General features: G+C 63.3%; 51 protein-coding genes and 1 tRNA gene (1 of these 52 cut by a window edge). 25 read left to right on the top strand and 27 right to left on the bottom strand.

Translation table 11 applies throughout. The features are described from left to right. Nucleotides 1–161 precede the first annotated feature (161 nt). The 3 genes from U3648_RS07000 to U3648_RS06990 all read right to left on the bottom strand — a co-directional run bounded on the left by U3648_RS07000 (nt 162) and on the right by U3648_RS06990 (nt 4,580). On the bottom strand, nt 162–818 hold the full coding sequence (locus U3648_RS07000; RefSeq protein ID WP_420858525.1) for an ABC transporter ATP-binding protein: 657 nt from the start codon (nt 816–818) through the stop codon (nt 162–164). 9 nt (nt 819–827) lie between these two features. Further along, entirely contained in the window at nt 828–2,192 is a 1,365-nt protein-coding gene (locus U3648_RS06995; protein WP_420858524.1) for a KpsE/RkpR family capsule polysaccharide export protein, read from the bottom strand. Nucleotides 2,193–2,258: 66 nt separating this feature from the next. After that, nucleotides 2,259–4,580, bottom strand: coding sequence for a sulfotransferase (locus U3648_RS06990; RefSeq protein WP_420858523.1), 2,322 nt, complete (start codon nt 4,578–4,580; stop codon nt 2,259–2,261). Nucleotides 4,581–4,796: 216 nt separating this feature from the next. Here U3648_RS06990 and U3648_RS06985 point away from each other — a divergent pair, with 216 nt between their 5' ends. Beyond that, nucleotides 4,797–5,573 carry an ABC transporter permease gene (locus U3648_RS06985; RefSeq protein ID WP_420858521.1) on the top strand — a complete coding sequence of 259 codons (777 nt, stop codon included), beginning with the start codon at nt 4,797–4,799 and terminating at the stop codon, nt 5,571–5,573. Nucleotides 5,574–5,624: 51 nt separating this feature from the next. Here U3648_RS06985 and U3648_RS06980 read toward each other — a convergent pair whose 3' ends face one another. Both U3648_RS06980 and U3648_RS06975 read right to left on the bottom strand, forming a co-directional pair. Beyond that, nucleotides 5,625–7,184 carry a 2-isopropylmalate synthase gene (locus U3648_RS06980; RefSeq protein ID WP_420858520.1) on the bottom strand — a complete coding sequence of 520 codons (1,560 nt, stop codon included), beginning with the start codon at nt 7,182–7,184 and terminating at the stop codon, nt 5,625–5,627. Between the two features lie 206 nt (nt 7,185–7,390). Continuing rightward, nucleotides 7,391–8,185 (bottom strand): glutathione S-transferase family protein, encoded by a 795-nt coding sequence (locus U3648_RS06975; RefSeq protein WP_420858519.1) that lies wholly within the window; start codon nt 8,183–8,185, stop codon nt 7,391–7,393. A gap of 74 nt (nt 8,186–8,259) precedes the next feature. Between U3648_RS06975 and U3648_RS06970 the strand changes: the two genes are divergently transcribed. Next, nucleotides 8,260–8,925, top strand: a complete 666-nt coding sequence (locus U3648_RS06970; protein WP_420858518.1) for an SDR family NAD(P)-dependent oxidoreductase — start codon at nt 8,260–8,262, stop codon at nt 8,923–8,925. 193 nt (nt 8,926–9,118) lie between these two features. Next, on the top strand, nt 9,119–9,325 hold the full coding sequence (locus U3648_RS06965; RefSeq protein ID WP_129682795.1) for a cold-shock protein: 207 nt from the start codon (nt 9,119–9,121) through the stop codon (nt 9,323–9,325). Between the two features lie 60 nt (nt 9,326–9,385). Here U3648_RS06965 and trxC read toward each other — a convergent pair whose 3' ends face one another. Both trxC and U3648_RS06955 read right to left on the bottom strand, forming a co-directional pair. Beyond that, complete coding sequence (gene trxC / locus U3648_RS06960) at nt 9,386–9,811, bottom strand: thioredoxin TrxC (RefSeq protein WP_420858517.1); 426 nt, start codon at nt 9,809–9,811, stop codon at nt 9,386–9,388. Nucleotides 9,812–9,872: 61 nt separating this feature from the next. Next, a complete protein-coding gene (locus U3648_RS06955; protein WP_420858516.1) occupies nt 9,873–10,811 on the bottom strand; it encodes a class I SAM-dependent DNA methyltransferase in 939 nt (312 codons plus the stop codon). 300 nt (nt 10,812–11,111) lie between these two features. Between U3648_RS06955 and U3648_RS06950 the strand changes: the two genes are divergently transcribed. Together U3648_RS06950 and U3648_RS06945 are read left to right on the top strand one after the other, a co-directional pair. Further along, the gene (locus tag U3648_RS06950) at nt 11,112–11,318 is read left to right on the top strand and encodes a cold-shock protein (protein ID WP_129682801.1); all 207 of its coding nucleotides are present in this window, start codon (nt 11,112–11,114) and stop codon (nt 11,316–11,318) included. A gap of 47 nt (nt 11,319–11,365) precedes the next feature. Continuing rightward, on the top strand, nt 11,366–11,896 hold the full coding sequence (locus U3648_RS06945) for a DUF4329 domain-containing protein (protein WP_420858515.1): 531 nt from the start codon (nt 11,366–11,368) through the stop codon (nt 11,894–11,896). Here the strand turns inward: U3648_RS06945 and U3648_RS06940 are convergent. Next, entirely contained in the window at nt 11,890–12,582 is a 693-nt protein-coding gene (locus tag U3648_RS06940) for an arylesterase (protein ID WP_420858514.1), read from the bottom strand. The genes U3648_RS06945 and U3648_RS06940 overlap by 7 nt on opposite strands. Here U3648_RS06940 and U3648_RS06935 point away from each other — a divergent pair. Genes U3648_RS06935 through U3648_RS06920 form a run of 4 tightly spaced genes read left to right on the top strand, consistent with a single transcriptional unit; the run spans nt 12,581 to nt 16,819 of the window. Then, complete coding sequence (locus U3648_RS06935) at nt 12,581–13,276, top strand: ABC transporter ATP-binding protein (RefSeq protein WP_420858513.1); 696 nt, start codon at nt 12,581–12,583, stop codon at nt 13,274–13,276. The two genes, U3648_RS06940 and U3648_RS06935, sit on opposite strands and share 2 nt — an antisense overlap. Then, the gene (locus tag U3648_RS06930) at nt 13,273–15,801 is read left to right on the top strand and encodes an ABC transporter permease (protein ID WP_420858512.1); all 2,529 of its coding nucleotides are present in this window, start codon (nt 13,273–13,275) and stop codon (nt 15,799–15,801) included. The genes U3648_RS06935 and U3648_RS06930 overlap by 4 nt, the downstream gene beginning before the upstream one ends. Then, nucleotides 15,798–16,391, top strand: coding sequence for a gamma-glutamylcyclotransferase family protein (locus U3648_RS06925; RefSeq protein WP_420858511.1), 594 nt, complete (start codon nt 15,798–15,800; stop codon nt 16,389–16,391). The genes U3648_RS06930 and U3648_RS06925 overlap by 4 nt, the downstream gene beginning before the upstream one ends. A gap of 44 nt (nt 16,392–16,435) precedes the next feature. Continuing rightward, nucleotides 16,436–16,819, top strand: coding sequence for an acyl-CoA thioesterase (locus U3648_RS06920; RefSeq protein ID WP_420858510.1), 384 nt, complete (start codon nt 16,436–16,438; stop codon nt 16,817–16,819). A gap of 148 nt (nt 16,820–16,967) precedes the next feature. Here the strand turns inward: U3648_RS06920 and ettA are convergent, their stop codons facing one another. After that, entirely contained in the window at nt 16,968–18,623 is a 1,656-nt protein-coding gene (gene ettA / locus U3648_RS06915) for an energy-dependent translational throttle protein EttA (protein WP_420858509.1), read from the bottom strand. Between the two features lie 145 nt (nt 18,624–18,768). On the opposite strand from ettA, the gene mgrA reads away from it, so the two are divergent. Genes mgrA through U3648_RS06890 form a run of 5 tightly spaced genes read left to right on the top strand, consistent with a single transcriptional unit; the run spans nt 18,769 to nt 23,387 of the window. Then, entirely contained in the window at nt 18,769–19,803 is a 1,035-nt protein-coding gene (gene mgrA / locus U3648_RS06910) for an L-glyceraldehyde 3-phosphate reductase (protein ID WP_420858508.1), read from the top strand. Beyond that, on the top strand, nt 19,800–20,618 hold the full coding sequence (locus U3648_RS06905) for a TolB family protein (protein WP_420858507.1): 819 nt from the start codon (nt 19,800–19,802) through the stop codon (nt 20,616–20,618). The genes mgrA and U3648_RS06905 overlap by 4 nt, the downstream gene beginning before the upstream one ends. A gap of 29 nt (nt 20,619–20,647) precedes the next feature. Beyond that, nucleotides 20,648–21,244, top strand: a complete 597-nt coding sequence (locus tag U3648_RS06900; protein WP_420858506.1) for a nicotinate-nucleotide adenylyltransferase — start codon at nt 20,648–20,650, stop codon at nt 21,242–21,244. Between the two features lie 42 nt (nt 21,245–21,286). After that, nucleotides 21,287–22,765: a D-alanyl-D-alanine carboxypeptidase/D-alanyl-D-alanine endopeptidase gene (gene dacB / locus U3648_RS06895; RefSeq protein WP_420858505.1), complete on the top strand. Its 1,479-nt coding sequence runs from the start codon at nt 21,287–21,289 to the stop codon at nt 22,763–22,765. Between the two features lies 1 nt (nt 22,766). Beyond that, on the top strand, nt 22,767–23,387 hold the full coding sequence (locus tag U3648_RS06890; RefSeq protein ID WP_420858504.1) for a YdeI/OmpD-associated family protein: 621 nt from the start codon (nt 22,767–22,769) through the stop codon (nt 23,385–23,387). Here U3648_RS06890 and trmD read toward each other — a convergent pair. From trmD to hutI, 13 genes are all read right to left on the bottom strand, one after another. Further along, nucleotides 23,384–24,187 carry a tRNA (guanosine(37)-N1)-methyltransferase TrmD gene (gene trmD / locus U3648_RS06885; RefSeq protein ID WP_420858503.1) on the bottom strand — a complete coding sequence of 268 codons (804 nt, stop codon included), beginning with the start codon at nt 24,185–24,187 and terminating at the stop codon, nt 23,384–23,386. The two genes, U3648_RS06890 and trmD, sit on opposite strands and share 4 nt — an antisense overlap. Beyond that, nucleotides 24,184–24,993: a hypothetical protein gene (locus U3648_RS06880; protein ID WP_420858502.1), complete on the bottom strand. Its 810-nt coding sequence runs from the start codon at nt 24,991–24,993 to the stop codon at nt 24,184–24,186. Before U3648_RS06880 ends, trmD begins: the two co-directional genes overlap by 4 nt. An 11-nt stretch (nt 24,994–25,004) precedes the next feature. Continuing rightward, on the bottom strand, nt 25,005–25,511 hold the full coding sequence (gene rimM / locus U3648_RS06875) for a ribosome maturation factor RimM (RefSeq protein WP_420858501.1): 507 nt from the start codon (nt 25,509–25,511) through the stop codon (nt 25,005–25,007). A gap of 113 nt (nt 25,512–25,624) precedes the next feature. After that, on the bottom strand, nt 25,625–26,014 hold the full coding sequence (rpsP, locus tag U3648_RS06870; RefSeq protein WP_420858500.1) for a 30S ribosomal protein S16: 390 nt from the start codon (nt 26,012–26,014) through the stop codon (nt 25,625–25,627). A 40-nt stretch (nt 26,015–26,054) separates the two neighbouring features. Continuing rightward, nucleotides 26,055–26,351: a chorismate mutase gene (locus tag U3648_RS06865; protein WP_420858499.1), complete on the bottom strand. Its 297-nt coding sequence runs from the start codon at nt 26,349–26,351 to the stop codon at nt 26,055–26,057. Beyond that, entirely contained in the window at nt 26,348–26,920 is a 573-nt protein-coding gene (locus tag U3648_RS06860) for a GNAT family N-acetyltransferase (RefSeq protein WP_420858498.1), read from the bottom strand. Before U3648_RS06860 ends, U3648_RS06865 begins: the two co-directional genes overlap by 4 nt. After that, on the bottom strand, nt 26,920–27,435 hold the full coding sequence (locus U3648_RS06855; protein ID WP_420858497.1) for a GNAT family N-acetyltransferase: 516 nt from the start codon (nt 27,433–27,435) through the stop codon (nt 26,920–26,922). The genes U3648_RS06860 and U3648_RS06855 overlap by 1 nt, the downstream gene beginning before the upstream one ends. Further along, nucleotides 27,435–27,968: a GNAT family N-acetyltransferase gene (locus U3648_RS06850; protein WP_420858496.1), complete on the bottom strand. Its 534-nt coding sequence runs from the start codon at nt 27,966–27,968 to the stop codon at nt 27,435–27,437. The genes U3648_RS06855 and U3648_RS06850 overlap by 1 nt, the downstream gene beginning before the upstream one ends. 1 nt (nt 27,969) lies before the next feature. After that, a complete protein-coding gene (gene ffh / locus U3648_RS06845; protein ID WP_420858495.1) occupies nt 27,970–29,487 on the bottom strand; it encodes a signal recognition particle protein in 1,518 nt (505 codons plus the stop codon). A gap of 233 nt (nt 29,488–29,720) precedes the next feature. Further along, the gene (hutU, locus tag U3648_RS06840; protein ID WP_420858493.1) at nt 29,721–31,400 is read right to left on the bottom strand and encodes a urocanate hydratase; all 1,680 of its coding nucleotides are present in this window, start codon (nt 31,398–31,400) and stop codon (nt 29,721–29,723) included. A gap of 4 nt (nt 31,401–31,404) precedes the next feature. Beyond that, on the bottom strand, nt 31,405–32,199 hold the full coding sequence (gene hutG, locus U3648_RS06835; RefSeq protein ID WP_420858492.1) for an N-formylglutamate deformylase: 795 nt from the start codon (nt 32,197–32,199) through the stop codon (nt 31,405–31,407). Continuing rightward, complete coding sequence (hutH, locus tag U3648_RS06830) at nt 32,196–33,719, bottom strand: histidine ammonia-lyase (protein ID WP_420858491.1); 1,524 nt, start codon at nt 33,717–33,719, stop codon at nt 32,196–32,198. Before hutH ends, hutG begins: the two co-directional genes overlap by 4 nt. Next, nucleotides 33,716–34,909 carry an imidazolonepropionase gene (hutI, locus tag U3648_RS06825; protein ID WP_420858532.1) on the bottom strand — a complete coding sequence of 398 codons (1,194 nt, stop codon included), beginning with the start codon at nt 34,907–34,909 and terminating at the stop codon, nt 33,716–33,718. The genes hutH and hutI overlap by 4 nt, the downstream gene beginning before the upstream one ends. Nucleotides 34,910–34,985: 76 nt before the next feature. On the opposite strand from hutI, the gene U3648_RS06820 reads away from it, so the two are divergent. Both U3648_RS06820 and U3648_RS06815 read left to right on the top strand, forming a co-directional pair. Next, a complete protein-coding gene (locus U3648_RS06820; RefSeq protein WP_420858490.1) occupies nt 34,986–36,350 on the top strand; it encodes a formimidoylglutamate deiminase in 1,365 nt (454 codons plus the stop codon). After that, nucleotides 36,347–37,054 (top strand): histidine utilization transcriptional repressor HutC, encoded by a 708-nt coding sequence (locus U3648_RS06815; RefSeq protein WP_420858489.1) that lies wholly within the window; start codon nt 36,347–36,349, stop codon nt 37,052–37,054. The genes U3648_RS06820 and U3648_RS06815 overlap by 4 nt, the downstream gene beginning before the upstream one ends. Here U3648_RS06815 and U3648_RS06810 read toward each other — a convergent pair. From U3648_RS06810 to nadA, 4 genes are all read right to left on the bottom strand, one after another. After that, entirely contained in the window at nt 37,051–37,674 is a 624-nt protein-coding gene (locus U3648_RS06810) for a hypothetical protein (RefSeq protein WP_420858488.1), read from the bottom strand. The genes U3648_RS06815 and U3648_RS06810 overlap by 4 nt on opposite strands. Before the next feature lie 73 nt (nt 37,675–37,747). Further along, complete coding sequence (gene nadC, locus U3648_RS06805; RefSeq protein ID WP_420858487.1) at nt 37,748–38,596, bottom strand: carboxylating nicotinate-nucleotide diphosphorylase; 849 nt, start codon at nt 38,594–38,596, stop codon at nt 37,748–37,750. Further along, nucleotides 38,596–40,149 carry an L-aspartate oxidase gene (locus tag U3648_RS06800; protein WP_420858486.1) on the bottom strand — a complete coding sequence of 518 codons (1,554 nt, stop codon included), beginning with the start codon at nt 40,147–40,149 and terminating at the stop codon, nt 38,596–38,598. Before U3648_RS06800 ends, nadC begins: the two co-directional genes overlap by 1 nt. 10 nt (nt 40,150–40,159) lie before the next feature. Next, nucleotides 40,160–41,200 carry a quinolinate synthase NadA gene (gene nadA / locus U3648_RS06795; RefSeq protein ID WP_420858485.1) on the bottom strand — a complete coding sequence of 347 codons (1,041 nt, stop codon included), beginning with the start codon at nt 41,198–41,200 and terminating at the stop codon, nt 40,160–40,162. Between the two features lie 285 nt (nt 41,201–41,485). Between nadA and U3648_RS06790 the strand changes: the two genes are divergently transcribed. The 9 genes from U3648_RS06790 (at nt 41,486) to U3648_RS06750 (ending at nt 47,616) form a co-directional block, all read left to right on the top strand. After that, a complete protein-coding gene (locus U3648_RS06790) occupies nt 41,486–41,812 on the top strand; it encodes a hypothetical protein (protein WP_420858483.1) in 327 nt (108 codons plus the stop codon). Between the two features lie 518 nt (nt 41,813–42,330). Then, nucleotides 42,331–43,065, top strand: coding sequence for a hypothetical protein (locus U3648_RS06785; RefSeq protein ID WP_420858482.1), 735 nt, complete (start codon nt 42,331–42,333; stop codon nt 43,063–43,065). A gap of 266 nt (nt 43,066–43,331) precedes the next feature. Next, nucleotides 43,332–43,829 carry a hypothetical protein gene (locus tag U3648_RS06780; protein WP_420858481.1) on the top strand — a complete coding sequence of 166 codons (498 nt, stop codon included), beginning with the start codon at nt 43,332–43,334 and terminating at the stop codon, nt 43,827–43,829. A gap of 99 nt (nt 43,830–43,928) precedes the next feature. Next, entirely contained in the window at nt 43,929–44,240 is a 312-nt protein-coding gene (locus U3648_RS06775; RefSeq protein ID WP_420858480.1) for an ETC complex I subunit, read from the top strand. Nucleotides 44,241–44,283: 43 nt separating this feature from the next. Then, nucleotides 44,284–44,360 (top strand) — tRNA-Arg (locus U3648_RS06770). Between the two features lie 129 nt (nt 44,361–44,489). Further along, entirely contained in the window at nt 44,490–44,936 is a 447-nt protein-coding gene (gene msrB / locus U3648_RS06765; RefSeq protein WP_420858479.1) for a peptide-methionine (R)-S-oxide reductase MsrB, read from the top strand. Nucleotides 44,937–44,939: 3 nt separating this feature from the next. Continuing rightward, nucleotides 44,940–45,449: a peptide-methionine (S)-S-oxide reductase MsrA gene (gene msrA, locus U3648_RS06760; RefSeq protein WP_420858478.1), complete on the top strand. Its 510-nt coding sequence runs from the start codon at nt 44,940–44,942 to the stop codon at nt 45,447–45,449. A gap of 12 nt (nt 45,450–45,461) precedes the next feature. Continuing rightward, entirely contained in the window at nt 45,462–46,931 is a 1,470-nt protein-coding gene (locus tag U3648_RS06755) for a protein adenylyltransferase SelO (RefSeq protein WP_420858531.1), read from the top strand. Between the two features lie 13 nt (nt 46,932–46,944). Then, nucleotides 46,945–47,616 (top strand): DUF2238 domain-containing protein, encoded by a 672-nt coding sequence (locus U3648_RS06750; protein WP_420858477.1) that lies wholly within the window; start codon nt 46,945–46,947, stop codon nt 47,614–47,616. Here U3648_RS06750 and glpK read toward each other — a convergent pair. Beyond that, nucleotides 47,595–48,546: the 3' portion of a glycerol kinase GlpK gene (gene glpK / locus U3648_RS06745; protein WP_420858476.1), read on the bottom strand. Its footprint extends 533 nt past the window's final position; the window shows 952 of its 1,485 coding nt (coding positions 534–1,485); its start codon lies beyond the right edge, outside the window; the stop codon is at nt 47,595–47,597. The genes U3648_RS06750 and glpK overlap by 22 nt on opposite strands.

Below are 48,546 nucleotides of genomic sequence, written 5' to 3'. Positions count from 1 at the left end.
GCGGGGTGGAGCAGCCCGGTAGCTCGTCAGGCTCATAACCTGAAGGTCGTAGGTTCAAATCCTACCCCCGCAACCAATATTATCATTCCAAGACAATACACTACGCCTCGCATCCGCGGGGCTAAAGGCGCTCAAAAATCCGCGCAGTCGGTACCGAGGATCTATCCGTGGGCGCGCGTCTCGTAGGCCGCGATCGCGTCTTCGACATTTGGGTAATAGATTAGTTTGCCGTTGGCGAGTACCGCGCCGGCCTCGCACATCTTGCGCAACTGCGACACGGAATGGCTGACGAAGATGGCTCCGGCCCGTTCCGTCCGGGTTTTGAACAGCCGTCGACTCTTCTCGACGAAATCCGCGTCGCCTGTCGCGGTAACTTCGTCGATCAGGTAGGTGTCGAACTGGATGCCGAGGTTGATCCCGAACCCAAGACGCCCCCGCATCCCGGATGAATAGGTCCGAACCGGCATATGAAAATGATCGCCCAACTCGGCGAAGTCTTCGACAAAACGGACCAGTTCATCCGTATCCACGCCGTAGATCCGGGCCACGAACCGGGTGTTCTGAGACCCGGTCATATCGGGGTGGATTGCGCCCGATATGCCCACTGGAAACGAGATCTGCCCATCGGTCAGGATCTCTCCGGACGTGGGCGCGGTCAGCCCGGCGATCATCCGGATCAGTGTCGATTTCCCCGCCCCGTTGCGACCCAGGAGCCCGACCGTAACGCCACTGGGGATCGTCAGGTTGATATTGTCGGCCACGACTTTGCGCCGGCCGCCATGCCTGTAGACCTTGGTCAGATTCCGCAGGACGATCATGAGCGGCCCCTAGCGCCGGTCACGCAGCGAATAGCCGATCAAAAGTGCCAGTGCCCATGTCAGAAAGGCAAACAGCGCGACGATCAGCGTGGTTTCGACAACCTGAGGGTGGCTGGGACTCTCGGGCAGCGACGGGGCCACATGTGCGGCAAGATAGCGGCTTTGGCGGCGTGCCTCGGCCACTGATCCGTCATAGGCGGCAAGCGCGGCGGTATAGGACTGTTCGGCAAACTGAAGTTCTACCGCGAGCCGCTCATATTCCCCGACCACATCCGCAAACACCTGCCCCCCGGTTTCATGGTCCCCTGTCGTGCCAAACCCGAGTTTACTCCGTTCCTCGTCGATACGGGCGCGGATGATGTCCGCACGTTGGCGGGCCTGAATCAATCGCGGATCGTTCTGGTTGGTGCTTTCCGACAGCATGTCGATGTCGATCATGGTTTCCGCAAGCTGGGTATTCAGCGACGACAGGATCCCCATCTGGCTTTGGATCGATGCGGCGGGGTCCACGATCTGGTTTTCGTTGCGAAACCGGGTCAGCGCCTCGCGCGCCGATTTGAGCCGCTCCACCGCGAGGTCGAGCTCGTCGCGTGCATAGCGCGTTGCGTCTTCGCGTGCGATTGCGGACAGCCGGTTGATCATCAGGCTGCTTTCCTCGTAGACGACCGAGGCGATCGCCTGAGCGTCATCGGGGGCAAAGGCGCTGACCTCGACATTGATCAACCCTGTTCCGCTGTCGGAATAGACCCGGACCATCCGATACCAATAGGCGGTTTTGTCTTCGATTGTGCCGGGCGGCTGATAGGCAAAGATCGGGTCGGTGTCTGCAGGGGCCTTCGCCCACAGCGCGACCAGACCCAGCCGCTCATCCACCTTCCGAACCATTTCAGAGCTTTGGATGAAATCGTAGAGAATGTCGGTGTCAGACGACGACGAGCCGGAGAGTTGCGCAACCCCGCCCAGAAGCTCGAAAGCAGAGCCGACCTCCTCGGTCCGGACCGAAAACCCGACCTGCGATGTGTAGCTCGGCGTTGCCCGTTCCGTCAGATACCAAAAGGCCAGCAGCGTCGGGACAATCACGATCACAAAGAAGGCAAGGATACCGATCGTATGTCGCCGTTTAATGCGGGCGGGCGGGGCGGCGGCCAATGCCGGGTCCTCGGCGGGTGCGGGTGCTTCCTCTGACTGCTCGGCCTGTCGCCGCACCGCCTCTCGCTCTTGTTCGAATTCGTTTCGAAACCCTTCGACCTTTGTCCTCAGCCGTGCGAGTTTCAGCTCTTCCATCTCTTCCTGGAGGGCCGCCCGCTCTGCTGCACGAGGGTCTGTCGCGGCGGTCCGCGGCGGCTTGGGTTGATCGTCTGAAGAGGCTGTCACGTGCTACCTTCCTGGCGTATTGACCCACTCGGGCCCCGCGATAGTAGAACCCCGCAAGTGTGCTGGCTAGTCATCCTTGCCGCCAAAACCCATCGCCCGGATCAGGGCGCTGTCATGCTGGGTGAACCGTTCGAGGCGCCCGAGGCTGTCGTCGCGTTCAAATCGGGCCGCCAATTCGGTCCATCGGCTTGCCTTGCCGGCCTTGGGGCCGGCGTTCTTGAACGTCTTGCGCAGCCGCACCGGTTCTTGAAGGATTTCTTCAAGATCCTGTTCCAGCGGTCCGAGGTCATCAAGCATGTAGATCCGGTCGATCTTGTCGCAGTTGCGCAGGGCAAGCTGCACCTGTTCATCGGTCGAAAGCCCCTCCATCCGGCCCGAGGCGCGCATCTTTCGGGTTGCTAGGTAGCTACAATAAAAATTGTCATATTGATCGCGGATAAACCTCTGCCAATCCGCCGTCCCGCCAAAGAAATAGTCATCCGCCGACAGCGTCGAGATGAGCCGCATATTGGTGCGATCTGGTCTTTGCAGGTCCTCGGCCGAACATTTCTCGGCCTCTCGCAGGGAATAGAAATAGAACGATGCGATCCGTTCCTTTGGATCGCGCAAGATCGTGAATACAAACCGGTTCTCGGGCAGGTTATCAACCTCGTCCCAATCCAGGTGCCCGGAATAGAACCTGTAGCCCGCAGGCATTTGCGGCCCTCCCTTCGCCTGCGTGTGCAAGGTGATCGGGCTGGAGTTCTTGTCGCCCACGATCCGGCGGATCTCCGAGATAACCGACATCCCGGCGGTCTTGGGGATATGGAGGAAGGCGAGGGTCGGGGCAGCATTGCCGCTCGGCAGTGGCGTTGAATTGATCGGCCGACTCGGCCGGGGCGCGGGCAGTCCCCGCCAACTGTCTGGCAAGGTCCCGAACCGGGCAGTCATGGCCCGGTATTGCGGAGCGAGCGCCTCGTGCAGCATCGCCTCGATATCGGCGGGAAGTGAGGCATCGCGCCCACGCAGATCGTCGCGGGGCGGCTGGATGGCCTGTCGGGAAATACCGGCGAAATCGCATATCTCGTCCGCCGTGGCCTGACTGAAAGTCGGTTCGTGGAATACGTATTTGATCCGCTCTGCCGGAATAGCCCATTCCAACTCCCGGATCGTCCGGTCGTAGTCTGCGCGCGGAATTCGATGAACGTTCCCGTTTGCGCAAATCTGCATCGCGCGGGCGGCGCAGGCCATCTCGAACGCGTCCGAGGTGAGGGCATCGCCTTCGTTCGCGATATTCATCCGGATCTGGGACCAAAGACGGTCAACCGGGTCCCTGAGAAGGAACAGGAACCGGGCCGTGCCGATCCGGTCCATCGTGCGGAAAGTTTCGGCATCAAGGGTCATGTAGGACGGGGTAATGTCCGTCAGCAGTGGTTCCTTGTTCCGGCCCTCCGTCAAATACTCGACATATCGCCGGAAAACTCTTGGCTTGTCCGCATAGATCCGGAGGTGACGCGCCCAGGTCTGAATCTTCAAGAGATCCATGTCGTCCTGCATTTCAAAGGGTGGGGCGATGCGGGCCGCAGCCTCCCTGATGCTGTCAAGCTGACGGTCTCTGTGGACTTCTTCGTTCTTGCCGTAGAGCACGTCGAAGTAATGGAGTTCCTTCTGTTCCGGAACATGGCATTCGGGATGGCCCTTCAGGAAATCATACAGCCAGCTGGTGCCGGCTTTCTGCGCGCCGATCCCGTAAAGGATACTGGTACCCTCCGGCAGCTGCGAAACTTCCGGTGGGAAGGTCTTCAGGACCATATCAAGGATCGGACCGGCGTGCGTCTCGATCGTCTTGGACGAAAGGATGGACTGGTGGGTTGCCTGCGGAACCTCGATCAGGCGGGCAGTTCCCGGCGCCCAGGATGTCACGAAACGCCGTGCAAGGTCAGGGTCCGCGATCTGGTCGGCCCGTCCCTGCAAAAGCAGCAGACGGAAGGGCATTCCCGTCGGGCTGCTGGTCAAAGGGTTCTCAGCCCCTGACCACGGCATGTGGCCGCCGGTAGGCCCTGCATCCAGGGTCGGGCTGATAAGGATCACGCCACTTTCGCGACCGGGGTGCCTGCGCAAAAGGTCCAGCGCGACGGCGGCAAGGTCGGAATAGGCCATCACATAGAGCCTGCTTCCACTTCCTGCGAGCGACCTGCGAAACTGCCCAAGCGCTTCTTCGCACCGGGTCAGGACATCCTGTGCATCCCCGCCCTTGATCTCTGCCCGCTGCACAGAAACGAAACCGTTTTCCACAATCTTTTCATACAGCTTCTCAAAACTCTTGGCCGTTCTGCTACTTCCCGCACGGTCAAGGTGAAGGATCACGGCACGGCGTTCGATTGTTGCGGGATACTCGGTAAATTCCACCACTCCACCTTTCGGCGACCGGTCCATCAGTCATCAACTTTACAGTTTCGCTGGTCAGACCTGACAGCCCCCCTTGATCCTGTCAAGGCAGGCCGCCCCGGTGACCAAGGCGGTTTGCCGCCACCGGAATATTGAGTTTCATCGCCGGACCTGTGATGCTGCCTGAACGGTGTCAGGAAAGACCGATCATTGGAAAACACGCCACCTTTGCGACCTGTGAACCACCTGCCGCGTTTCGCCACCGGCCGCGCGATAGGTGCGCTCGTTCTACGAGAGATGTCTTCGACCTATGGGCGGCATTGGGGGGGGTATGCATGGGCCGTTATTGAACCTGCGGCGATGATCCTCGTTCTGGCGTTGATCTTCTCGGTCGGGTTTCGAACTCCTGCTCTTGGCACCAACTTCGCGATCTTCATGGCCTCGGGCTTTCTGCCTTTCCTCCTTTACACGGATGTGGCCAACAAGACCGCTCAGTCGATAAGCTATTCGCGGCAATTGCTCAGCTATCCGCGCGTCACGTTCATGGATGCGATCCTTGCCCGGCTGATCCTGACGGTCCTGACGCGGGCCTTGGTCAGCATGCTGATTCTGGCCTTTATCCTTGGCGTCTATGACACGCGGACCATTCTGGACGTTCCGCCAATCCTGTTGTCTTTCGGCCTTGCCGTCCTGCTGGGCCTCGGTGTCGGCCTTCAGAACGCGGTCTTGATGACGCGCTTTCCGATCTGGCGGTCTTTGTGGGGCGTGCTGACTCGTCCGCTGATTTTTGTTTCGAACGTGATCTTCCTGATCGAACGGTTTCCCGAACCCTTTAGCAGTTGGCTGGAATGGAACCCGCTGGTTCACATCATGGCCTTGTCCCGGACTGGTTTCTATTACAGCTACCGGCCCGACTATATTTCGGTCGGATATGTGGTTGGGATCGCTCTTGTGCTGGCGGTTCTGGGGATACTGTTCCTGCGTCGCTACTATCGCGACTTTCTGGAGCTTTGAGATGCAAGGGGCGGCCCAATGGCCGCCCCGGTCTTTCGCATCGAACCCGGCCTAGGCCAGATCGCGATAGCTGATTTCCTTGTGGTCCTCGCCGGTTTTGCCGCGCCGCACCAACAGCCGGTTGAGCGCGTGGATATAGGCTTTGGCCGAGGCGACGACCGTATCCGTGTCCGCCGATTGGCCTGTGGCGATATTGCCATCCTCTTCCAGCCGGACCGAAACGGTGGCCTGCGCGTCGGTGCCCGCGGTCACGGCGTGCACCTGATACAGCTCCAGATGGGCGCTGTTGGGGTGCAGGACTCTGATCGCCTTGAACGTCGCATCGACCGGCCCGTCACCATGCGCGGTGGCCGACACATCCTTGCCGTCAATCTCCATTTCAACGGTGGATTCCGCCGGGCCGCCGGTGCCGCAGACAACCCGCATCGACACAAGCTTCAGCGCGTCATTCTCGGCATCCTCACCAACCCGGACCAGCGCGATGATGTCGTCGTCGAACACTTCTTTCTTGCGGTCGGCGAGTTCCTTGAACCGGACAAAGATATCCTTCAACTGGTTGTCGCCCACCTCGAACCCGAGGTGCTGAAGCTTGTCGCGCAGCGCCGCACGGCCGGAATGCTTGCCCAAGGGCAAGGAGGTGCCGGACAGGCCGATATCCTCGGGCCGCATGATTTCAAAGTTCTCGCGGTTCTTCAGCATCCCGTCCTGATGGATGCCGCTTTCATGGGCAAAGGCATTCTTGCCGACGATCGCCTTGTTGAACTGCACCGCGAAGCCGGATGCCGTGGCGACCTTGCGGCTGACGTTCATGATCTTGGTGGTGTCGATGCCCGTGTGCCACGGCATGATGTCGTGGCGCACTTTCAACGCCATCACCACCTCTTCCAATGCGGTGTTGCCCGCCCGTTCGCCAAGCCCGTTGACCGTGCATTCGATCTGCCGCGCGCCGCCGGCAACGGCGGCCAGCGCGTTGGCCGTCGCCATGCCAAGGTCGTTGTGGCAATGGGTGGCGAAAATGATCTCGTCCGCACCGGGCACTGTGTCGATCAGCCGCTTGATCAGGTCGGCGCTTTCAGCTGGCGCGGTATAACCGACGGTATCGGGGATGTTGATCGTGGTCGCACCGGCCTTGATCGCAATCTCGACCACTCGGCACAGATAGTCCCATTCGGTCCGGGTCGCATCCATCGGTGACCACTGCACGTTGTCGCAAAGATTGCGGGCATGGGTCACGGTTTCATGGATCTTCTCGGCCATTTCATCCTGGGTCAGGTTCGGAATGGCGCGGTGCAGGGGCGAAGTGCCGATAAAGGTGTGGATGCGCGGTGATTTCGCATGGCGCACCGCTTCCCAGCAGCGGTCGATATCCTTGAGGTTGGCACGGGCCAGCCCACAAATGGTCGATTGTTTCGACCGCTCCGCAATTTCGGAAACGGCGCGAAAATCCCCTTCGGAAGCGATGGGAAAGCCCGCTTCGATGATGTCTACGCCCATGTCGTCCAGCATCTCGGCGATGTCGAGCTTTTCCTGATGGGTCATGGTCGCGCCGGGGGATTGTTCCCCATCGCGAAGCGTCGTGTCGAAAATCAACACACGGTTCTTGTCGGTCATGTTTGTAGTCCTGTTGTTTCTTAGCCTTGGGTGTAGTCCGGCGCGATTGTCCCCTCTGAGCGGTCGCGCCGAATGGCACGCTCAGAGGCGGCTAAGAAGCAGCTCCAGCAGACGCAGCCCGTCACGGGCCGAAGTGGGGATATGGGCGTCCTTGGTCATGGGGCCGGACTATACGACAAGTTTTCCCGAGGAAAAGACCAAAAGTGTCAGACGAGGCCGAGTTCCGCGTCCGTGGCGATCCTGTCGTATTTATCTTTCGGTGGCATCGGGCGTCCGCGCCAGTCGGGATCAAACACGAAACTTGACCGGTTGCGGCCTTCGGGCAGGGCACCGTTCCCGGCCCCGATTGCATAGTCGTAGTACAGTTTCACGATCTCGTCGAAGCTGACCTGTTGCGCGGCAGGATGGGCAAGGCAGGCATCGCGCCAACGCGCGACCCGGTCGTAGTCTGGGCCTTTGGGCAATTCGAACCCCTCGTAGTAGTCAAGGAACCAGAACCGCATCATCAGCGAGGTATAGACACATTCGGCAAGGCCAAACTGGTCGAACAGCCATAGGCCATCTGGGTTATGCTGCATCAGCTGATCGTTCATCCAGCGATAGCGGGCCAGAAGCGCCTCGCGCTTTTCTTCCGTCTTGGCGCGGTCGCGGTTCATCACCATCACATAGCCAGCCATGCCAAACGGGCCTTCGCCAGTGATGAAGAACCGTTCCACCGCCCGCTCATAGGGATCGGTCCGGGCAACGGCGGGATCGGGAAACCGTTCTTCGATGTAGCGCAGGATGACAAGGCTTTCCTTCAGGATCTTGCCGTCCTCTGTCTCCATAATAGGCAGGGCCGTCGTTCCCCGGCTTTTCTGCAAGAGCCAGTCTTCGCGCGGTTTGGTGATGTCGACGACATGGAAATCGACAGCATCGCGCAGGCCCTTGAGTTCGAGAAGAATTTCAATCCTTTGGGAAAAGGGGCAAACGGGGATGTGGTAAATGATCGGCTTTTGCATCGGGCAAGCATGCACTTTCGGCGGCCGGTTTGCCAAGGCTTGATCTGGGCGCGAAGGCCGCTAGCTCCTCCGCCATGAACCGCGCCCTTGTCATCGGATCAAGCGGCGGCATAGGCGCCGCACTGTGCCATCATTTGCGTGGGCAGGGGGCAGAGGTGCTGGGCCTGTCCCGCAGCGAACACGGGCTGGACCTGCTTGATCCCCCCTCGATTGACGCGGCGATGGGCACGCTGTCCGGGGTGTTTGATACGGTTTTCGTGGCGACCGGGGCGCTGGCCACCACGGGAGGAACCCCGGAAAAATCGCTCTCGGCAATTGACGCTGAGCAGATGGCGCAGGTCTTCGCGGTCAACGCCATTGGCCCGGCTCTTCTACTCAAGGCCCTGCCGCGCCTGTTGCCCAAGGACCGGACCTGTCGGGTCGGTGTGCTGTCCGCGCGGGTAGGGTCGATCGGGGACAACCGGATCGGCGGTTGGCACAGCTACCGGGCGTCCAAGGCGGCGCTGAACCAGATCGTCCGCGGCGCGTCCATCGAACTGCGGCGCACGCAACGGCAATCGATCTGCGTCGCGTTGCACCCCGGCACCGTTGAAACACCTTTCACAGCCCGATACGCCGGTCGGCACAAGACCGTTCCCGCGGATACCGCAGCGGCCAACCTTGTGGCTGTCTTGGACGCACTTTCACCGGATCAGACCGGTGGGTTCTTTGACTATGCCGGGGCGCAGGTCGACTGGTAGCGGAACACCGCCGGTCCCCGCAGCCCCGTCGAATTGTCTTGCTATATCGTCGTCGGTGCCCCATACGCGCCCTGCAACCGTTATTCTATCTCGACCCTGTCTTCCTTCATCGGCTTACAGTTCTTCGATCTGAGACTGACCAAGCCGGGCTACCGCACTTCCGCGGGTGGCAAACATATAAGGAAGACACACGATGGCTAATGGCACCGTGAAATGGTTCAACTCCACCAAAGGTTTCGGCTTCATCGAGCCCGAAGGCGGCAGCAAGGACGTGTTCGTGCACATCTCCGCCGTTGAGCGTTCCGGCATGACCGGTCTGGCCGATGGCGCGAAGGTTACCTTCGACATCGAATCCGGCCGTGACGGCCGCGAAAGCGCGATCAACCTGGCGCTGGCCTAAACCTTTCCCGAAAGGGAACGGAGAGATTGAAAAGGGCGGCCACTGGGCCGCCCTTTTTCGTTATCCCTGCGAAAACGACACGATGGCCTGTGCCGGAACCGCGCCCGATTGCCGGTTCACCTCGCGCCCGCCCTTGAACTTGACCATCGTCGGGATGCCACGGATGCCATAGACCATGCCCGCCTTCTGGTCGGCCTCGGTGTTCAGCTTCACCAGCCGGGCCTTGCCCTTCAGGGTCGCCGCGGCCTTTGAAAACTCGGGCGCCATCATCCGGCAGGGGCCACACCACGGCGCCCAGAAATCCACGACCAATGGCACATCGTCGGTCTTGGCGGCCTTTTGAAGGGTCGCCAGATCGATCTCGACCGCCTTGTCGGTGATCAGTTTTGCACCACAGGCAGCACATTTCGGCCCTGCCGACAGCTTGTCTTCTGGCACCCGGTTCACCTGCCCGCAATCGAAACAGGTCATCTTCAGTCCAGCCATCCTGGCCTCCATAACACATCTTGAAATCAGGATATGAATTCACGGAAGACCGTTCAAGTCTTCAGGCGAATTCGGCCTCCTCGCCGGTGGTGTCTCGACGCCGGACCGGGGCCTTCGCGGTCACGATCAGGGCCTCGACATCCTCGCCCCGATCCTTGCGTAGGACGCGCCGGTCCATCGTCATCCCGACAAACCCGGCGGTCGCCAGAAGTTCAGACAGGTAGGCCTGACCATGTGCGTATCGTCGGGATGGGCGCAGGATAAATCCGGGGTCCTCCGTCGCCTCGACGGTAAAGGCAAAGGTTCCGCCCGGCGCCAGTGCCGCCGCGACCCAGCCTATGATCCGTTCAAGCGCGCCGAGATAGATGAACACGTCCGCGGCCACGATCAGATCGAACTGTGGGTGCACCGGGGTCAGCGCCCCGATGTCCTGTTTGTCCAGCCGGTCATAGATCGCCTTGGCCCGCGCCCGTTCCAGCATCCCGGCCGAGATATCCCATCCTTCCAGCCATGTGCAGCGATCCCGGATCGCCGCGCCCATCAGCCCGGTGCCGCAGCCAAGGTCCAGCGCCCGGGCATAGGGGCCGGGCAGGCAGGCGGCCAGCTGTTCGGGCCCGGAGTAGGCCAGCCCGTCGACTAGAGACCGGTCAAAGCCGGGGGCATATTGATCGAACAGCGCCTCGACAAAGGCGGGGGGCATCTGCTCTGCCACCGGCACGGGGCGCAGTAGGTCGCGGCGCAACCCGGCGCCATGCAGGTCCGCCGGGTCAAGGCGCAGGGCGGTTTCATAGGCCGCAATGGCCTGCGATGTATCGCCTGCCGCTTCGGCCATTTCGCCCAGACGCATCCAGCCCGCCACCCAGTCCGGGAAGTCGGGAAGGGTTTCGGACATCAGCGCGGCAGCGGCGGCCGGGTCGCCTTCGGCAAGAAGCGCATCAGCGAACATAAGCCGCCGGTCAGCATTCAGATCGCCGGACGATCCATTCGGAATGGGGGACATGAGGGGCCTGCAAAAAGGGCAAAAGACAGTGACGGTCGGGACAGTCGGTTGTCTAGGACAGGGGCAGGCGCATGGCGCGTTTCGCGAGGCTCACAAGGGGTTTGAGCGCATATGGCGCTCGCCCCGTTCTCTGTCAAGTTGTGACAAACCCCTTGATACGAATCCGATCTGCCCCCATATCGTTTCCCGCGACGTTACCACTATCGACCCTGTCTCCGACCAACGGCCTCAGTTCTTCGATCAGCGACTGACGAGCCGACCCGCTGCATCGTGCGAGCGGTTAAACTAAGGAGACTACAGATGGCCAACGGCACCGTGAAATGGTTCAACACCACCAAAGGCTATGGCTTCATCGCCCCCGAGGGCGGCAGCAAAGACGTGTTCGTGCACATCTCTGCCGTTCAGCGTTCGGGCCTTGAAGGCCTGGCTGACAACCAGAAAGTGACCTTCGACATCGAAGCCGGCCGTGACGGCCGCGAGTCGGCGGTTAACATTTCTCTCGCCTGATCGCGAAAGACTTGATCTGAGGCATGGGTCCGGGGAAACTCGGGCCCATGTTTCGTTTTGCCCCCCTGATTGCGGCGGCCCTGCTGGCCACGCCCGTAGCCGCCCAGACCCTTCCGATCGAGGAAGAGATCACCTTTATCACCAAGGTGTTTTCCCGAATTCAGGAACGGTCCTTTGCCTTGAACAAGGAATTATGCGGCTACGTCGGCTATAACCGCGCCGGCGAATTGGACATCACCCGGATCATGGAGGGGGAGGAAGCCGCCTGTTATCTTCCCAATTGGCCCGCGGGGATGGAGGTGATCGCCTCGTTCCACACCCATTCCACCTATAGCCCCGACTACGATTCAGAAGTGCCTTCGTCGACCGATATGGAAACTGACGAAGAAGATGGGATCGACGGCTGGGTCGCCACGCCCGGTGGGCGGCTGTGGTATATCGACAGTTCGGAGATGATCGCCTTTCAGGTCTGCGGCATCGGCTGCCTTCCGATGGACCCGAATTTCGTGCCCGGCCCGGAGGGCGCGATCAAGGAAAGCTACACCTACCGCGCCATCCTGAAAAGCGAGGCCTACTGACCGGCGCGCAGCCCTTCGGCAAATTCCAGCAGGACCGGTCCCATATGGGCCACGATTTGCACGACTCCTTCGGCGTTCGGGTGCAGCCCATCGGGCTGAAGATAGGCGGCGCGCGCCTCGGCCATGTCGCCTTCGGTCAGCAGCCCCTCGAAAAAGGTGGGGTAGAAGGTTGCACCGTATTGGGCGGCAAGATCCGGATACATCCCGTCAAAGGCCGCCTTGTAGTCGGGGCCATAGTTGTTCGACACCTCAAGGCCGACCAGCATGACACCGACGCCCGCCCCCTCGGCCGCCTGAAGAATGCCGTCCAGATTGGCGTGGCTGACTTCGGGCGCGACGCCGCGCAGAAAATCATTGCCCCCCAGCGCCACGATCATCCCATCCACATCCGGCGTCAGGGTCCAGCCGACGCGTGCCAACCCGCCCGCCGTCGTGTCGCCCGACACGCCCGCGTTGATCAGCGTGATCCCCGCCCCCTGCGCATCCAGCCAGGCCTGCATCTGCGGCACGAAGCCTTCGTTAACCGGCAGGCCATAGCCTTGGGTCAGACTGTCCCCAAGCGCAGCGATGGTCAGATCCTCGGCCTGTGCGGCGGCGGCAAGGGGGATGAGCAGAAATGGAAACTTGCGCAGGCCGCGCGCCGCCCCATATCCAAGAGAGACCAAATTGTTGAAGGCCCGTTTCATGTCTGACCCCATCCTTTCCCTGACCGACGCCGCGCTGACCTTGAAGGGCAACGCCGGACCGGTCGAAATCCTGCATGGCATTTCGCTGGAGGTGAAGGAAGGGGAAAGCCTCGGTCTGATCGGGCCAAGCGGGTCGGGCAAATCATCGCTCCTCATGCTGATGGGCGGGCTGGAACAGGCCACCGGCGGGTCCGTGCGGGCGCTGGGCCATGACCTGACAACCATGTCCGAAGACCAGCTTGCCCGGTTTCGCAGAGATAATATGGGGGTGGTGTTCCAGTCTTTCCACCTGATCCCCACGATGACCGCGCTGGAAAACGTGGCGACGCCGTTGGAACTGGCCGGGGTTACGGATGCATTTGACCGGGCGGCGGCGGAACTTGATGCCGTCGGGCTTGCCAACCGGGCCGACCACTATCCCAGCCAGATGTCAGGCGGCGAACAGCAGCGCGTGGCGCTGGCCCGCGCGGCGGCGCCGCGTCCGCGCATCCTTTTGGCCGATGAACCCACCGGCAACCTGGATGAGGCGAACGGACAGGCGATTGTCGACCTGTTGTTCGGGCTGCGCGACCGGCACGGCGCGTCTCTGGTGATGGTGACCCATTCAAACGAACTGGCACGGCGTTGTGACCGGGTGATCCGGCTGCGCGACGGGCGGATCGACACCCAGGATCAGGCGAGGGCCGCCGAATGACCCTGCGCCTCTCGGCCCGGCTGGCCCGGCGCGAATTGCGCGGCGGGTTGCGCGGGTTCCGGATATTTCTTGCCTGTCTGGCGCTGGGCGTTGCGGCGATTGCCGCCGTGGGCAGCGTCCGCACCGCCATCACGACCGGACTTCAGACCGAAGGCGCGGCGCTTTTGGGGGGCGATGCCGAAGCCAATTTCACCTATCGTTTCGCCCGCGACGAGGAGCGCGCCTTCCTTGAAAGCGTTTCGGATCGTCTGTCCGAAACCGTAGATTTCCGGTCCATGGTCGTCGTCGACCGCGACAGCGGTCCCGAACGGGCGCTGACACAGGTGCGCGCGGTGGATGATGCCTATCCCTTGGTGGGGGCTGTGCGGCTGGACCCGCCGATGGACCTTGCCGCCGCTTTTGCCGGGGTGGACGGGCTGCCCGGCGGCACGATGGAGCGGGTTCTGGCCGACCGCCTGGGCCTTGCCCCCGGGGACCAGTTCAAGCTGGGCAACCAGATATTTGTCCTGTCGGCAATCCTCGACCGCTACCCCGACAACGCTTCGGCGGGTTTCGGGCTTGGGCCGCGCACGCTGGTTCTGACACGTGATCTTGCCAATTCAGGGCTGATTGCCGAGGGCACACTCTTTTCCACCGACTACCGGCTCGATCTGCCCGATGGCACCGACCTTGCCGCGCTGGAACAGCAGGCCGAAGACCAGTTCCGCGATGACGGGATGCGCTGGCGCGACAGCCGCCGGGGGGCAGGCGGGGCCGAACGGTTCGTCGACCGGATCGGGGCCTTCCTGATCCTCGTGGGGCTGTCAGGGCTGGCGGTCGGCGGGGTCGGGGTATCTGCCGCGGTCCGCGCCTACCTGTCGCGCAAGACCGAAACCATCGCCACATTGAAGACGCTTGGCGCGACCCGGTCCGTGATCTTTCAGACCTACGCGATTCAGATCGGCGTTTTGACAATCCTCGGGGTCGCGCTGGGCCTGATCCTCGGGGCTGGCCTGCCGCTCTTGTTCGCGCCCCTGATCCTTGCGCAGTTGCCGGTCCCCGCCGAATTCGCCCTCTACCCCGGCCCGCTGGTCGAGGCCGCCTTTTATGGCGTCATGGCCGCGGCGATCTTCACCCTTTGGCCGCTGGCCCGGACCGAGGACATCCGCGCCGCGACCCTGTTCCGCGATGCCGTGGCGGCGGGGCGGGCCCTACCGCGCTGGCGCTGGGTCTGGCTCACGGTCGGGCTGTTGGCGGTCTTGCTGGGGGCAGCGGTCTGGTTGTCGGGCACGGCCTTCCTCACGCTCTGGACGGCGGGCGGGATCGCAGGCGCGCTGCTGGTTCTGGCCTTCACCGCCGTGCTGGCCCGCATCGTGGCGCGGCGCAGCGGGCGGGCGGCACGGGGGCGGCCCGCGCTGCGGTTGGCGCTGGGTGCTATCGGGGCGCGGGGCGGGGAAACCACCTCGGTCGTTCTGTCGCTGGGGCTGGGGCTGGCGGTGCTGGCCTCGGTCGGGCAGATCGACGGCAACCTGCGCAACGCCTTTGCCGATGAATTGCCCGCCGTCGCGCCGTCCTATTTCTTCGTCGACATTCAGCCCGACCAGATCGACGGGTTCAAGGCACGGCTGGCCGACGACCCGGCGGTCAGCGATGTGGACGCGGCCCCGATGCTGCGCGGCATCATCACGCGGATCAACGGCCAACCGGCCGAAGAGGTCGCAGGCGGCCATTGGGTGATCCGGGGCGACCGGGGTGTGACCTATTCCGCCGGCATCCCGGAAGACACCACCGTGACCGAAGGCGACTGGTGGCCGCGCGATTATGACGGCCCGCCGCTGGTCAGCTTCTCGGCCGAGGAAGCGGCAGAAATCGGCCTGAGCATCGGCGACACCATCACCGTCAACATCCTTGGCCGCGATATCACCGCAACAATCAGCAGCTTCCGCGAGGTGAATTTCGAAACCATGGGGATCGGGTTTGTCATGCTGATGAACCCCGGCGCGCTGCAAGGGGCGCCGCACAGCTGGATCGCCACCGTCTATTCCGAACCCGAGGCCGAGGCGGCGATCCTGCGTGACCTTGCCGGGGCCTATCCCAATATCACCGCAATCCGCATCCGCGATGCCATCGGGCAGGTGATGGAACTGGTGCAGGGGATCGCCGCCGGGGTCCGATATGGGGCACTTGCCACGCTGGTCACCGGGTTCCTTGTGCTGATCGGTGCAGCGGCGGCGGGTGAACAGGCCCGCACCTATGAAGCGGCGGTTCTGAAGACCCTTGGCGCCACGCGGGCGCGCATCCTGTCATCCTTTGCCCTGCGGGCGGCCCTGCTCGGCGCGGCAGCGGGCGCAGTGGCGCTCTTTGCAGGGATCGCCGGGGGATGGGCGGTGATGACCTTTATCATGGAAAGCGACTTCACAGTGATTTGGGGCAACGCGCTTTGGATCGTTATCGGGGGTATCCTTGCCACGATGCTGGCGGGGCTTGGGTTTGCGCTGCGATCCCTTGGCGCGAAACCGGCACAGGTGCTAAGGGCGCGGGAATGAACGGACACCTACGATTCTTCGGCTATGGGTCGCTTGTGAACCTCGCGACCCATGACTACCCCGACGCCCGGCCCGCGCGGCTGCGCGGCTGGCGGCGGGTGTGGCGGCATACCTCGCTGCGGCCCGCGGCCTTCCTGTCGGTCGAACCCTGCGATGCGACAGTGATCGACGGGGTGATCGCCGCCGTTCCGGGGGCCGATTGGGCGGCGCTGGACCTGCGCGAACGGGCCTATGCCCGGCGCGACGTGTCCCATCTAGTCGACCATGACGGGGACCGTGGGGAAACCGCCGTCTATCAGGTGGAAGAGGGGCACCTTGCCGCGCCGACACTGACCCATCCGGTCTACCTGTCCTATCTCGACGTTGTGGTGCAGGGGTTTCTGCACACGCTGGGGCAGGCGGCGGTCGAACGGTTTTTTGAGACCACCCATGGCTGGGACGCGCCGATCCTGATGGACCGCGCCGCGCCGCGCTATCCCCGGCACCAACGGCTGACGCCCGCCGAGGTCGCGCTGGTCGATGATTGGCTGCGGCAGATCGGGGCGCGGGTGGTAGAGCCCGACGACAGCCCCCTTGCCCCCGCCGACTGAACCGCCGATCCTGACGGGGTGAAACCCGTCCGAAAGGCCCACCCATGTCCGATACACCGCCCAAGGCCCCGCCCGTCCTGAAAGTGCCCGCGCGGCCCAATGATGTGAATGTGAACGGCGATATCTTCGGCGGTTGGGTCATGTCGCAGATGGACATCGCCGCCGGGATCGTCGCGCGGGAACGGGCCAAGGGCCGGGTCGCCACTGTCGCCGTTGATGCGATGCAGTTCATCCGGCCGGTGCGGGTGGGCGACGTGCTGTCGGTCTATGCCACGGTCGAACGGGTCGGGCGCACGTCGATGGGTATCCATATTGAGGCCTGGGCGCTGCGCCACCTTGCAGGGTTCGAAGAGGAAAAGGTCACCGAAGGCACCTTCACCTTCGTCGCGATCGACGACGAGGGGCGGCCAAGACCAGTGTCAGGCTAGTCTCGCCGGGACGCCTAGCGGCCCGGCACACGCCCGCCCGCCCCATGGCGGGCGTGTTCCACGCCCACCCGTGCGGGCGCGTGCCTCCTGTTGGTCGTGCAAAAAGGGCGGCCATTGGCCGCCCCTCGAATTCTGCAATCTGATCGGATCAGCGCGTGAATTTCTTGTACTTGATCCGCTTCGGTTCCAGCGCGTCCGGCCCCAGCCGCCGTTTCTTGTCTTCCTCATAAGCGGTGAAATCGCCCTGGAACCATTCCACATGCGCCTCGCCCTCGAAGGCGAGGATGTGGGTGCAGACCCGGTCAAGGAAGAAACGGTCGTGCGAGATGACCACGGCGCAGCCCGCGAAATCCACCAACGCATCTTCCAGCGCCCGCAGCGTTTCCACGTCCAGATCGTTGGTCGGTTCGTCAAGCAGCAGGACGTTGCCGCCTTCTTTCAGCAGCTTGGCCATGTGGACGCGGTTGCGTTCCCCGCCCGACAAGAGGCCCACCTTTTTCTGCTGATCGCCGCCCTTGAAGTTGAACGACCCGCAATAGGCGCGGCTGTTGACCTCGGCGTCGCCCAGCTTGATCAACTCGGCCCCGCCCGAGATTTCCTCCCAGACGGTCGCATTGGGATCAAGCGCATCGCGCGACTGGTCAACGTAGGACAGCTGTACGGTTTCGCCCAGCGTGATCGTGCCTTCATCCGGCTGTTCCTGACCGGTCAGCATCCGGAACAGGGTCGATTTCCCGGCGCCGTTGGGGCCGATCACGCCGACGATGCCGCCCGGCGGCAGGTCGAACGACAGGTCTTCGATCAGAAGCTTGTCGCCCATCGCCTTCTTCAGCCCTTCGACCTCGATCACCTTGCCGCCAAGCCGCTGGCCGTTGGGGATGACGATCTGGGCGCGGCTGACCTTTTCCCGCTCGGACTGGCTGGCCAGTTCGTTATAGGCGTTGATACGGGCCTTCTGCTTGGCCTGACGGGCCTTGGCCCCGGCGCGCATCCATTCCAGTTCGCGTTCCAGCGTCTTCTGCTTGGCCTTGTCCTCGCGGGCTTCCTGTTCCAGCCGCTTGGCCTTCTGTTCCAGCCAGGCGGAATAGTTGCCCTCGTACGGGATGCCCCGGCCCCGGTCGAGTTCAAGGATCCAGCCGGTGATGTCATCAAGGAAATACCGGTCGTGGGTCACGATCAGGATCGTGCCCTTGTAGTCGATCAGGTGCTGTTGCAGCCAGGCGATGGTTTCCGCGTCAAGGTGGTTGGTCGGTTCGTCGAGAAGCAACATGTCGGGCGCTTCAAGAAGCAGCTTGCACAGGGCGACCCGGCGCCGTTCCCCGCCCGACAGGGTAGAAACATTGGCATCGTCCGGTGGGCAGCGCAGCGCCTCCATCGCGATGTCGATCTGGCTGTCGAGATCCCACAGGTTTTCCGCGTCGATCTGGTCTTGCAACTGGGCCATCTCGTCGGCGGTTTCGTCGCTGTAGTTCATCGCCAGTTCGTTGTAGCGGTCCAGCTTGGCCTTCTTCGCGGCCACGCCCAGCATGACGTTGTCGCGGACGTTCAGGCTCTCGTCCAGTTGCGGTTCCTGTGGCAGGTAGCCAACCTTGGCGCCCTCGGCGGCCCATGCCTCGCCCGTGAAATCCTTGTCCATGCCGGCCATGATCTTCAGCAGGGTGGATTTACCGGCGCCGTTGACGCCGACGACACCGATCTTCACCCCGGGCAGAAAGTTCAGGCGGATGTTTTCGAACACCTTCTTGCCGCCGGGGTAGGTCTTGGACACGCCGTCCATGAAGTAAACGAACTGGTAGTTTGCCATTGGATTGCGGCTCCGTCAGGGAATTTCGGTTTGGCCCTAGATAGCGATCAAGGGGGGCGGGGGCAATCGGTTGCCGGTCCTGCCGCGCGGTTTGACTGTTGCCGCTAACAGGTGTCTAGATGTCCCCAAATCAAGGAGGACTCCGATGCCCTATACCGCCGCCGAAAACCGCTATGACCGGATGGTCTATCGCCGCTGTGGCAACTCCGGCCTGAAACTGCCCGCCGTATCGCTGGGCCTGTGGCACAACTTCGGCCACGACACGCCCCATCAGGTCAAACGCGATATCTGCCTGACGGCATTTGACCACGGGATCACCCATTTCGATCTTGCCAACAACTACGGCCCGCCGCCGGGGTCGGCGGAACGTGCATTCGGGTCGATCATGGCGGAAGATCTGAAACCTTACCGGGACGAACTGATTATCTCGTCCAAAGCCGGATACGAAATGTGGGACGGACCCTATGGCGAATGGGGCAGCCGGAAATACCTCATCGCCTCCTGCGACCAGTCGTTGAAACGGATGGGGCTGGATTACGTCGATATCTTCTATTCCCACCGTTTTGATCCCGACACCCCGCTTGAGGAAACCATGGGCGCGCTGGACTACATCGTCCGGTCGGGCCGGGCGCTGTATGTCGGGATTTCCAGCTACAACAGCGAACGCACACGCGAGGCGGTGGCGATCCTGAACGATCTTGGCACCCCCTGCCTGATCCATCAGCCCAGCTACAACATGCTGAACCGCTGGGTCGAACGGGACGGGTTGAAGGACACGCTGACGGAACTGGGCGTTGGGTCTATCGCCTTTACGCCGCTGGCTCAGGGGATGCTGACCCGGAAGTATCTTGGCGGCATCCCGGACGGCAGCCGCGCGACGCAGGGCAAGAGCCTTGACCCGACGATGATCTCGGACCGGGCAGTGGCCAACCTCAACAAGCTGAACGAGATCGCCGAAGCACGCGGCCAGACCCTTGCCCAGATGGCGATTGCCTGGGTGCTGCGGGATGGCGGGATTACCAGCGCCCTGATCGGCGCGTCAAAGCCAAGCCAGGTTGTGGATTGTGCAGGCGCGGTCGGGAACCTTGACTTCACAGCCCAGGAACTGGCCCTGATCGACGAATACGCGGATGAGGAAAAGATCAACCTTTGGGCGCAGTCCGCTGAAATAGACGAATGATTTCTGAACTGTGCCTGTTTGATCTGTCTGAGGGGGTCAGCGTCCTGCTGGCCCATGATGGGCATATCGAGGCACCAAACTGGCACCCGGACGGATACCTGATCGTCAATGGCGGCGGGCGGCTGTTCCGGGTGCCGCTTGACGCCCCCGCGCTGATCCCGATCGACACGGGGACGGCAGTGCGCTGCAACAACGACCACGGGATATCGCCCGATGGCCGGACCCTTGTGATTTCCGACAGCAGCGTGACCGACGGCAGTTGTATCTACACTTTGCCCATCGGGGGCGGCACGCCCGCCCGCGTGACGGAACAAGTCCCAAGCTGGTGGCACGGCTGGTCGCCGGATGGGACCCGGCTGACCTATGTTGCAGCCCGCGACGGGGGCCCGATCCTGCCCTATACCTGCGCGCTGGACGGATCGGATGAACGGCTTTTGGTCGGTGGATTCGACCATGTCGATGGGCCGGATTACACGCCGGACGGCAACTGGATCTGGTTCAATGGGGAACGAGACGGACAGGTGGACCTGTGGCGCGTGCACCCAGACGGCACGGGGTTGGAGCGGATGACCGACGGCCCGACGGTTGACTGGTTCCCGCATCCGTCCCCGGACGGGCGGCACGTCCTGTTGCTGGCCTATCCGAAGGGGACGAAGGGACACCCTGCCAATCTGGATGTCGCCCTGTGCCTGATGCCCGCCGCCGGTGGGCCGGGCCGCGAGCTGATCCGCTTCACCGGTGGGCAGGGCAGCATCAATGTCCCCTGCTGGTCGCCGCAATCCGATCGTTTCGCTTTTGTCCGATACAGGCTATAGGCTGGGTCGGAACCAGTAAGGGCAAGGGAATGCAGGGTTTTCCAGTGGCGCGGCCCGGTCAGGTGATCGGACTTCTGGGCGGGTCGTTTGACCCGGCCCATCCGGGCCATGCCCATATCACCCGCGAAGCGTTGAAACGGTTCGGGCTGGATCGTGTCTGGTGGCTGGTCAGCCCGGGAAACCCGCTCAAATCGCGCGGGCCCGCACCGCTTGCCACACGCATGGCGGCGGCGCGCAAGATCATGGACCACCCCCGTGTCACCGTCACCGATATCGAGGCGCGGATCGGCACCCGCTACACCGCCGAAACGCTGGCGCGGTTGCAGGCGATCTACCCCGGCGTCCGCTTTGTCTGGTTGATGGGGGCGGATAACCTCGCCCAGTTCCACCGCTGGCAAGATTGGGAAGAGATCATGCACCGGGTGCCGGTCGGTGTCCTTGCCCGGCCCGGCGACAGGATCGCGGCGCGCATGTCCAAAGCGGCCCGGATCTACCGTGATGCCCGGCTGCACGGGCAAGCTGCCGCGCAACTGGGCCGGGCGGAGGCCCCGGCTTGGACCTTCCTGAACATGCCGATGACCCCCGAAAGCTCGACCGCGATCCGTGACCGGGGCGATTGGGGCTAAGCCCGCTTGCGGTTTTTGGGGCCGCCTGCCTAGACTGCACACATGAAAACGACCCTCACTCGTCGGGCCGCCCTTGGCGGGATTGCCTCTGCGCTTGCGACTGCGGCCCTGGCCGAGCCGCCGCTGCGGTCGCTGCGCCCGGTCGCACGGCCGGGTGCGCCCGTGCCGGTTGTCCGGGATGCCATCGCAGATGTTGTTGCCCGTGCCGGTCTTGGCGGGGTGGTTGGTGTCGCGGTTGCGGACCTTGAAACCGGGGCGGCCTTCGACCTGCACAACAGCGCCCGGCCATTGCCCCCGGCAAGCGTGGGCAAGTCTCTTACCGCGCAATACGCATTGGAACATCTTGGGGCGGATCATCGGTTCATTACACGGATAATTGCCGATGGGCCGATTTCGGACGGTATTTTAGATGGTAATTTGATCTTGGTGGGCGGTGGTGATCCGACCCTGCTGACTGATCATCTTGCCGACGCCGCCGCCCGGACCAAGGCGGCGGGGCTGCGTGAAGTGCGGGGCAGGTTCTTGGTCTGGAACGGGGCCTTGCCCTACCAGCCGCTGATCGACCCCGATCAGATGGAGCATCTGGGCTACAACCCGGCGCTGTCCGGTCTGAACCTGAATTTCAACCGGGTTCATTTTGAATGGGCGCGGAACGGTGGTGATTATCGGGTGACGATGGACGCCCGCAGCGAAAAATATCGCCCCGATGTGCACATGGCCCGGATGGAAGTCCGCAACCGGGACCTGCCTGTCTATACCTACGAAGATGGCGGGACCGAGGACCGCTGGACCGTGGCGCGCGGCGCGCTGGGCAACGGCGGGGCCCGCTGGCTTCCGGTGCGGCACCCGGAACTCTATGCGGGGGATGTCTTCCGCACCTTTGCCCGAAGCCATGGGATTACCCTGTCGGCCCCGGAGCGCGCCACTGACATTCCGGTCGGGACGGTCCTTGCCACCCTGACCAGCGGGCCACTGACCGAGATCGCGCAGGATATGCTGAAATACTCGGTCAACCTGACGGCCGAGGTTCTGGGCCTGACGACAACCCAATCCCGTACCGGAATGGCGCGAACGATCCGGTCGTCCGCGGCCGAGATGAACCGCTGGCTTCTGTCGGACAAGGGCGTCGCGGCCCGCATGGTCGATCACTCGGGCCTTGGCGATGACAGCCGGATCACCGCGAGTGGCATGGTCCGCTTCCTGTCCCGTCCCGAAGTCGCGGGCAGGCTGCGCCCGCTTCTCAAGGATATCCCGATCCGCGATGCCGACAACCGCGCGATCCCGAACCATCCGGTGCAGATCGTGGCCAAGACCGGCACGCTGAATTTCGTGTCGACCCTTGCGGGCTATATCCGGACCGAGGGCGGAGGGGACCGGGCCTTTGCCATTTTCGCCGCCGATCTGGACAGGCGAGAGGCGGCAAAACGATCCGGTGACGAGGTTCCGGCAGGTGTTCGAACCTGGAACCGTAAAGCCCGCGATTTACAACAGGCGCTCTTGCTGCGCTGGGGGACGGTTTGAGATGATTACCGAGATCGAGGATTTCTTCACCAAGGGCTGCGGCCGCTGCAAACGGTTCGACACGCCGGATTGTTCGGCCCGGATCTGGTCTGCCGGTCTGGACGAGTTACGCCGCATTTGTCTGGCCGCCGGGCTGGAGGAAACCGTGAAATGGGGTCATCCCTGCTATATGCACGCGGGCCGGAATATCGTGATCATCGGTGCATTTCGGGGTGATTTCCGACTGACCTTTTTCAAGGCCGCGCTGATGAAAGACCCCGAGGGGATACTGGAACGTCAGGGCGAGAATACGCAGAACCCCGACATGATCCGCCTGACCTCTGCCGCCGAGGTGATCGAGAAAGAGCCGATCATCGCCGCCTATCTGGCCGAGGCGATGGGCTATGCCGAGGCAGGGATCGTGCCGCCAAAGGTCGAGCGTGACATCCCATGGCCTGACGAGCTGACCGAGGCGCTGGACGCCGACCCGGAATTGGCCGAGGCGTTTTATGCGCTGACCCCGGGGCGGCAGCGCAGCTATCTGCACAACCTCAACAGTGCCAAGGCCTCTGCGACCCGCTTCAACAGGATTGCCAAGTTCCGGGACAAGATCATGGCCGGGAAAGGCGCGCTGGAACGCTAGCGGGTCTTGCGCGCCTCATAGGCGGCCCACATGTCCGGGCGGCGGGCGCGGGTCAGGGCCTCTGACTGGGCCTTGCGCCACTTTTCAATCTCGCCGTGATTGCCGGACATCAAAACCGTGGGAATGTCATGCCCTTCCCAACTTGCCGGCCGGGTATATTGCGGATGCTCAAGAAGCCCGTTGGAGTGGCTTTCTTCTTCGGTCGAGGCGGCATTGCCAAGAACCCCGGGCAGCAGGCGGATAGTGGCATCCAGCATGGCCTGCGCCGCGATCTCGCCCCCGGTCAGGACGAAATCGCCAAGGCTGATTTCCTCGATATCAAAATGGTCCAGAACGCGTTGATCCACACCTTCGAAGCGACCGCACAGCATGGTGACACCATCACAGGCGGCCAGCCTGCGGGCCATGGTTTGCGTAAAGGGCGCACCGCGCGGCGACAGGTAAACCAAGGGCATCCGGCCCCGCGCCCCGGTCCGCGCCTCGGTAATCGCGGCACCCAGCACATCAGCCCGCAGGACCATGCCCGCGCCGCCGCCCGCCGGGGTGTCATCGACATTGCGATGCTTGCCGATGCCAAAGGGGCGCAGGTCGATGGTCTCCAATTGCCACAACCCGTCCTGAAGCGCCTTGCCCGTCAGGCTTTCACCCAAGACCCCCGGAAAGGCCTGCGGAAACAGGGTGATGACCTGTGCCTTCCACGCCCCGGCAAGGTCCGGCTTGTCTGTCATCAACTCGCGCGGCTTGAACGTCGGTCGGATGGCCTTGCGGCCGATGGATTTCGTGGGCTTTTCGGTCGTCATGACTTGGCCTTCTTCCAATGGGCGCGCAGCACGGCCTGCTTGCGCTCCTTCAGCTCCTCTAGGGGGAGGTCCATCCGATTCAACTCCAGCAACTGTTGCAGAACCTCTGTCGAGGGGCTGTGATTTTCCGGCGCGGGGCGGTCGAACCCGGCAAGCTCGGCTTTGGGCAGGTCAAGGAAATCGACAAACGGGGTCGCCGGACCGAAAGGCAGCATCGACAGCACCTCAAGCCGGTGTTCCACAACCGTGCACCCCGGCAGACGGTCGGCAATGGCGTGCACCGTGTGCGACAGGTCCGACAGGGCCGCAAACTGCTCGGAAAACTCGTCCAGCCCCAACGGTGTCCACCCTTTGCGGACCTCATGCGCCCAAAGGCTGCGCAGCCAAGCAGAGGGCGCACGGGTGGACAGGTAGAGCGTGATATCCACCTCCTCGCCCGGAAAGAGCGCGCGCACCTCGTCCACCAGCGCCTCGGCCAGATCCGCGGCGGCGGGATAACCGGGGTCCGAATTCAGGCTGGGGCGCAACCCGCTGAAATTCTCGTCGCTGATGATCAGGCCCCGGTCCGACTTGAAGTCGATTTCCGAGAACATGCCGCGCAGGCGATAGCGGAATTCATCCAGCGAAATCGGATCGCGGCTGGAGGAATGATAGGTGGCGGCCATGCGGGTCCGGTTGGCGCGGGTCCGAAATGGCAGGATCATTGCGTGATGCGGCCATATCTTCTTGCGGTTAGCGAACAGAAAGGCCTGCGCCGACGTGGTCCCTGTCTTGTGGAACCCGGTGTGCAGGAAGACGCGCCGCATTCGATCCGGCCCTAGAACAACCCGTCGGGCGGGTCTGCGATGATCCGGCCCGCGGCAAGGTCCACGGTGGGCACGGCGGCAAGGGTAAAGGGCAGCAGGACCGTGGTCTTCAGACCAGGGCCATGGATTTCCAAAAGGTCGGCCGCCCCGTGGTTCTGCACGGATTTGACATGGCCCAGAACTGTGCCGCCGGTATCGACCACTTCCAGCCCGATCAGGTCGGCGTGGTAGTATTCGTCGTCCGGAAGGTTGGGCAGATGGGACCGGTCCGCGAACAGGTTCACACCTTTCAGCGCGTCAGCATCTTCCTTGGTCACGATTCCGTCGACCCGGGCGATCAACGCGCCCTTGGCTTGCCCGGTCAGCACGACAGTGGCAAAGCTGCGGCCGTCTTCTGTGTAAAGCGGGGTATATTCGGCAATGGCCGCCGGATCGGCGCAAAAGGATTTGATCCGGGTTTCGCCCCGGACCCCGAAGGCGCCCACGAAACTTCCGACGATGACACGGTCATTGCTCATGGGGTCATGCTCCTTGGCGAAGGCCGGGTGTGGTTGCGGCCTTTGCGAAAAAGCCCCGATTTGGGGGCAGGGTGCCCGGACCGTAGCGGTCCGGACACCCCCGATCCAGTGGCTTATTCAGCCGATGCTTCTTCCGAAGCGGCCTCTTCGGCCGGGGCAGCAGCTTCGGCGGCCTTGGCAGCCTTGGCTTCGGCACGCTCCTGGGCGGCTTTGCCCGGGACGGCTTTCTTCGGGTTGTTGCGCACGGTCTTTTCGACAACGCCGGCAGCTTCAAGGAAGCGGGCAACGCGGTCGGTCGGCTGGGCGCCCTTGCTCAGCCAGTGCTGAACGCGCTCGACGTCCATCTTCACGCGGTCTTCGCTGTCCTTCGGCAGAAGCGGGTTGTAGGTCCCCAGCTTCTCGATGAAGCGGCCGTCGCGCGGCATGCGCGAGTCGGCGGCGACGATGGCATAGTGGGGGCGCTTCTTGGAGCCGCCACGGGCGAGACGGATTTTCATGGCCATTTGGTTTTCTCCTTGGGTAATGGCAGACGAGGGATGTCCCTCAGGATTGCTGTTGTTTGTGGTGTTGAATGACTTCCTGAATGATGAAATTCAGGAATTTCTTGGCGAATTCAGGGTCCAGATTGGCCTCTTTCGCAAGATCGGTGAGCCGCGCGATCTGGGCCGCTTCGCGGGTCGGATCGGACGGGGGAAGGTCATGTTCGGCCTTCAGCTTGCCTACCGACTGGGTGTGCTTGAAGCGTTCGGCCAGCGTGAAGACAAGGATCGCGTCCAGCCGGTCGATGGACTGGCGATGTTCCTTGAGAAGTTCCGCCGCGCGTTGGATCGCATCGGTCATTGAGCTGCCTCCTTCTGGTCGTAGGCATAAACAAGGCAATCACCGGCCAGCGGGTGTGTTCCCGCCGGACGGCCGCCCAGCCGTTCGGCGACCGCGATGGACCCGGCGTTGTCTTCGGCGATGAAACTTTGAAAGCCGCCGTGGCCCAGAACGCCAAAACCCCAGTCGCGCAGGGCGCGCGCGGCTTCGGTCGCATAGCCCTGTCCCTCGGCCTCTGCGGTCAGGAGCCAGCCAAGTTCGGGCGTCGGGTCGCCGTATTCGGCGCAGATTAGGACAAGGCCCAGCGGACGATCGTCACCCTTCACGGTGATGGCCAAGGGGCCGGTTCCCTGAATGAACCACGCCGCCACGCATTGCGCGAAATCAAGCCATGCTTCCTCGGGCGTCATCGGGCCGCCGATGTGGACAGCGCGGTCGCTGGTCCAGATCGGTTCCAGCGCGTCCCAGTCTTCACCCCGGCAGGGCCGCAGCACCAGCCGCTCGGTCTCGATCCGGGGCAGGGCCGCACGCAGGCCGGCGGCAATGGTCGCAGCCTTGGCGGTGGCAGGGGTGGTCCATGCCGTTCCCATCACAGCCCCTCCGGTTTCGGGTGCCGGTAGACAAGGCAGGGCACATCCGGTTTCGGTTGCGGCGCGTCCGGGTCATGCGCCGCGCCCAGCTTCTCGGCCAATCGTATCGACCGGGCGTTGTCGGGCGCGATGTAGGACACGATGGTGTCCCATCCCAGCGCGGTCCAGGCGTGCAGGATCGCGGCGCGGGCGGCTTCGGTCGCAATGCCGGTGCCTTCGATGCTCTCGTCCCAGATCATCCAGCCGATTTCGGTTTCCGGCCAGTCGGCGGGATACCACGGGCCGATCATGCCAAGCGCCTGATCCTCGGACCCGCGCTGGGTGACGACCCACATGCCATAGCCGCGAATGTCCCAATGGCCGATCTCGGCGGCCAGCGCGCGCCAGGCCTGCCCTTCGGACAGCGGCCCGCCGATGCCCTTGGCCCGGTCCGACATGAAGAAGGCGCGCGCAGCGGGCCAGTCGCCCCCGACCGGGCGGCGCAGTACAAGGTTCGCGGTATCCAGCCGTTCCATTATGCGACCCCCCGCTGATCGGGGTGGCGGAACCGGATGACCTCGGCCCCGGACTTGTAGGCTTGCCGGCCTTCCTCGGTGCAGCCAAGGCGCTGGGCCAGCGCGACCGACCGGGCGTTTTCCGGGGCGATCAGTGACATCAGCGGGCCAATGCCCTTTTCCGTGAAGGCCCAGTTGCGCAGGGCGTTCGCCCCTTCCGCAGCATAGCCTTTGCCCTCGAACCCGTCAAAGACCACCCAGGACAATTCCGGCTCGTCAAAAGTGATCGGATGCCACAGGCTGAACCGGCCGACCGGGGCGCCTGTCGCGGTTTCGGTCGCCCAGACCGCGCCATAGCCACGGGCCATCCATTGGCCATTGTGGATCATGCAACTGTCCCACGCGTCCCGCCGCTCGGTGGTCGGGCCGCCCAGAAAGCGGCTCCGCTCGGTCGCGCAGAAATCGGCGAACGCCTCGAAATGGGCCATAGTGAAGGCCCCGAGGGTCAGCCGGTCTGTCGCCAGCGTCGGGATATGAACGGTTGCGCCGGTCACGTTACTTCTTCTTGCCAAATCCGCTCAGGCCGGGGGGCAGGCCACCGCCGCCGCCAAGGCCGGGCAGCCCGCCGGGCATCTTGCCCTGCAACGCCTTCGCGGCCTCTTCCATCGCCTTGGGGTCGTTCATGTCGGGCATTCCACCCGGCAGGCCACCGGGCATCCCGCCCTTGCCAAACATGCCTTTCATGGCTTGTTTCAGCATGCCGCCTTTGCCCATCTTGCCCATCTTCTTCATCATGTCGGCCATCTGCCGATGCTGTTTCAGAAGCTTGTTCAACTCGGACACCTCAAGGCCCGCGCCCTTGGCGATCCGCTTCTTGCGGCTGGCCTGAAGCAGATCGGGGTTGGCCCGTTCGATCTTGGTCATGGAATTGATCAGGGCGATCTGGCGGCGCAGGATGCTGTCGTCAAAGCCGGCCTGCTCCATCTGCTTGGCCATCTTGCCCATGCCTGGCATCATGCCCATCAGGCCTTCCATGCCGCCCATCTTGATCATCTGTTCCAGCTGCATCTTCAGGTCGTTCATGTTGAACCGGCCCTTTTGGAACCGTTTCATCATGCGTTCAGCCTGTTCGGCCTCCAGCGTCTGCTGGGCCTTTTCGACAAGGGCGACGATATCGCCCATGCCAAGGATGCGACCGGCGATGCGGGACGGCTCGAAGGTTTCCAGCGCGTCCATCTTTTCGCCAAGGCCGACAAAGCGGATCGGCTTGCCGGTGACCGCGCGCATCGACAGGGCCGCACCGCCGCGCCCGTCGCCATCCATCCGGGTCAGGACAACGCCCGACACGCCGATCTTGTCGTCGAATTCCTGGGCGACGTTCACCGCGTCCTGACCGGTCAGCCCGTCAACCACCAGCAGGGTTTCGCGCGGGTTGACCACATCGCGCACATCGGCGGCCTGCTGGATCAGTTCCGCGTCGATGTGCAACCGGCCCGCGGTGTCCAGCATATAGACGTCATAGCCGCCAAGGCTGGCTTGGGTCTTGGCCCGCTTGGCAATCGCCACCGGGTTTTCGCCCTTGACGATCGGCAGGGTATCCACCCCGATCTGGGCGCCAAGGATTTGCAGCTGTTCCATCGCCGCCGGGCGGTTCACGTCAAGCGAGGCCATGAGAACCCGCTTGCCTTCGCGTTCCTTCAGCCGTTTGGCAAGTTTCGCGGTCGTGGTGGTTTTCCCCGAGCCTTGCAGGCCGACCATCAGGATCGGCGCGGGCGGGTTGTCGATCTTGAGCTGGCCCGGATCCCCTTCGCCAGTCAGGACGTTCTGAAGTTCGTCATGGACGATCTTCACGACCTGTTGGCCGGGGGTCACGGATTTGGTGACGGCCTGACCGGTTGCCTTGGCCTGAACCGCCTTCACGAAATCGCGGGCGACGGGCAGGGAAACGTCAGCCTCGAGCAAGGCAACGCGAACCTCGCGCAGGGCGGTCTTCACGTCCTCCTCGGACAGCGCGCCCTGTTTGGTGAGCCGGTCGAAGACGCCTGACAGGCGCTCTGACAGATTTTCAAACATTTCGGCCCTCCTGAGACCCGTTACCACCTGTCCGATCCAGATAGGGTCGAACGCTCAAATCACAACGGCGCCCACGGGCGCAACGCGCTGGTGGACGGCGATCCCCGCAAAATGCACGAGGACCGGAAAGACAGGCTTTCCGGATGTTGGGCGGTCTCTACGCGCGCGGGGACGGGGAGTCAAGCAAGACCGAGTTCCCGTGCCGGCCGTGGGGCGGGCGCAGGCCCGTGTCCCTAAAGGATCGCGGGCAGGTCCAGCCCGTGGTCCACCGCGCAGTCGCGTGCAATGTCATACCCCGCGTCCGCATGGCGCATCACGCCAGTGGCCGGGTCGTTCCACAACACGCGGGCCAGACGTTTGTCGGCCTCTTCGCTGCCATCGCAGCAGATCACCATCCCCGAGTGCTGGGAAAACCCCATGCCGACCCCGCCGCCGTGATGCAGGCTGACCCATGTCGCGCCGGATGCGGTATTCAGAAGTGCGTTCAGAAGCGGCCAGTCCGACACCGCATCGGACCCGTCCATCATCGCCTCTGTCTCGCGGTTGGGACTGGCCACCGACCCGCTGTCCAGATGGTCGCGGCCGATCACCACGGGGGCCTTCAGGTCGCCGTTGCGCACCATTTCGTTGAACGCCAGCCCCGCCTTGTGCCTATCGCCCAGCCCGATCCAGCAGATCCGCGCCGGAAGCCCCTGAAACGCGATCCGCTCTGCCGCCATATCAAGCCACTGGTGCAGGTGTGAGTTGTCGGGGAACAGTTCCTTCATTTTTGCGTCGGTCTTGGCGATGTCTTCGGGGTCGCCCGACAAGGCGCACCAGCGGAACGGCCCAATGCCCCGGCAGAACAGCGGCCGGATATAGGCGGGGACAAAACCGGGGAAGGCAAAGGCGTCCTCCAGCCCTTCCTCCAACGCGACCTGCCGGATGTTGTTGCCATAATCGACGGTGGGCACGCCGTCGTTGTGAAAGGCGACCATGGCTTCGACGTGGTCGCGCATGCTGGCCCGCGCCGCTGCCGCGACCGCCTTAGGGTCGGTTTCGCGCTTGGCCTTCCAGTCGCCCATGGTCCAGCCCTTGGGAAGGTAGCCGTTCACCGGGTCATGTGCGCTGGTCTGGTCGGTGACGATATCGGGGCGCATCCCGCCCGCCTTCATCCGGGCATGGATTTCCGGCACGATCTCCGCCGCGTTGCCCAAAAGACCGACCGACTTCGCCTCGCCCGCCTTGGTCCAGCGGTCGATCATCTCCAGCGCCTCGTCCAGGGTGGTCGCCTTCTCATCAAGGTAGCGGGTGCGCAGCCGGAAATCGATCCGGGTCTCGTCGCATTCGATCGCCAGACAAGAGGCCCCGGCGAACACCGCGGCCAGCGGCTGCGCCCCGCCCATGCCGCCCAGTCCCGCGGTCAGAACCCAGCGCCCGCGCAGGTCGCCGCCATAGTGCTGGCGCCCGGCCTCGGCAAAGGTTTCATAGGTGCCTTGGACGATCCCCTGCGTGCCGATGTAGATCCATGACCCGGCGGTCATCTGGCCGTACATCATCAGACCCTTGCGGTCCAATTCGTTGAAGTGGTCCCAGGTTGCCCAATGGGGAACAAGGTTTGAATTGGCGATCAGCACGCGCGGTGCATTTTCATGAGTCTGGAACACGCCGACGGGTTTGCCGGACTGGACCAGAAGCGTCTGGTCCGCCTCCAGCCGCTTCAGAACCTCGACGATCTTGTCGAAATCTTCCCAGGTTCGGGCAGCGCGGCCGATCCCGCCATAGACGACCAACTCGTGCGGGTTTTCGGCCACGTCGGGATGCAGGTTGTTCATCAGCATCCGCATCGGGGCCTCGGTCATCCAGCTTTTTGCGGTGATGTTCGGCCCGGTGGGCGGGAAGATATCGCGCAGGTTGTGGCGGGGATCGGTCATTGGATCAGCCTTTCAGGGTCTGGGCCAATTCGGCCAGGGTTTCGAGGATGTGTTGAAGATACGGGCGCAGCCCTGCGGCCTTGTCCGGGTCATAGGCCCAACCGGCGGTTTCGTCCGCAAGGTGGGTGGACTGGGCCAGCTCCATCTGGATCGCGTGGATGCCAGTTTCGGGGCGGCCATAGTGGCGGGTCGTCCAGCCGCCCTTGAATCGACCATTCACGACAGTGGAATAGCCCGGGGCCCCGGCGCAAATCCGGGCGGTGGCAACTTCGAACTCGGGGGCGCAGGTGGTGGTTCCATTCGTGCCGATGTTGAAATCGGGCAGGGTGCCATCGAACAGATGGGGGATATGCGACCGGATCGAATGGCAATCGTACAGGATCGCGATGCCGTGCCGTGCCCGGACCCGGTGAAGTTCCGCCGCCAGCGCCGCGTGATAGGGGGCGTGAAACCTGTCCCGCCGTGCCGCAATCTGGCCCGCATCCGGGGGCCGGGACCAGATTGGAGCGCCGTCGAAATCGGTCAATGGCACCAGCCCGGTGGTGTTCTGACCGGGATACAGACTCTGTCCGTTAGGGTCGCGGTTGGCATCGACGACGTAGCGGTGAAAATTCGCCCGCACGACCGTCGCACCGGGCAATAACCCGTCATAAAGCTGGTCGATGTGCCAATCCGTATCGGAAAGGGTGCGCCCGCGATCGTTCAGATCGGCCCGAATGTCTTCGGGCAGCCACGTGCCCACATGGGGCATCCCAAGAACGATGGGGGCATCGCCCTGTGCGACCGTGACAGGCCTCATTCGCAGAGCCCCGGCAGGTCGATCCCGGCGATCAGGGCGCGGTTGATGACCAGCCCAGCCGCCGTTTCGATGTCGGGGGCAAGGTAGCGGTCCTGCCCAAGGGTCGGCACATCCTGGCGCAGCCGCGCCAGCACGGCCTGCAACGCGGGGCTGGTCAGCAGCGGCGCGCGAAACTCTACCCCTTGGGCGGCGCACATCGCCTCGACCGCCAGAATGCGGGACAGGTTGGCGTTCATACGGGCCAGACGGCGGGCACCGTGGGCGGCCATGCTGACATGGTCCTCCTGATTGGCCGATGTCGGCGTGCTGTCGGTCGAACAGGGGTTCGCAAGGTGCTTGTTCTCGCTCATCAGCGCGGCGGATGTCACCTCGGCGATCATCAGGCCGGAATTCAGCCCCGGCTCGGGGGTCAGAAAGGGGGGCAGGTCGAAACTCAGCGTCGGGTCGACCATCAGGGCCACGCGGCGCTGGGCAATCGCGCCCACCTCGGACAGGGCCAGCGCGATTTGATCGGCGGCAAAGGCCACGGGCTCGGCATGGAAATTGCCGCCCGAAACGATCTCTCCGGTATCGGCCAGCACCAGTGGGTTGTCGGTTACCGCGTTCGCCTCGATCTCGAGCGTGCGGGCGGCGAACCGCAGAAGATCCAGCGCCGCGCCGGTCACCTGCGGCTGACACCGGATGCAATAGGGGTCCTGCACGCGGGTGTCGCCCTCGCGGTGGCTTTCGCGGATTTCGGACCCGTCCAGAAGCATTCGCATTGCATGGGCCACGTCGATCTGGCCGGGCTGGCCGCGAAGCGTGTGGATCGCCGGATTAAGGGGGGCGGTCGACCCCATGATCGCATCGGTCGACAGGGCGGAAATGACCACGGCGGCCCGCAGGTTGTCGCAGGCCTGAAACAGCGCGACCAGCGCGCAGGCGGTGGAAAACTGGGTGCCGTTGATCAGCGCCAGCCCTTCCTTCGGGCCGAGCGTGACCGGCAACAGGCCGGCGCGGGCCAAGGCCTCTGCCCCCGGCAGACGGGCGCCGTCGAATTCCGCCTCACCCGCGCCGATCATCACGGCGGCCATATGGGCCAGCGGGGCCAGATCGCCCGACGCCCCGACAGACCCCTGCGAGGGGATCACCGGGGTCACGCCTTTGGTCAGCATCGCTTCGATCAGGGTCACGGTGGCCGGGGCCACGCCCGATGCCCCGCGCCCCAGTGACAGCAGTTTCAGCGCCATCATCAACCGGGTGGACGCCACGTCCAGCGGTTCGCCCACGCCGCAGGAATGGCTCAGGATCAGGTTGCGTTGCAGGGTCGCGGTGTCCTTCGGCGCGATCTTGACCGAGGCGAGTTTGCCAAAGCCGGTGTTGACGCCATAGACGGCCGCTTGCCCCTGCGCGGCGGCGGCGACAATGGCGTGCGACGCCTCGATCGCGGGCATGGCCGACGGGTCAAGACGGGCCGGGACCCCATCGCGCCAGATCGTTTCCAGTTGCGCAAGCGTCGCGTGACCGGGGGTAAGGATCATTCAGGCTCTCCATTGAACCACCGCTGATAGAGCGGATTGAAACCGATGGGGTAGGCAAGTTCGGCGGGCGTTTCGACCGACCAGACCGCAAGGTCGGCGCGCATCCCCGGCGCGATCTGGCCCGCATCGTCCAGCCCCAGCGCACAGGCCGCGGTCCGGGTCGTCCCGGCCAGGGCCTCTGCCGGGGTTAGCCGGAACAGGGTGCAGCCCATGTTCATTGCCAGAAGCGGCGAAAACAGTGGCGAAGATCCCGGGTTGGCATCTGTCGCCAGCGCCATGGGAACGCCGTGACGGCGAAATGCATCGACCGGTGGTATCTGTGTTTCGCGCAGGGTGTAGAATGCGCCGGGCAGCAGGGTCGCCACCGTGCCAGCGGCGGCGAGCGCCTTGGCGTCGTCCTCGGTCGTGTATTCCACATGATCCGCTGACAGCGCGCTGTAGCGCGCCGCCAGTGCCGTGCCGCCGAGGCGGGACAGCTGTTCTGCGTGCAGCTTCACCGGCAGGCCAAGCGCGGCCGCCACATCGAACAGGCGGGCGATCTGGTCCGGGGAAAACGCGATCCCTTCGCAAAACCCGTCGACCGCATCGACCAGCCCTTCAGCATGGGCGGCACGTAGTCCGGGGATGCAGACCTCGTCGATATAGGCATCCGCGCGTCCGCTGTATTCCGGCGGGACGGCATGGGCGGCAAGATAGCTGGTCCTGACACGGACCCGGCGCAATTCGCCCAATCGCCGGGCCGCACGAAGCATGTTCAGTTCTGAAGTAACCGTCAGCCCATAGCCGGACTTGATCTCGACCGTGCAAACACCTTCGGCAATCAGCGCGTCCAGCCGGGGCAGGGCGGCGGCAACCAACGCGTCGACGGTTGCCTTTCGGGTTGCCTTGACGGTGGACAGGATTCCGCCCCCGGCCCGCGCGATATTTTCGTAGCTTGCCCCTTCAAGCCGCATTTCAAATTCGCGGGCACGGTTGCCGCCAAAGACCAGATGGGTGTGACAGTCGATCAACCCGGGTGTCACGAGCCGCCCGCCAAGATCCTGGCGCGGCTGGCTAGCCAGATCTGCGGGCAAGTCGGCCACCGGACCCACCCAGACGATCCGCCCGGCCTTAATCGCGATCGCGGCATCGGGGATCAGGCCATAGCCCACCCCCTGCATCGTCACGACAGTCATATTGGTCAGCAGCATGGTCATTCAGCTTGTAATGATGTGTTCATAAATTTATTATGTATGCACATAATGGGAGTCAACCGGAGAAATCGGGATGCAGCGGATTTGGGCGGAACAGGTGCTGACGGCGGCGGGCTGGCGCAAGAATTGCGCCATCACCATCGGGGATGATGGGCGGATCGCCGAAATCGCGGCGGACACGACCCCGACCTCTGGCGGCTATGGCTGCCTGATCGCCGCGCCGGTGAACGCCCATTCCCATGCGTTCCAACGGGCCATGGCGGGGCTAAGCGAAGGGCGCGGCCCGAACCCGCAAGACAGCTTCTGGACATGGCGCAAGCTGATGTATCGGTTTCTTGATCATCTGGACCCGGATCAGGTGCAGGCCATCGCCGCCTACACCCAGATGGAGATGCTGGAAGCGGGCTATGCTACCAATGTGGAATTCCACTACCTGCACCACGGCCCCGGCGGCACCCCCTATGCCAACCTGTCGGAACTGTCTGAACGGATCGTCGCGGCGGGGTTGGAGACCGGAATTGGGCTGACGCTCTTGCCGGTGCTCTACCAATATGGGGGGTGTGACCGGCGGGAACTGGAAGGGGGGCAGCGCCGGTTCGGCAACGACCCCGACAGGTTCGCCCAACTGTTCGATGGGGCCACAACGGCAATGCGGCAGGGGCCAGCGGACTGGACCACCGGGGCTGCGCCGCATTCGCTGCGAGCCGTGTCGCCCGAGGGGATGACAGCCTCTGTGTCGCTCGCACCGGATGGCCCCCTGCACATGCATCTTGCCGAACAACTGGCCGAGGTGGAGGAGGTCGCGGCGGCACTTGGCGCGCGGCCGGTCGAATGGGTTCTGGACAATCTGAGGCCGGACGGGCGGTGGAACTTCGTTCATTGCACCCAAATGCTGCCCCATGAAACCAAAGGACTGGCACGGTCCGGGGCGCAGGCCGTCCTTTGCCCGATCACCGAAGCCAGCCTTGGCGACGGGATCTTCGACGGGGTCAACTGGCTGCGGCACGGCGGGGCGCTGGCCATCGGGTCCGACAGCAATATCCGCATCTCCCTATCCGAAGAACTGCGGCAGCTGGATCATTCGCAGCGGCTGCGGGACCATTCTCGTGCCGCGTTGGCGACGCCCGGCCGATCCACCGGGCGGCGGCTGTTGGACGCGGCTGCAACAGGTGGGGCCATGTCGGCAGGGCGCGAAACCGGACCCTTGGATGTCGGGCAATGGGCAGATATCGTGGCGCTTGACCTGACCGACCCGGACATGACCGGCCTGACCGAGGACAAGATACTGGATACCTTCATCTTCGCCCGCGATGACCGGCTGATCACCGATGTCTGGACCGCCGGGCGGCACATGGTGTCGGGCGGGCGTCATGTGCACCGCGACCGGATCACCGCGAGCTACCGACAGGCCATCGCGGGGCTGCGCAACAACTTATGACTGCGCTGGACACGAATACCTGGCAGGCCGTCCGGGCCGAGGTGCAGCGCCGCATCCGCACGCGGCATTGGAAACCCGGCGAGCCGATCCCGAACGAGGCGGACCTGGCCGAGGAATTCGGCTGTGCCCGTGCCACCGTGAACCGGGCGCTGCGCGATCTGGCCGAGGCGGGGATACTGGAACGCAAACGCCGGTCCGGCACCCGTGTTGCGCTGCACCCGAACCGGCGCGCGGTTCTGGATATCCCGGTGATCCGCAAGGATATCGAGGGGCGCGGCGAAACATACGACTACCGGCTGATCGGACGGGAATCCGGCCCGGCCCCGGTGGGTGTCGGGCTTGCCATGGGGCTGACGGGCGACGGGCCGCAGTTGCACCTTGTGGCCGTCCATCTGGCCAATCGCGTGCCCTATGTTCTCGAAGACCGTTGGATCAACCTTGCCGCCGCGCCACACGCCGAAACGGCGGATTTCACGGGGCAAAGCGCTAATGAATGGCTATTGGAGAACATCCCGGTGACCCGCAGCGAACTGTCCATCGCGGCCACCAATGCCACGCCGGAACAGGCAAGAGTTCTGGGAGTCGCGCCGGGCGCCGCCGTTCTGGAAATCCACCGCACAACCTGGAACGGCGAAGTCCCGGTGACAGATGTGCGGCTGGTGCATGCGCCCGGCTACCGGTTGTCGTCGACGGTAGAGGTCTAGTTCCCGGCCCGCGCTGCCATCATGTCGTGCACGGCGTCCATTCCCCGGTCGGCCATTGCGCTGACCTCCGCCGCGTGGGTGTGAAGGGCCGCGACCACCTGTGCATCGGTCGAGGTCTGGATCACGACGATCCCTTCCTCTGTGACTTCGATGGTGGTTTCGATCGCGTCGGGGCGGTCAAAGAAGATATCCAGCGTCGGGCTTTGAATGATGATCCCGGGGTCGCGCCCGTCTTCGACGCGGGCGATCATGCCGACCACATGGCTGACCAGCACGTCCATCACCTCCGGGTCGCTGGACCGGGTGACGGTGCGGATGCCGTCAGGCAGGTTTTCGACCTCGCGGGTGATCGTGTCGAAATTCTGGAACATGACCGCAAGTTCGGTGCTTTCCTCTGGCGTCGCATCGCGACCGCGCAGGCCGGGCATCACGGCGTCATCATGGCCCATGCCGCTGGCCATATGTTCGGCATGCAGCCGGTCGTGGTCCATCACCATCCGGGCAAAGCTGTCATGGCCCAGAAACGCCCAGCCAGCCCCGGCGGCGGCGACAACTGCGGCCAAAACCGCGATCACGGCCATCGTCCGCCCGTTTGATTTCTGTTTGCTCGGTTTGGCCATCGTCACACTCCACTTGGGTCAGACGCAGTCCTAGCGCCTTGTCCGGCCCCCAACAATGCGGCGAAACCGCCGGTCAGAAATCAAGGCCAAGGTCCAGGGTCTGCGCCGAATGGGTCAGCGCCCCGGAAGAGATATAGTCGACCCCGGTTGCCGCAACTTCGGCAATGCGCGGCAGGGTCATGTTGCCCGAGGCCTCTGTCACGATCCGGCCCCGGCACAGGGCGACGGCCTGCCGCAGGGTGTCCGTGTCCATATTGTCGAGAAGGACAACATCTGCCCCGCCCACCGCCAGCACCTCTTCCAACTGGTCCAGCCGGTCGACCTCGATCTCGACCTTCATCATGTGGCTGGCGCTTGCCTTCGCGGCCTCCAGCACGGCGCGGACGCCACCGGCGGCGGCAATATGGTTGTCCTTGATCAGGATCGCATCGGACAGGGAATAGCGGTGATTGAACCCGCCGCCGTGCACCACGGCCTGTTTTTCAACGATCCGCAGGCCCGGCGTGGTCTTGCGGGTGCAGGTAACGCGGGTGGCGGTGCCTTTCGTCTCGGCAACAAAAGAAGCGGTCAGCGTGGCGATCCCAGACAGCCGCCCGGCAAAGTTCAGGGCGACACGCTCGCCCGAAAGGATTGACGCGGCGGCCCCTTCAATCGTCATCAGCGTGTCGCCCGGGGCAACGGCATCCCCGTCCGTCTTGAGGGTGTTCACCTTCAACCCCGCATCAACCAGATGAAAGGCGATCCGCGCGATCTGCATCCCCGACACAACCCCGGCCTGACGGGCATTCAGCCGCGCCTGATATGTGGTCCCCGCCGGGATCACCGCCCGCGTGGTCACATCGCCATAGGTGCCAAGGTCTTCCATCAGGGCCGCCCGGACGAGCGGTTCAAGGATCAGGTCGGGCAGGGGGGCATGGGACATCACTTGGCCTCTTTCACAACGGCGGCACGCAGCGCCAGCGCATCGGTCAGGGTGATCCGGGTACGGCTGGCCTGCGCCGGATCGGGGGTCGGGAAATCGTCGCGGAAATGGCCGCCGCGGCTTTCCTCGCGCATCAGTGCGGCCGCGGCAATTAGGGTCGCGGTGGCGGTCATGTTGTGGAACCCCTCGGCGGGGTTATCCTTTTCCAGCCGGGCAATGGTGCGCAACGCGGTCCGCAGTCCCTCGGCAGTCCGACGCACGCCGACATGGTCGGTCATGGTCTGGCGCAATTCCGCCACGGCGGCGGGATCTATCGGATCGCCCCCATCGGGCCAGTCGATGAGAACCGGCGCGGCGTCACCCTCGGCAACCGTTTCGGCCAGATCCGCGGCGGCGGCGCGGGCATAGACCAGCGCCTCCAGCAGCCCGTTCGAGGCCAGCCGGTTCGCCCCGTGCAGCCCGGTGGACGATGCCTCGCCACAGACCCAAAGCCCGTCCAGCGAAGACCGCCCGTTCAGGTCCGTATCGACCCCGCCCATGTGGTAATGCGCGGCAACGGCGACCGGGATCGGGTCTTCCACCGGGTCGATCCCGGCGCGGGCACAGGTTTCCGCAACCGACGGAAAGCGGGTCAGAACCTCGGCCCCCAAGGCGGCACGGGTGTCGAGCATCGGGCGCTTGCCCGCCTGCGTCTGGGCAAAGATCGCGCGGGCAACGATGTCACGCGGGGCCAGTTCCGCATCCGGGTGGACATCCAGCATGAACCGCTCGCCATCGGCATTGATCAGCACCGCGCCATCGCCGCGCAGCGCCTCTGTCGCCAGCGGCGCGGGGTCTTCACCGATGTCAAAGGCGGTGGGGTGGAACTGCACGAACTCCGGATCTGCGATCAGCGCGCCAGCGCGGGCCGCAAAGCCGATGACCTGCCCGCGAATGCGCGGCGGGTTGGTCGTATGGGCATAAAGCCCGCCGGACCCGCCCCCCGCCAGAAGGACAGCCGGGCAGCGGATCAGCACCGGGGCAGACGGCGCGTCGGCCCGTTCCACCCAAACGCCTGTCACCCGCGCGCCCGCAGTTTCCAGACCAAGCGCCAACGCCGCTTCGATCACCTGCACCGACGGGGTCGCGCGGACCTGTTCGATCAGGGTTTCCATGATCTGCCTGCCGGCCTGATCGCCCTTCACCCGGACAACGCGGGCGGCGGAATGGGCCGCCTCGCGGCTCATGACATAGCCGCCCGCGCCATCCCGGTCGAACGGGGTGCCAAGGTCGGTCAGGTCAAGGATGTGGTCGCGGGCATGGGCGGTGACCATCCGGGCAACGCGCGGGTCAACGGTGCCCGCGCCCGCCGCGACGGTATCTTCCGCATGGGCCTCGGGGCTGTCGGTCTGGGCCATCGCGGCGGCCACGCCCCCCTGCGCCCAGGCCGACGACGCGCCTTCGCCCAACCGCTCGGGCGAGATCATCAGCACCGGGCGCGGGGCCAGCTCCAGCGCTGCGTAAAGCGCGCCAAGCCCCGCCCCGACAATGACAACGCGCGTCGTTTCGATCACCGGCCCGATCCTATGCCGACAGGTCGATCATGCGCTGAACGGCAACGCGGGCCTTCGCGGCGATCTCTGGGTCGACCACGACCTCGGCGGTCATCGTGTGCAGCGTCCACAGCACCTTTTCCAGCGTGATCTTCTTCATGTAGGGGCACATGTTGCAGGGGCCGACGAATTCCACCTCGGGCAGGGCGTCGGCGATATTCGACGCCATCGAACATTCGGTCACCAGCATCGCCTTTTCCGGCTTCTCGGCGGTGACATAGTCGATGATGCCCTTGGTCGAGCCCGAGAAATCCGCCTCGTCCACCACGTCAGGCGGGCATTCGGGGTGGGCGATGATGCGGGTGCCGGGGTTCCACTCGCGGAACTCGCGCAGGTCCTGGGCCGTGTATTGTTCATGTACGATGCAGGACCCGTCCCACCAGACGATCCGCTTTTGCGGAACCTGCCGGGCGACGTTCTGGGCAAGGTATTTGTCCGGGGTCATGATGACCGTGTCGCCCTCCATCGCCGCGACGATCTGGGCCGCGTTCGACGAGGTGCAGCAGATGTCCGACGCCGCCTTCACCTCGGCCGTGGTGTTCACATAGGACACAACAGGCGCGCCGGGGTATTTCGCCCGCATCTGGGCGATCCCCTCAGCGGTGATGCTTTCGGCCAGCGAACAGCCCGCCTCCATATCCGGGATCAGCACCGTTTTCGACGGGTTCAGGATCTTCGAGGTCTCGGCCATGAAATGCACGCCGCACTGGACGATCACATCGGCCTGCACCTTCGTCGCCTCGACCGCCAGTTGCAGGCTGTCGCCCACCACGTCCGCGATCCCGTGGTAGATATCCGGGGTCATGTAGTTATGGGCAAGGATGACCGCGTTGCGCTCGGCCTTCAGCCTGTCGATGGCCGCGACATAGGGGGCGTGAATGGCCCAGTCCGCAGGGGTCACGACCCGGTCCATCCGGGCGTAGCGCTCGGACATCGACGCGGCGAGGTCGGGGTTCGGGGCAAGGTCGTAATGGGCCTGAAGTTCCTGCCGGATAGGGGCGAGATCAAGCATGGGCTGGCTCCTCCTGTCTGGGCCGCCGAAACGGGTTGCGGGGGTTTAGGCCGCCGGGACGCGGATTTGCAAGCGCCCCAAGGACAGATGGGGACGGCGCGGCGCGGTTTCAGGGGGAAAATTGGCCAAAAGACGCCCCCAAAGGCGAGGATCGGAAACTTTCAAGGGGTGTCAGGGCGGGACGTCAACGGCCTGTGGCGAGCAAGACGGACTTGACGGCGCGTCGTAAGAACGGCCTCTTGCGGTGACAGCTACCTAGGGTTGCGAAGGGAGGCGGGTGAGAAGATGTCAGGTGCAGAAACGGCAGTTCAGGGCGCCCCCCTTGTGTTGACGGTCATCAGCTATCTCTCGACATTTTCCATGATTTTTGTCGCAAGTGCTTGGGCTGCGGGCATGGTCCGCTTTGTTCATGGATTGCTCTTGGTCTTGGCCATTCAATTTGTGGCCGCAATGACAAGCGCTATTCTCGCGCATATCCAAGGATGGGAAATTGGGATTGCTATGCAAGAACCAACATTCTGGAATATTTTCACCTTCCTAGCTCGGACCAATTTGGTTGGATATTCGGCGATGGTCGCCGCGTTCTTTGTTGCCGAGAAGCTTAAGCGGTAGGGCATTGTTGCTTTGAGCCACCCGGACCCATACTTCAGCCCGACCTCCCCAAGGCCTGCATGGGATGCAAGGAAGGAAATGCGCCAATGAACACCTCAAGATTTCTAGGTACATTAATGGTGGGCTTGGGGTGGCTCATCCTTTGGCTCGTCATCTCGACTATTTGGATAAAGTATTCCATGTACAGCGTCTTACCCGGTGGCCTGAGCCTGCCCGCTCCAACATTCGTTTTGGACTATTCTTCTTGGTCAGGAGACCCGTCGTCCCAGTCAGGCGAAGCGGGGCTTGTGCTCATTGAAGATGCCATAAGGTTGGCGACCTTTATTGTAATCTGCGTCGCCGCGGTCGCTGTCTCGTTGCTCAGACGGCGGCCAGGCCGATAGGATGTCGTGCCACTTTCCGGCCACGCCAATGCGCCTCTCCATGAACACGTCATGAGACGTGGCATCATGCTTTGCTTCAGAAACTTTTTGTTCTGCACCAGACTCTCGCAGCAGTAAGGTAATGACAACATGACAATGTCTGAGATGGAAAGATACAATCGAAGGGGGTGGTCGAACACGCTCGTCGACGCAATTCAGCTAATGGCGCCGATCTACGACTTGATCGAAAATCGTGACGGTCAATTCGATTCTCTTGAATATTCCACTCTTGAAGAAAGTATAGCTAGGGACCTCCAGCTTGTTGATGCAAACGAGTTTCCATTTGTTGATGTCCTGGAGGCAGCAAGGCAAGTTCGCAGATTTGAATCTTTCCTGCTGCCTGTCGACCCTGCAAAGACGGACATTTATTGGCGGTTCAGCGATGCAGTGTTTGGCGCATTAGTTCGATCGGGGAAACCTATTGACCTCACGTCTCATACCTCTCCAAGGATTTCGACTCAAGAGAAGTCAGTGCCAGGCATAATTTCTTGGTTTTCGGAAAATTCTGGAGATCAGTTTGTCTTCTTGGATAGAAAAGTTTCCGCATCCGAAAGAGAACTAATCTTGCGGCGACCTATGCCCATGGATTTTGACTACGAGATTATTTTGACGATTGACGCGCAGTGTCGAAACATTGTCTGGGACGACACCTTTAGGGAGAGGACCGGGTCGCCTTTCCGATTTCCGCTATCTATGTTCTCCGGTTTGGCGAACATAATTCGCTTTGACGGTAACGAAATAGAAAACATCAGAAAGAAACTCGCCTTCTCAACCGCGTTCGCGAACGAGGTCGAGGGGCGTCTTTGCCTTGTGGGTGGAGAAGATTGCTAGATTCCTCCCGCTTCGGCACCGGGGTGAACCATCCGGAGGTCCGCCTAAGCGCGAATTTTGGAGCACACAGTTGTTGACATCATGCAAGGGTATTTCTCTTGGTGGTAACAGGGCCTGTGTGGATTCCGATAGATCGTGTGTCTTCGCTTTCTGGACTTGTCTAGCAACTCCTTGGACCGCGGACTTGGCGCGGTGTTTGCAGAGAGGGTTGACCCACGATGGAGTATAGACTTGCCGAGCCCCCAATCTCGAAGCCTTTGTGCGAAATGTCGAAGAAGGAGCTTGAAGCCTATCGGTTTTGGTTCGAGGTCAGCATCCCACCAAGGCTAAATCAGCTGCGGTCTTTGGTCAGATTATCTCGGGGCTTTGGTGACTGGCCCACGGATTTCTCGCTCTCCAGCCTTGATCGGCTCAGCGAATGGGGCAGCGACGTCTTGAAATCGGTCCCCAAGGGATCGGAGTCCCCGACAGATCTCTCGATACTTTTCGACATCGGGATTTACATGGGCGAATGCTTGGTTAGTTCTTCGCCGTTGATCGTCTGGGAACAGAACATCCGGGCCCCAAGGAATGACGTGGATTTCGGCGCGATGGTCATAAACGGGCCATCTGATCTGAAATTCGATCTATACCAAATTGTTTATGTTGCTTCCCTGAAGCTCAGGAATGGGCGGCTTGACAGGGATTGGCTGCGCAGGACCTTTGATCTGCAACGCTCATTCTTGATCGATGGGTGGGATGGTTTGCCTTTGCGCAAGTCCTGAGCGGCGGGTGGCTGCCGCTATGCCCTAAGGTGGATGCGCCCTCTCTCTTGCATGCGGCCCCGCCTTTGTGGATAAGGGGCCAAAGTGAAGGAGAGGCCGATGCGCGCACGAATCTACCGCCCCGCCAAGACCGCCATGTCGTCCGGCACCGCCAAGACGAAGCGCTGGGTGTTGGAGTTCGCCCCCGCCTCTGCCCGCGAGGTCGATCCGCTGATGGGCTGGACCTCTTCGACCGATACGCAGGCACAGGTCCGGCTCTATTTCGAAACGAAAGAGGCCGCCGTCGACTACGCCGCCGAAAACGGGATCGACGCGGTCGTGACCGAACCCAAGACCCGCAAGCCCAACCTGCGCGCCATGGGCTACGGCGAAAACTTCGCCACCGGCCGGCGCGGCGCCTGGACCCACTAGACGCTTGCCAGCCCGCGCACCCCGCCGCTAAGACGGGGCCAGCGGTCCCTTAGCTCAACTGGATAGAGCAGCTGACTTCTAATCAGCAGGTTCGGGGTTCGAGTCCTCGAGGGATCGCCATTTCTCTTGCGCGAAGGGGCTTGGATCACCCGGATGTGACCGGGCTGCTGCCTGTTGAAACATTTGTGGACATTGGCCAAGACCGCCCCCACATCTGGGTCCTGTCACAAAGCCCAAGAGGAGGTGTCCTTGACCAGCCGATTTGCCAAGACCGACGATGCCGTCGCCCGCCTGACGCCGGAACAGTATCGCGTCACCCAGGAAAACGGCACTGAACGCCCGTTCACCGGCGAATACGACCACCATTTCGAACCCGGTCTTTACGTCGATATCGTGTCCGGCGAGCCGCTGTTCGCCTCGTCGATGAAATACAACTCCGGCTGCGGCTGGCCGGCCTTTGCCAAGCCTGTTGTCGAGGACAATATCGTAGAGCTTCGCGATACCTCGCACGGGATGGTCCGGGTCGAGGTCCGCTCGAAACACGGCGACAGCCACCTTGGCCATGTCTTTCCCGACGGGCCGTCCGACATGGGCGGGCTGCGTTATTGCATCAATTCCGCCTCTCTGCGCTTCATCCCGAAAGAGGAGATGGAGGCCGAGGGCTATGGCGACTATCTTGACCAGGTGGAGGGCTAGATCATGGCAGAAGAACGCGCGGTTCTTGCGGGCGGCTGTTTCTGGGGGATGCAGGATCTGATCCGGCGGCAGCCAGGGGTGTTGCGCACCCGCGTTGGCTATACCGGCGGGGATGTCCCGAATGCGACTTATCGCAACCACGGCACCCATGCCGAGGGGATCGAGATTATCTTCGACCCCGACCAGACCGGCTATCGGCAGATTCTGGAGTATTTCTTCCAGATTCACGACCCGACGACCCGCAACCGTCAGGGCAACGACCTTGGCATGTCCTACCGCTCTGCCATCTACTTTGTGGACGAGACGCAAAAGGCCGTCGCGCTGGACACCATCGCCGATGTGGACGCCTCCGGTCTCTGGCCCGGCAAGGTGGTGACAGAGGTAGAGCCCGTCGGCGATTTCTGGGAGGCCGAGCCGGAGCATCAGGATTACCTGATCCGGCATCCGGGCGGATATACCTGCCACTTCCCCCGCGCGGGGTGGGTTCTGCCGAAACGCGACGCGGCGGAATAGGCGGCGATGACCATTCGGTTCCCTTTCGACAACACATATGCCCGCGATCTCGACGGGCTCTATGTCCCATGGGAGGGGGCCAAGGTTCCCGGGCCGGAGATCGTGGCGTTCAACCACGGGCTGGCCGGGGAACTGGGGTTGGATGGTGCCGCGCTGGACACGCCTGAGGGGGCTGCAATCCTGTCGGGCAGCACCGCGCCAGCCGGGGCGCACCCCCTTGCCATGGCCTATGCCGGGCATCAGTTTGGCGGCTTCTCCCCGCAGCTGGGCGATGGCCGGGCGCTGCTTCTGGGCGAGGTGATAGACCAGAGCGGCAAGCGGCGCGACATTCACCTGAAAGGGTCGGGGCGCACCCCGTTTTCCCGCGGCGGTGATGGCAAGGCGGTGCTTGGACCGGTCCTGCGCGAGTTCCTGATCGGCGAGGCAATGCATGCGCTGGGCATCCCGACCACCCGGGCGCTGGCCGCCGTCACCACCGGCGAAACCATCGTCCGGCAGGATGGGCCGCAGCCCGGCGCGGTCCTGGCGCGGGTCGCCGCCTCGCACCTGCGGGTCGGCACGTTCCAGTATTTCGCCGCCCGGCGCGAGATGGACAAGCTGCGGCAACTGGCCGATTACGCGATTGCCCGGCATGACCCGGATCTGACCCGCGCGCCCGACCGCTATCTGCGGTTTTTCGAGCGGGTGCAGGACCGGCAGGCGGACCTTCTGGCACAATGGGTTCTGGTGGGCTTTGTCCACGGCGTGATGAACACCGACAACATGACCATTTCGGGCGAAACCATCGACTATGGCCCCTGCGCCTTTATCGACATCTACGACCCGAACGCGGTTTTCAGTTCGATCGACCACCACGGGCGCTATGCCTACGCCAACCAGCCCAAGATCGCCCAATGGAACCTTGCGCGTCTGGCCGAGTGCCTTGTGCCGCTGATCGCGCCGGAGGACCTTGACCGGGGTGTCGCGCAGGCGACCGAGGTGCTGGAGCGCTTTCCCGCGATCTATCAGGAAAAATGGCTGAACCGCGTCCGGCCCAAGCTGGGGCTGACCGGCGACGACCCGGCCGACCTTGATCTGGCCAACGGGTTCTTCGCGGTGATGGAAGGCCAGCAGGTCGATTTAACGCGCGCCTTTCGGCGCTTGGCCGATGCGGCGGTAGGACAGCCCGACAGCGCCCGCGCCCTGTTCCTTGACCCGGCCCCCTTCGACGGGTGGCTGGAGCATTGGCAAGCGCGCTTCGATGCCGACAGAGCCGACCCGGCCCAACGGATGGCGGCGATGAATCGGGCCAACCCCATTTACATCCCTCGCAATCACAAGGTCGAAGAAGCGCTAAGCGCCGCGACCAATGGCGATTTCGGCCCCTTTAGGACCTTGCTTGAGGTTTTGGCCGATCCCTTCACCGAACGACCGGGGCTTGAGGCTTTTGCCGCGCCCGCCCCCGACAGTTTCGGCCCATATACAACCTTCTGCGGAACCTGACCGGAGGCCCGATATGCGGCGTGATCACCATTGGCTGACCCTGACCCTTTGGGGGCTGCTTGGGCTGACCGCACTGGTGGCGCTTGTGACGGGTCGGTGGAGCGTGGCCTTCGTGTCGCTGGCCACGCTGGGCGTCACACAGGTGCCAATCCTGTTTCAGCGCTGGTCGGGTATCCGCATTCCGCCCGGTTTCGTCGCCGCGATTATCTTCTTCCTCGTCGGGACGCTGTTTCTGGGCGAGGTTGGGGATTTCTACGAACGGTTCTGGTGGTGGGACGTGATGTTGCACTCGGGCTCTGCCGTCGGGTTCGGGCTGATCGGAACGGTGATCGTTCTGATGATGGCACAGGGGCGCAGGCTCGCGGCGACACCGTTCTTCATCTTCATCTTTTCCCTGTCCTTCGCCATCGCCATCGGGGCGGTTTGGGAAATATTCGAATTCGCGATGGACCAGATGTTCGGGCTGAACATGCAGAAATCGGGCCTCGTAGACACGATGTGGGATCTGATCGTGGACAGTATCGGCGGGCTGATCGGGGCCAGCGCCGGTTTTGCCTATGCCAAGGGGCATGAAACCGGGCGGCTGACCAGCGTGATCGGCGATTTTATCCGCGACAACCGCGCGCTTCTGGGTGGGGCGGCGGACCACCCCGCCGGGTCGGATCACACTGACAGCGTGGCCTGAACCGCCCGTTTCCAGCCTGCGTATTTCCGGTTGCGGGTGGCATCATCCATCGTCGGCGTAAAGGTCCGGTCCAGCATCCAGCCCTTGGCGAATTCCTCCATCCCCGGATAGACACCCGCCCGCTGCCCGGCCAGCCACGCGGCGCCAAGCGCGGTGGTTTCCAGAACCTCGGGCCGATCAACCGGTGCGTCGATGATATCCGACAGGAATTGCATCGCCCAATCGCTTGCCGTCATGCCGCCATCGACCCGCAGGACCGCGTCGCCTGCGCCCCCCATATCGGCCTGCATCGCCTCCAGCAGGTCGCGGGTCTGGTAACCGACGCTTTCCAGCGCCGCGCGGGCGAATTCTGCGGGCCCAGACCCACGGGTCAGCCCATAGATCGCGCCCCGGCAATCGGCGTTCCAGTAAGGGGCCCCAAGGCCCACGAAAGCCGGGACAAGGATCACCTCCTGATGCGGATCGGCGCTTTCGGCCAGCGGCTGGGTTTCCTTGGCTTCGCGGATGATCTTGATCCCGTCGCGCAGCCATTGCACCACCGCCCCCGCGATAAAGATCGACCCTTCCAGCGCATAGGTCGGCTTGCCATCCAGCTGATAGGCGATGGTGGTCAGAAGACGGTTGTTCGAGGTCACCGGCGTATCGCCGGTGTTCAGCAGCGCGAAACAGCCGGTGCCATAGGTGGATTTCAACATGCCAGGCTCAAAACAGGCCTGCCCGACGGTCGCGGCCTGCTGGTCGCCCGCAACCCCAAGGATCGGAATCTCGCGCCCGAACAGGTCGTGCCGTGTGACGCCGAAATCGGCGGCGCAATCCTTGACCTCGGGCAGCATGTCCATCGGGATATCGAACAAGTCGCAAATCGTCCGGGACCAGCGGCCGTTGTGGATGTCATACAGCATCGTCCGCGCGGCGTTGGTCGCGTCGGTC

It is taken from the genome of Marivivens marinus (assembly GCF_035969385.1).
Taxonomy (GTDB): Bacteria; Pseudomonadota; Alphaproteobacteria; order Rhodobacterales; family Rhodobacteraceae; genus SELP01.
The sequence above is the reverse complement of the archived record's forward strand: the minus strand, read 5'-3'. Positions and strand labels throughout refer to the sequence as shown.

Coding starts and splice junctions, on each gene's coding strand:
- U3648_RS07000 (WP_420858525.1), bottom strand. CDS start 818: ATGATCGTCCTGCGGAATCTGACCAAGGTCTACAGGCATGGCGGCCGG.
- U3648_RS06980 (WP_420858520.1), bottom strand. CDS start 7,184: ATGACCGACAAGAACCGTGTGTTGATTTTCGACACGACGCTTCGCGAT.
- U3648_RS06975 (WP_420858519.1), bottom strand. CDS start 8,185: ATGCAAAAGCCGATCATTTACCACATCCCCGTTTGCCCCTTTTCCCAA.
- U3648_RS06970 (WP_420858518.1), top strand. CDS start 8,260: ATGAACCGCGCCCTTGTCATCGGATCAAGCGGCGGCATAGGCGCCGCA.
- U3648_RS06965 (WP_129682795.1), top strand. CDS start 9,119: ATGGCTAATGGCACCGTGAAATGGTTCAACTCCACCAAAGGTTTCGGC.
- trxC (WP_420858517.1), bottom strand. CDS start 9,811: ATGGCTGGACTGAAGATGACCTGTTTCGATTGCGGGCAGGTGAACCGG.
- U3648_RS06955 (WP_420858516.1), bottom strand. CDS start 10,811: ATGTCCCCCATTCCGAATGGATCGTCCGGCGATCTGAATGCTGACCGG.
- U3648_RS06950 (WP_129682801.1), top strand. CDS start 11,112: ATGGCCAACGGCACCGTGAAATGGTTCAACACCACCAAAGGCTATGGC.
- U3648_RS06945 (WP_420858515.1), top strand. CDS start 11,366: ATGTTTCGTTTTGCCCCCCTGATTGCGGCGGCCCTGCTGGCCACGCCC.
- U3648_RS06935 (WP_420858513.1), top strand. CDS start 12,581: ATGTCTGACCCCATCCTTTCCCTGACCGACGCCGCGCTGACCTTGAAG.
- U3648_RS06940 (WP_420858514.1), bottom strand. CDS start 12,582: ATGAAACGGGCCTTCAACAATTTGGTCTCTCTTGGATATGGGGCGGCG.
- U3648_RS06930 (WP_420858512.1), top strand. CDS start 13,273: ATGACCCTGCGCCTCTCGGCCCGGCTGGCCCGGCGCGAATTGCGCGGC.
- U3648_RS06925 (WP_420858511.1), top strand. CDS start 15,798: ATGAACGGACACCTACGATTCTTCGGCTATGGGTCGCTTGTGAACCTC.
- U3648_RS06920 (WP_420858510.1), top strand. CDS start 16,436: ATGTCCGATACACCGCCCAAGGCCCCGCCCGTCCTGAAAGTGCCCGCG.
- ettA (WP_420858509.1), bottom strand. CDS start 18,623: ATGGCAAACTACCAGTTCGTTTACTTCATGGACGGCGTGTCCAAGACC.
- mgrA (WP_420858508.1), top strand. CDS start 18,769: ATGCCCTATACCGCCGCCGAAAACCGCTATGACCGGATGGTCTATCGC.
- U3648_RS06905 (WP_420858507.1), top strand. CDS start 19,800: ATGATTTCTGAACTGTGCCTGTTTGATCTGTCTGAGGGGGTCAGCGTC.
- U3648_RS06900 (WP_420858506.1), top strand. CDS start 20,648: ATGCAGGGTTTTCCAGTGGCGCGGCCCGGTCAGGTGATCGGACTTCTG.
- dacB (WP_420858505.1), top strand. CDS start 21,287: ATGAAAACGACCCTCACTCGTCGGGCCGCCCTTGGCGGGATTGCCTCT.
- U3648_RS06890 (WP_420858504.1), top strand. CDS start 22,767: ATGATTACCGAGATCGAGGATTTCTTCACCAAGGGCTGCGGCCGCTGC.
- trmD (WP_420858503.1), bottom strand. CDS start 24,187: ATGACGACCGAAAAGCCCACGAAATCCATCGGCCGCAAGGCCATCCGA.
- U3648_RS06880 (WP_420858502.1), bottom strand. CDS start 24,993: ATGCGGCGCGTCTTCCTGCACACCGGGTTCCACAAGACAGGGACCACG.
- rimM (WP_420858501.1), bottom strand. CDS start 25,511: ATGAGCAATGACCGTGTCATCGTCGGAAGTTTCGTGGGCGCCTTCGGG.
- rpsP (WP_420858500.1), bottom strand. CDS start 26,014: ATGGCCATGAAAATCCGTCTCGCCCGTGGCGGCTCCAAGAAGCGCCCC.
- U3648_RS06865 (WP_420858499.1), bottom strand. CDS start 26,351: ATGACCGATGCGATCCAACGCGCGGCGGAACTTCTCAAGGAACATCGC.
- U3648_RS06860 (WP_420858498.1), bottom strand. CDS start 26,920: ATGGGAACGGCATGGACCACCCCTGCCACCGCCAAGGCTGCGACCATT.
- U3648_RS06855 (WP_420858497.1), bottom strand. CDS start 27,435: ATGGAACGGCTGGATACCGCGAACCTTGTACTGCGCCGCCCGGTCGGG.
- ffh (WP_420858495.1), bottom strand. CDS start 29,487: ATGTTTGAAAATCTGTCAGAGCGCCTGTCAGGCGTCTTCGACCGGCTC.
- hutU (WP_420858493.1), bottom strand. CDS start 31,400: ATGACCGATCCCCGCCACAACCTGCGCGATATCTTCCCGCCCACCGGG.
- hutG (WP_420858492.1), bottom strand. CDS start 32,199: ATGAGGCCTGTCACGGTCGCACAGGGCGATGCCCCCATCGTTCTTGGG.
- hutH (WP_420858491.1), bottom strand. CDS start 33,719: ATGATCCTTACCCCCGGTCACGCGACGCTTGCGCAACTGGAAACGATC.
- hutI (WP_420858532.1), bottom strand. CDS start 34,909: ATGCTGCTGACCAATATGACTGTCGTGACGATGCAGGGGGTGGGCTAT.
- U3648_RS06820 (WP_420858490.1), top strand. CDS start 34,986: ATGCAGCGGATTTGGGCGGAACAGGTGCTGACGGCGGCGGGCTGGCGC.
- U3648_RS06815 (WP_420858489.1), top strand. CDS start 36,347: ATGACTGCGCTGGACACGAATACCTGGCAGGCCGTCCGGGCCGAGGTG.
- U3648_RS06810 (WP_420858488.1), bottom strand. CDS start 37,674: ATGGCCAAACCGAGCAAACAGAAATCAAACGGGCGGACGATGGCCGTG.
- nadC (WP_420858487.1), bottom strand. CDS start 38,596: ATGTCCCATGCCCCCCTGCCCGACCTGATCCTTGAACCGCTCGTCCGG.
- nadA (WP_420858485.1), bottom strand. CDS start 41,200: ATGCTTGATCTCGCCCCTATCCGGCAGGAACTTCAGGCCCATTACGAC.
- U3648_RS06790 (WP_420858483.1), top strand. CDS start 41,486: ATGTCAGGTGCAGAAACGGCAGTTCAGGGCGCCCCCCTTGTGTTGACG.
- U3648_RS06785 (WP_420858482.1), top strand. CDS start 42,331: ATGTCTGAGATGGAAAGATACAATCGAAGGGGGTGGTCGAACACGCTC.
- U3648_RS06780 (WP_420858481.1), top strand. CDS start 43,332: ATGTCGAAGAAGGAGCTTGAAGCCTATCGGTTTTGGTTCGAGGTCAGC.
- U3648_RS06775 (WP_420858480.1), top strand. CDS start 43,929: ATGCGCGCACGAATCTACCGCCCCGCCAAGACCGCCATGTCGTCCGGC.
- msrA (WP_420858478.1), top strand. CDS start 44,940: ATGGCAGAAGAACGCGCGGTTCTTGCGGGCGGCTGTTTCTGGGGGATG.
- U3648_RS06750 (WP_420858477.1), top strand. CDS start 46,945: ATGCGGCGTGATCACCATTGGCTGACCCTGACCCTTTGGGGGCTGCTT.